Annotated in this window: 49 protein-coding genes (2 of these 49 running past the window's edge); 17 read left to right on the forward strand and 32 right to left on the reverse strand. The window is 71.2% G+C overall.

Annotated features, from left to right (window positions below; all coding sequences use genetic code 11):
* Nucleotides 1-264: the 3' portion of an ArnT family glycosyltransferase gene (locus Ahu01nite_RS35275; RefSeq protein ID WP_203841057.1), read on the forward strand. The gene continues 1839 nt to the left of window position 1, outside the view; only the last 264 of its 2103 coding nucleotides appear in the window; its start codon lies off the left edge, out of view; it ends in the stop codon at nucleotides 262-264.
* 60 nt (nucleotides 265-324) lie between these two features.
* Here Ahu01nite_RS35275 and Ahu01nite_RS35280 read toward each other — a convergent pair whose 3' ends face one another.
* Nucleotides 325-1635 (reverse strand): peptidase MA family metallohydrolase, encoded by a 1311-nt coding sequence (locus Ahu01nite_RS35280; RefSeq protein WP_203841058.1) that lies wholly within the window; start codon nucleotides 1633-1635, stop codon nucleotides 325-327.
* A gap of 21 nt (nucleotides 1636-1656) precedes the next feature.
* Nucleotides 1657-3315, reverse strand: a complete 1659-nt coding sequence (locus tag Ahu01nite_RS35285) for an FAD-binding dehydrogenase (RefSeq protein WP_203841059.1) — start codon at nucleotides 3313-3315, stop codon at nucleotides 1657-1659.
* 82 nt (nucleotides 3316-3397) lie between these two features.
* Between Ahu01nite_RS35285 and Ahu01nite_RS35290 the strand changes: the two genes are divergently transcribed.
* On the forward strand, nucleotides 3398-4483 hold the full coding sequence (locus Ahu01nite_RS35290; protein WP_203841060.1) for a PucR family transcriptional regulator: 1086 nt from the start codon (nucleotides 3398-3400) through the stop codon (nucleotides 4481-4483).
* On the opposite strand, the gene Ahu01nite_RS35295 is transcribed toward Ahu01nite_RS35290, so the two are convergent.
* The 3 genes from Ahu01nite_RS35295 to Ahu01nite_RS35305 all read right to left on the reverse strand — a co-directional run bounded on the left by Ahu01nite_RS35295 (nucleotide 4480) and on the right by Ahu01nite_RS35305 (nucleotide 9042).
* On the reverse strand, nucleotides 4480-7203 hold the full coding sequence (locus Ahu01nite_RS35295; RefSeq protein WP_203841061.1) for a putative bifunctional diguanylate cyclase/phosphodiesterase: 2724 nt from the start codon (nucleotides 7201-7203) through the stop codon (nucleotides 4480-4482). The genes Ahu01nite_RS35290 and Ahu01nite_RS35295 overlap by 4 nt on opposite strands.
* 139 nt (nucleotides 7204-7342) lie before the next feature.
* Nucleotides 7343-8146, reverse strand: a complete 804-nt coding sequence (locus Ahu01nite_RS35300) for an ABC transporter permease (RefSeq protein WP_438874853.1) — start codon at nucleotides 8144-8146, stop codon at nucleotides 7343-7345.
* Nucleotides 8143-9042: an ATP-binding cassette domain-containing protein gene (locus Ahu01nite_RS35305; RefSeq protein ID WP_203841062.1), complete on the reverse strand. Its 900-nt coding sequence runs from the start codon at nucleotides 9040-9042 to the stop codon at nucleotides 8143-8145. Before Ahu01nite_RS35305 ends, Ahu01nite_RS35300 begins: the two co-directional genes overlap by 4 nt.
* 154 nt (nucleotides 9043-9196) lie before the next feature.
* Here Ahu01nite_RS35305 and Ahu01nite_RS35310 point away from each other — a divergent pair, with 154 nt between their 5' ends.
* Nucleotides 9197-10477, forward strand: a complete 1281-nt coding sequence (locus Ahu01nite_RS35310; protein ID WP_203841063.1) for a sensor histidine kinase — start codon at nucleotides 9197-9199, stop codon at nucleotides 10475-10477.
* On the forward strand, nucleotides 10474-11169 hold the full coding sequence (locus Ahu01nite_RS35315; protein ID WP_203841105.1) for a response regulator: 696 nt from the start codon (nucleotides 10474-10476) through the stop codon (nucleotides 11167-11169). The genes Ahu01nite_RS35310 and Ahu01nite_RS35315 overlap by 4 nt, the downstream gene beginning before the upstream one ends.
* A 26-nt stretch (nucleotides 11170-11195) precedes the next feature.
* On the opposite strand, the gene Ahu01nite_RS35320 is transcribed toward Ahu01nite_RS35315, so the two are convergent.
* Nucleotides 11196-12407, reverse strand: coding sequence for a dipeptidase (locus tag Ahu01nite_RS35320; RefSeq protein ID WP_239159377.1), 1212 nt, complete (start codon nucleotides 12405-12407; stop codon nucleotides 11196-11198).
* A 264-nt stretch (nucleotides 12408-12671) separates the two neighbouring features.
* On the opposite strand from Ahu01nite_RS35320, the gene Ahu01nite_RS35325 reads away from it, so the two are divergent.
* From Ahu01nite_RS35325 to Ahu01nite_RS35335, 3 genes are all read left to right on the forward strand, one after another.
* A complete protein-coding gene (locus Ahu01nite_RS35325) occupies nucleotides 12672-14234 on the forward strand; it encodes a CBM96 family carbohydrate-binding protein (RefSeq protein ID WP_203841064.1) in 1563 nt (520 codons plus the stop codon).
* A 79-nt stretch (nucleotides 14235-14313) separates the two neighbouring features.
* Nucleotides 14314-14574 (forward strand): hypothetical protein, encoded by a 261-nt coding sequence (locus Ahu01nite_RS35330; protein WP_203841065.1) that lies wholly within the window; start codon nucleotides 14314-14316, stop codon nucleotides 14572-14574.
* A 66-nt stretch (nucleotides 14575-14640) separates the two neighbouring features.
* Nucleotides 14641-16749: a M6 family metallopeptidase gene (locus Ahu01nite_RS35335; protein ID WP_239159378.1), complete on the forward strand. Its 2109-nt coding sequence runs from the start codon at nucleotides 14641-14643 to the stop codon at nucleotides 16747-16749.
* A gap of 7 nt (nucleotides 16750-16756) precedes the next feature.
* On the opposite strand, the gene Ahu01nite_RS35340 is transcribed toward Ahu01nite_RS35335, so the two are convergent.
* Genes Ahu01nite_RS35340 through Ahu01nite_RS35355 form a run of 4 tightly spaced genes read right to left on the reverse strand, consistent with a single transcriptional unit; the run spans nucleotide 16757 to nucleotide 19897 of the window.
* Nucleotides 16757-17509: a dienelactone hydrolase family protein gene (locus Ahu01nite_RS35340; RefSeq protein ID WP_203841066.1), complete on the reverse strand. Its 753-nt coding sequence runs from the start codon at nucleotides 17507-17509 to the stop codon at nucleotides 16757-16759.
* On the reverse strand, nucleotides 17506-18096 hold the full coding sequence (locus Ahu01nite_RS35345; protein WP_203841067.1) for a hydrolase: 591 nt from the start codon (nucleotides 18094-18096) through the stop codon (nucleotides 17506-17508). The genes Ahu01nite_RS35340 and Ahu01nite_RS35345 overlap by 4 nt, the downstream gene beginning before the upstream one ends.
* Before the next feature lie 8 nt (nucleotides 18097-18104).
* A complete protein-coding gene (locus Ahu01nite_RS35350) occupies nucleotides 18105-19460 on the reverse strand; it encodes an MFS transporter (RefSeq protein ID WP_203841108.1) in 1356 nt (451 codons plus the stop codon).
* 5 nt (nucleotides 19461-19465) lie between these two features.
* Nucleotides 19466-19897 (reverse strand): MarR family winged helix-turn-helix transcriptional regulator, encoded by a 432-nt coding sequence (locus Ahu01nite_RS35355; protein ID WP_203841068.1) that lies wholly within the window; start codon nucleotides 19895-19897, stop codon nucleotides 19466-19468.
* Between the two features lie 127 nt (nucleotides 19898-20024).
* On the opposite strand from Ahu01nite_RS35355, the gene Ahu01nite_RS35360 reads away from it, so the two are divergent.
* Together Ahu01nite_RS35360 and Ahu01nite_RS35365 are read left to right on the forward strand one after the other, a co-directional pair.
* Nucleotides 20025-20612, forward strand: coding sequence for a MerR family transcriptional regulator (locus tag Ahu01nite_RS35360; RefSeq protein ID WP_239159379.1), 588 nt, complete (start codon nucleotides 20025-20027; stop codon nucleotides 20610-20612).
* The gene (locus Ahu01nite_RS35365) at nucleotides 20609-23011 is read left to right on the forward strand and encodes a VIT domain-containing protein (RefSeq protein ID WP_203841069.1); all 2403 of its coding nucleotides are present in this window, start codon (nucleotides 20609-20611) and stop codon (nucleotides 23009-23011) included. Before Ahu01nite_RS35360 ends, Ahu01nite_RS35365 begins: the two co-directional genes overlap by 4 nt.
* A gap of 52 nt (nucleotides 23012-23063) precedes the next feature.
* Here Ahu01nite_RS35365 and Ahu01nite_RS35370 read toward each other — a convergent pair whose 3' ends face one another.
* The 6 genes from Ahu01nite_RS35370 to Ahu01nite_RS35395 form a co-directional block, all read right to left on the reverse strand.
* The gene (locus tag Ahu01nite_RS35370) at nucleotides 23064-24350 is read right to left on the reverse strand and encodes a hypothetical protein (RefSeq protein WP_203841070.1); all 1287 of its coding nucleotides are present in this window, start codon (nucleotides 24348-24350) and stop codon (nucleotides 23064-23066) included.
* Nucleotides 24351-24624: 274 nt separating this feature from the next.
* Nucleotides 24625-25020: a RidA family protein gene (locus Ahu01nite_RS35375; protein ID WP_203841071.1), complete on the reverse strand. Its 396-nt coding sequence runs from the start codon at nucleotides 25018-25020 to the stop codon at nucleotides 24625-24627.
* Nucleotides 25020-25979, reverse strand: coding sequence for a threo-3-hydroxy-L-aspartate ammonia-lyase (locus Ahu01nite_RS35380; RefSeq protein ID WP_203841072.1), 960 nt, complete (start codon nucleotides 25977-25979; stop codon nucleotides 25020-25022). The genes Ahu01nite_RS35375 and Ahu01nite_RS35380 overlap by 1 nt, the downstream gene beginning before the upstream one ends.
* Before the next feature lie 17 nt (nucleotides 25980-25996).
* Nucleotides 25997-27688, reverse strand: a complete 1692-nt coding sequence (locus tag Ahu01nite_RS35385) for an alpha/beta fold hydrolase (RefSeq protein ID WP_203841073.1) — start codon at nucleotides 27686-27688, stop codon at nucleotides 25997-25999.
* 48 nt (nucleotides 27689-27736) lie between these two features.
* Nucleotides 27737-31003: a hypothetical protein gene (locus Ahu01nite_RS35390; RefSeq protein WP_203841074.1), complete on the reverse strand. Its 3267-nt coding sequence runs from the start codon at nucleotides 31001-31003 to the stop codon at nucleotides 27737-27739.
* A gap of 37 nt (nucleotides 31004-31040) precedes the next feature.
* Entirely contained in the window at nucleotides 31041-32060 is a 1020-nt protein-coding gene (locus Ahu01nite_RS35395; protein WP_203841075.1) for a hypothetical protein, read from the reverse strand.
* 150 nt (nucleotides 32061-32210) lie between these two features.
* Between Ahu01nite_RS35395 and Ahu01nite_RS35400 the strand changes: the two genes are divergently transcribed.
* The 3 genes from Ahu01nite_RS35400 to Ahu01nite_RS51495 all read left to right on the forward strand — a co-directional run bounded on the left by Ahu01nite_RS35400 (nucleotide 32211) and on the right by Ahu01nite_RS51495 (nucleotide 35083).
* Entirely contained in the window at nucleotides 32211-33044 is an 834-nt protein-coding gene (locus Ahu01nite_RS35400) for a ricin-type beta-trefoil lectin domain protein (RefSeq protein WP_203841076.1), read from the forward strand.
* A 74-nt stretch (nucleotides 33045-33118) separates the two neighbouring features.
* On the forward strand, nucleotides 33119-33499 hold the full coding sequence (locus tag Ahu01nite_RS35405; protein WP_239159380.1) for a YccF domain-containing protein: 381 nt from the start codon (nucleotides 33119-33121) through the stop codon (nucleotides 33497-33499).
* A gap of 111 nt (nucleotides 33500-33610) precedes the next feature.
* Complete coding sequence (locus Ahu01nite_RS51495; protein ID WP_275411803.1) at nucleotides 33611-35083, forward strand: GGDEF domain-containing protein; 1473 nt, start codon at nucleotides 33611-33613, stop codon at nucleotides 35081-35083.
* Here Ahu01nite_RS51495 and Ahu01nite_RS35415 read toward each other — a convergent pair.
* The 3 genes from Ahu01nite_RS35415 to Ahu01nite_RS35425 all read right to left on the reverse strand — a co-directional run bounded on the left by Ahu01nite_RS35415 (nucleotide 35072) and on the right by Ahu01nite_RS35425 (nucleotide 37253).
* The gene (locus tag Ahu01nite_RS35415; protein ID WP_203841079.1) at nucleotides 35072-35293 is read right to left on the reverse strand and encodes a hypothetical protein; all 222 of its coding nucleotides are present in this window, start codon (nucleotides 35291-35293) and stop codon (nucleotides 35072-35074) included. The genes Ahu01nite_RS51495 and Ahu01nite_RS35415 overlap by 12 nt on opposite strands.
* A 285-nt stretch (nucleotides 35294-35578) precedes the next feature.
* On the reverse strand, nucleotides 35579-36370 hold the full coding sequence (locus Ahu01nite_RS35420) for a GNAT family N-acetyltransferase (protein ID WP_203841080.1): 792 nt from the start codon (nucleotides 36368-36370) through the stop codon (nucleotides 35579-35581).
* 52 nt (nucleotides 36371-36422) lie between these two features.
* On the reverse strand, nucleotides 36423-37253 hold the full coding sequence (locus tag Ahu01nite_RS35425; RefSeq protein ID WP_203841081.1) for a phosphotransferase family protein: 831 nt from the start codon (nucleotides 37251-37253) through the stop codon (nucleotides 36423-36425).
* Nucleotides 37254-37288: 35 nt separating this feature from the next.
* Between Ahu01nite_RS35425 and Ahu01nite_RS35430 the strand changes: the two genes are divergently transcribed.
* A complete protein-coding gene (locus tag Ahu01nite_RS35430) occupies nucleotides 37289-38017 on the forward strand; it encodes a VOC family protein (RefSeq protein ID WP_203841082.1) in 729 nt (242 codons plus the stop codon).
* Here Ahu01nite_RS35430 and Ahu01nite_RS35435 read toward each other — a convergent pair.
* The 7 genes from Ahu01nite_RS35435 to Ahu01nite_RS35465 form a co-directional block, all read right to left on the reverse strand.
* Nucleotides 38004-38762, reverse strand: a complete 759-nt coding sequence (locus Ahu01nite_RS35435; protein ID WP_239159381.1) for an SWIM zinc finger family protein — start codon at nucleotides 38760-38762, stop codon at nucleotides 38004-38006. The genes Ahu01nite_RS35430 and Ahu01nite_RS35435 overlap by 14 nt on opposite strands.
* Nucleotides 38755-42240, reverse strand: coding sequence for a DEAD/DEAH box helicase (locus Ahu01nite_RS35440; RefSeq protein ID WP_239159382.1), 3486 nt, complete (start codon nucleotides 42238-42240; stop codon nucleotides 38755-38757). The genes Ahu01nite_RS35435 and Ahu01nite_RS35440 overlap by 8 nt, the downstream gene beginning before the upstream one ends.
* Entirely contained in the window at nucleotides 42237-42695 is a 459-nt protein-coding gene (locus Ahu01nite_RS35445) for a DUF5990 family protein (protein WP_239159383.1), read from the reverse strand. The genes Ahu01nite_RS35440 and Ahu01nite_RS35445 overlap by 4 nt, the downstream gene beginning before the upstream one ends.
* Nucleotides 42696-42705: 10 nt before the next feature.
* Nucleotides 42706-43983 (reverse strand): putative bifunctional diguanylate cyclase/phosphodiesterase, encoded by a 1278-nt coding sequence (locus Ahu01nite_RS35450; protein ID WP_307794660.1) that lies wholly within the window; start codon nucleotides 43981-43983, stop codon nucleotides 42706-42708.
* A 149-nt stretch (nucleotides 43984-44132) separates the two neighbouring features.
* Complete coding sequence (locus Ahu01nite_RS35455; protein ID WP_203841084.1) at nucleotides 44133-45368, reverse strand: ATP-grasp domain-containing protein; 1236 nt, start codon at nucleotides 45366-45368, stop codon at nucleotides 44133-44135.
* 12 nt (nucleotides 45369-45380) lie between these two features.
* Entirely contained in the window at nucleotides 45381-46049 is a 669-nt protein-coding gene (locus Ahu01nite_RS35460; RefSeq protein WP_203841085.1) for an alpha/beta hydrolase, read from the reverse strand.
* Between the two features lie 24 nt (nucleotides 46050-46073).
* A complete protein-coding gene (locus tag Ahu01nite_RS35465) occupies nucleotides 46074-46424 on the reverse strand; it encodes an STAS domain-containing protein (RefSeq protein ID WP_203841086.1) in 351 nt (116 codons plus the stop codon).
* A 282-nt stretch (nucleotides 46425-46706) separates the two neighbouring features.
* Here Ahu01nite_RS35465 and Ahu01nite_RS35470 point away from each other — a divergent pair, with 282 nt between their 5' ends.
* Nucleotides 46707-48230: an amino acid permease gene (locus Ahu01nite_RS35470; RefSeq protein WP_239159384.1), complete on the forward strand. Its 1524-nt coding sequence runs from the start codon at nucleotides 46707-46709 to the stop codon at nucleotides 48228-48230.
* Complete coding sequence (locus Ahu01nite_RS35475; protein ID WP_203841087.1) at nucleotides 48227-49111, forward strand: universal stress protein; 885 nt, start codon at nucleotides 48227-48229, stop codon at nucleotides 49109-49111. Before Ahu01nite_RS35470 ends, Ahu01nite_RS35475 begins: the two co-directional genes overlap by 4 nt.
* A gap of 904 nt (nucleotides 49112-50015) precedes the next feature.
* On the opposite strand, the gene Ahu01nite_RS35480 is transcribed toward Ahu01nite_RS35475, so the two are convergent.
* The 6 genes from Ahu01nite_RS35480 to Ahu01nite_RS35505 form a co-directional block, all read right to left on the reverse strand.
* On the reverse strand, nucleotides 50016-51167 hold the full coding sequence (locus Ahu01nite_RS35480; protein ID WP_307794658.1) for a serine/threonine-protein kinase: 1152 nt from the start codon (nucleotides 51165-51167) through the stop codon (nucleotides 50016-50018).
* Between the two features lie 63 nt (nucleotides 51168-51230).
* On the reverse strand, nucleotides 51231-52109 hold the full coding sequence (locus Ahu01nite_RS35485; protein ID WP_203841088.1) for a hypothetical protein: 879 nt from the start codon (nucleotides 52107-52109) through the stop codon (nucleotides 51231-51233).
* Between the two features lie 4 nt (nucleotides 52110-52113).
* Nucleotides 52114-52464 (reverse strand): S-adenosylmethionine decarboxylase, encoded by a 351-nt coding sequence (locus Ahu01nite_RS35490; RefSeq protein WP_203841089.1) that lies wholly within the window; start codon nucleotides 52462-52464, stop codon nucleotides 52114-52116.
* A gap of 472 nt (nucleotides 52465-52936) precedes the next feature.
* Complete coding sequence (locus Ahu01nite_RS35495; protein WP_203841090.1) at nucleotides 52937-53848, reverse strand: glycoside hydrolase family 32 protein; 912 nt, start codon at nucleotides 53846-53848, stop codon at nucleotides 52937-52939.
* A gap of 111 nt (nucleotides 53849-53959) precedes the next feature.
* Complete coding sequence (locus Ahu01nite_RS35500; RefSeq protein ID WP_203841091.1) at nucleotides 53960-54895, reverse strand: sulfotransferase domain-containing protein; 936 nt, start codon at nucleotides 54893-54895, stop codon at nucleotides 53960-53962.
* A gap of 166 nt (nucleotides 54896-55061) precedes the next feature.
* Entirely contained in the window at nucleotides 55062-55205 is a 144-nt protein-coding gene (locus Ahu01nite_RS35505) for a hypothetical protein (protein ID WP_203841092.1), read from the reverse strand.
* Between the two features lie 571 nt (nucleotides 55206-55776).
* Here Ahu01nite_RS35505 and Ahu01nite_RS35510 point away from each other — a divergent pair.
* Both Ahu01nite_RS35510 and Ahu01nite_RS35515 read left to right on the forward strand, forming a co-directional pair.
* A complete protein-coding gene (locus tag Ahu01nite_RS35510) occupies nucleotides 55777-56763 on the forward strand; it encodes a glycosyltransferase family 2 protein (RefSeq protein ID WP_239159385.1) in 987 nt (328 codons plus the stop codon).
* 183 nt (nucleotides 56764-56946) lie between these two features.
* Nucleotides 56947-57111 carry the start of a glycosyltransferase family 2 protein gene (locus Ahu01nite_RS35515; RefSeq protein ID WP_203841094.1) on the forward strand. The gene runs 798 nt beyond the window's last position, so only the first 165 of its 963 coding nucleotides appear in the window; its start codon is at nucleotides 56947-56949; the stop codon falls past the right edge of the window.

Raw genomic sequence — 57111 nt, forward strand, 5'->3', positions numbered from 1 at the left:
GACCTCGAACTGGCCAGCGGCACCTCGGTCATCGCCCTCGGCGGCTGGAACGGCAGCGACCCCTCCCCCACCCTCGCCCAGTTCAAGGCCTACGTCGCCGCCGGCCAGATCACCTACTTCATCTCCGGCGGCGGCATGGGTGGAGGCGGCGGCCAGGGCGGCACCGCCACCGAAACCTCCCAGATCGCCACCTGGGTCTCCGAGAACTACACGGCCACCACGGTCGGCGGCACCACGGTCTACAACCTGACCACCGCCAACTGATCCACCCCCTGTGGCCCCGCACCCCTCATCGGGTGCGGGGCTTCGCCGTGTCCGGGAGAGTCAGGCGTTGCGGACCTGGGCGGTGCATTTCTTGTCCACCTCCGGCCACGGCTTGCCGAACGCCGAGCGGGAAGCGCCGTCCATGCCCGTGCCGTTCTGGATCGCTCCCTGGAAGAACGCGAGCGTCGGCTCCTTGCCGTAACGCTGGAAAAGGCAGTTCAGCGCGTAGTAGCCGACCGCGTAGCGCCCGCTGGCGTCGCTGGTCGTCGCGTCGCGGGCGGGTGGGGTGACCACGACCGTGGTGAGTTCGTGCCGGCTGAGGAAGCGGTGCAGGGCCGCCTTGTTGTCGCGGTCCGACGCCCCGGCTGCCTGCTGGTCGACGTAATCAGCCATGCCCTCGACCAGCCACCACACGTCGCGCCTGCCGTAGTAGTCGTTGGAGCGCAGCGTGGACACGTGGGCCAGCTCGTGGCGCAGCAGGACGTCCGTGAAGCTCGAGGTCAGCTGGTCGGCGTGGATCTCGACCTCGATCCGGTCGCGGGCCGTCGGGTAGGCGGTGCCCGCCACCCAGCTGCCCGGGTAGCCGCAGTACCAGAGCCGCTCCGAGCGGGCGTCGGAGACGAACACCCGGTAGCGGTCGACCGTGCCGGAACCGACCTTGTAGCGGTCAGCGAGCGCGGCGGCGGCCTCAGCCCGGCGGGACAGGTCCGCGAGCCGCCCCCGGTACTGCAGCGGAACCGCCACCAGGGTGCGCTTGCCGACCTGGGCGACCAGCTCCGTCGTCTCCCACGGGCGGGTGAAGAGGGTGGGCTGGGTGGAACAGTCGAAGCAGTACGAATCGCGGTCGTGAACCTTGAGCGCGACGAGCTCGACGCCCGTCGCGGTCTCCTTCCACTCGGAGTCGAGCACGGCCTCGTCGACGGTGCAGTCCTTCTCCACGAGGCAGATGTCGGCGAGGTGGACGACCCGCCAGGACCCGGGCTTGCCGGCGATCGCGAACGGCTGGCCGTCGACGCGCTGGTCGAAGCGGGTCACCCGCAGCGCTCGAAGGGTCCGGAAGCGGCGCTGCAGCTCGGCCCTCAGGGTCTTGTTACCGGGCTGCGCGTGGGTGGCGAAACGGTCGAAGTCCCCGGCGAGCAGTCCCGCGGTCTGGTCACGCAACGCCGCAGCGGCCTCCTGCGTCACCCACTCCTGGTGCGCGGAGGTCGGCGCCCCCGCGGTCGGTCTCGGCAGGGACGCCGGGACCACGACGGTCGAGGGCGCCGCCGCAGCCGGCGCCGGGGTGTTCTCAGAGGGCCACAAGACGACCGTCGCCACGCCGGAAGCGAGCACGACGACGATCCCCAGGGTCCACAGCAGACGCGATTTCATCGACCGGGAGCATAGCGGCGGTCAGCTCACGGCGGCTGCTGCGGCTCGGCCGGCGGTGCGGCCGGAGAAGATGCAGCCGCCGAGGAAGGTGCCTTCGAGGGAGTTGTAGCCGTGCATGCCGCCGCCGCCGAAACCCGCTGCTTCGCCGGCTGCGTACACGCCGGGCAGGGGGGTGCCGTCGGGGCGCAGGACGCGGGCGTCGAGGTCGGTCTGGAGGCCGCCGAGGGTTTTGCGGGTGAGGATGTTGAGGCGGACGGCGATCAGGGGGCCGGCTGCGGGGTCCAGCAGGCGGTGCGGGGTGGCTACCCGGACGAGTTTGTCGCCGCGGTAGCGACGGGCGCCGTTGATGGCGGTGATCTGGGCGTCCTTGGAGTACGGGTTGGTGATTTCGCGGTCACGGGACTCGACGATCCTGCGTACCGCATCGAGGTCGAGAGCGGGACCACCCGACGAGGCCGCCAGCTTGTTCATGCCTTCGACCAGGTCTGGCAGGGTGTCGGCGAGGATGAAGTCCTCGCCGTGCTGTTTGAAGGCCTCCACCGGCGGGGTGGCCCCCGGCCGGATCCGCTTGAGCACGTCGCGCACGCTCTTGCCGGTCAGGTCGGGGTTCTGCTCGGAGCCCGAGAGCGCGAACTCCTTCTCGATGATCTTCTGGGTGAGCACGAACCAGCTGTAGTCGTGGCCGGTGCCCATCAGGTGCTTCAGCGTGCCCAGCGTGTCGAAGCCCGGGAAGAACGGGGCCGGCAGCCGTTTGCCGGTCGCGTCGAGCCACAGCGACGACGGGCCCGGCAGGATGCGGATGCCGTGGTCCGGCCAGATCGGGTCCCAGTTGCGCAGGCCCTCGGTGTAGTGCCACATCCGGTCCGGGTTGATGATCCGGCCGCCGGCCGCCTCGGTGATGCCCAGCATCCGGCCGTCGACGTGCGCGGGGACGCCCGCCACCATCCGCTTCGGCGGGGTGCCGAGCCGGGCCGGCCAGGCCTTGCGGACCAGCTCCGGGTCGCCGCCGATGCCACCCGAGGTGACGATGACCGCGTGGGCGGCGTACTCGAAATCCTCGGCCTCCACCCGCGAGCTGGACACACCACGGGGCACGTCGCTGGCTTCCAGGACCTTCCCGCGCACCCCGGTCACCGCCCCGGCCGAGGTGACGAGCTCGTCGACCCGGTGCCGGAACGCGAACGTGACCAGGCCCTTCTCCGCCGCCGCGCGTACCCGTCGCTCGAAGGGCGCGACCACCCCCGGGCCGGTCCCCCAGGTGATGTGGAAGCGCGGCACCGAATTGCCGTGACCGTCGGCAGCGGCACCGCCACGCTCCGCCCAGCCCACCACCGGGAAGAAGCGCAGGCCCATCGCGTGCAGCCAGGACCGTTTCTCCCCGGCCGCGAAATCGACGTACGCCTCAGCCCAGCGCCGCGGCCATTCGTCCTCGGGGCGGTCGAACGCGGCGCTGCCGAGCCAGTCCTGCCACGCCAGATCGTGCGAGTCCTTGACGCCCATGCGCCGCTGCTCGGGCGAGTCGACGAGGAAGAGCCCGCCGAACGACCAGAACGCCTGACCACCGAGGCTCTGCGGGGGCTCCTGATCGAGCAGCAGCACCTTTTTGCCCGCGTCGGCCAGCTCGGCGGTGGCGACCAGTCCGGCCAGCCCGCCACCCACCACGATCACATCTGCGTCCATCCCCCCAAACTAGGCACCGGGGTGCCAATATGATGCTCCCCCGGCACACAAAAGCAGCGCGTGTTTATCACCGAGGTGACAAGTGTTTGACAGCGCGACGATCAGCGAACGACTCCTGCGGACCATCCGCACGCAGATGAGCGCGCAGGGCAGGTCACTGACCGGCGGCCAGGGCCGCGGCCTCACCCTCGGCGTGGAGACCGCCGCCGACGCGTTCGCCCACCTCGTCGCCGACCCGGCCCACAACCTCGGGCCCGCCCGCGCGGTCTTCACCCGGCTCGGCCGCACCGAGTTCCGCGAGGGCCACCGCGTCGACGCCCTGCGCGCGATCCTGACCGTCGGCGCCCGCGACCTGTGGGACTACCTGACCACCCTCGACCTGCCGCCCCGGTTGCTGTACGGGCTGGCGTCCACCCTCTTCGGCTTCGTCGACACGCTCGCCGGCGCCGCGGCCCAGGGATACCTCGACGAACAGGAGAGCCACGGGCGCGACTGGGACACCACCCGGCGCAGGCTCATCACCCTGCTCGTCCAGCCCGACCCGCCCGGCGCCACCGTCCTGCAGGCCGCCGCGGACGCCGCGCGCTGGCCTCTGCCCGCGACGGCAGCCGTGATCAGCGCCGAGGGCACGGACGGCGCCAACCTCAGCCGCACGGCGGGCCACGGCACCGTCGCCACGGTCATCGACGACGCCACCGTCATGATCGTCCCGGCGCCGGAGACCCCCGGGCGGCTCACCCATCTCGGTGCGGTTCTGCTGCGCCGGCATGCCACTCTCGGCCCGGCCGTGCCGCTGGCCGCGACGCGGGAGTCGTACCGGCTGTCGCGGCGCGCGCTGCGGATCCTGCCGGGCGCCGGGCTGCAGCGCTGCGACGACCATCTCTTCGACCTGGTCACCGGCTGGGAGCCGGGCCTGATGGATCGGTACGCGGCCACGTGGCTGGCCCCGCTCTCCTCGTTACGCGCACCGGAGCGGGAAACCCTGCACGCCTGGCTCCGGGCGCAGGGGCAGGTGCTGGCGACCGCGGAGGCGCTGCACGCCCACCCGCAGACCGTCCGTTACCGGCTACGCAAGATCAGGCAGGTCCTCGGCGGCCTGCTCGACGACCCCGACGCCCGGCTCCACCTGCAGCTGGCGCTCGCCCACACCCTCCCTAGAGCGTCCTAGGAGGCTAGTGCGAGCTTGGTCAGGCCCTCGTCGAGGACGCGTCCCGCCTCGGCGGCCGGCAGTGGGCGGGACAGGTAGAAACCCTGCGCCAGGTCGACCTGGAGATCGCAGAGCACGCCCAGCTGCACGGCGTCCTCGATGCCCTCGGCGACCGTGGTCATGCCGAGGCTGCGGCCCAGCCGGACGATCGTGCGGACCAGCGCCTCGTCCTCGCGGTCCCCGCCGAGGCGGTCCACGAACGAGCGGTCGATCTTCAGGATGTCCATCGGGTAGCGGCGCAGGTAGGCCAGTGACGAGTAGCCCGTACCGAAATCGTCCATGGCGAGGGTGACCCCCAGCGCCTTGAGCCGGTGCAGCTGGGTGAGATTCTCGTCGGTGTCGGTGAGCAGGACGCTCTCGGTCATCTCCAGGCACAGCCGCTCGGCCGGCATGCCCGTCTCGGCGAGCACCTCGGCGACCATCGCCGACAGGTCTCCGTGCTCGAACTGGCGGACCGACACGTTGACCGCCATCTTCAGCGGGCGGTCCCCCGCCGCGCCCCACGCGACCGCCTGGCGGCAGGCCTCGGTGAGCACCCACCGGCCCAGCGGCACGATCAGGCCGGTCGCCTCGGCGATGCCGATGAAGTCGAGCGGCGACACCATGCCGCGCACCGGGTGCTGCCAGCGGACCAGGGCCTCGAACCCCACGATCTCGAACGTCCGCAGGTCGACGGTCGGCTGGTAGTGCAGGACCAGCTCGTCGCGGGTGAGCGCCACGCGCAGATCCGCCTCCAGCTCGAGACGCTCGACGAGCCCGGCCAGCATCGCCGGGTCGTAGGCGGCGAGGCAGTCCCCGCCGGCCGACTTGGCGCGGTACATAGCCAGGTCCGCGTTGCGGATCAGCGAGTCGAGGTCGGCGGCGTCCTCCGCGCAGGCCAGCCCGATGCTCGCCGACGTGCGCAGTTCCCGCTCGCCGACCAGGAACGGCTCCTGCAGGGCGGCGACGATCCGCTCGGCCACGATCTCGGCGTCCCGCCGCGCGGTCGGCGACGACTCCACGACCACACCGAACTCGTCCCCGCCGAAGCGCGCCACCGTGTCGCACTCCCGGACGGCCTTCAGCAGCCGCCCCGCCACCTGGATCAGCAGCTGGTCGCCGACGGCGTGACCCAGGCTGTCGTTGATCTCCTTGAAACCATCGAGATCAATAACCAGGATCGCCACTTCACGGGTACGCGTACCGCCCGCGACCGCTTCCGTGACCCGCTCGGTGAACAGCGCCCGGCTCGCCAGCCCGGTCAGGCTGTCGTGATACGCCTCGTGCACCAGGCGATCCTGCAGCTCCTTCGCGTCGTGCACGTCGCGCGTGTTCAGCACGAGCCCGCGTACGCCCGGATCGTCCAGCAGGTTGGTCATGGTCATCTCCGCCAGCCGGATCCGGCCGTCGGCGTGCTGGACGGGAAGCTCGAAGACCATCGCCTGTCCCGGCGCACCGAGCGCGTCCACGAGCGCGGCCCGCAACTGCGGCAGCCCGTCCGTCTCCACGATGTCGACCAGCCGGCGGCCGATCAGCATCTCCGCGGGCCACCCGAAGATCTTCTCGACCGACTCGCTCTGATACCGGATGGTCGAGTCCGTCTCGATGATCGCCACCGAGTCGGAGCTCTGCTGCACCAGGGCCCGGAACCGCAGCTCGCTGGCGCGCAACTCCTGCGTGCGGGCGCCGACCCTGCGCTCCAGGTCCCCCGTGAGCTGCCTGTTCTCCAGCAGGGTGAGCAGCTGACGGGCGACGATCAGCAGGATCAGCACCGACCGGGAGCCGGAGTAGAACGCGTCGACGTGCCCGGTGAGGGCGTAGAACACGACGCTGCAGACCAGCGCGGTGACCACGGCGACATACGGCACCAGCACCGCGAACGGCTGCCCGGCGAACTCCCGGACCGGGCTCGTGCGCCGCTGCGGACGGCGCCCCGGGGCCGGCTCGGGACGGCGGGCGGCCAGCAGGACCAGCCCGAAGCAGAGGAACCAGCCCGTGTCGAGCCAGCCCCCGGAGGCGTACGCGCTGTGCAGGGCGAGGTATGCGTACACACTGTCGGCCACGCCCACGACCACCATGGCCGCGCCGATCAGCATGAGCGGCCCGTAGTCCTGCCCCTCGCGGCGCAGCTGGGCGAGCATGTACAGCACGACGGTGATCAGGACGACATCACCGATCGGGTACGCGAGCAGCACACTCAGCGCGAGCGCCGAGTCGGCGCCGGTCTCGATCAGCGGGTGCAGCACCGCGATCCAGCTGATCAGCAACAGCGAGCTGGCGATCATGAGCCCGTCGACCACGCTGCGGACCCGGTTGGCCAGTGACTGACGGGTCACCGGGATGAACAACAGTCCCAGCGTGATCAGCGGGACCATGCCGAGGTAGCCCACGTCGGCCAGGCCCGGGGAGGCCACCACCTGGCGTTCGACGGTCTGCACCCACGTCCAGACCGTCTCGCCGAACGCGTACGAGACACACCCCAGCCCGATCCCCGCCCAGGCCACCCTGGTGCGTCCCCGCCGCCGGGCAGCGCGCACGAAACAGGCGCTGCCCGCGGCAACCGTCATCAGCAGCGACGCGACGTTGGAGACCGCCTCGGTGGCCACCTCGCCGCCCGGGGCCAGCAGCATGACGGCCGCGAACCCGGCCACCAGGAGCGCGACGGCCACGGTGCAGGAATTCCGGCGCAGGATGCCGGTCATCGCACGCCCTCCCCACGCCGGATCACGGTGCCGTGCGGCACGCCTTGTCAGACGAGATCGGGCAGGCAGCGGGTCATCTGAGAGGATTCGCCGGAGACCTCGCAAAGTCGCCGGCCAACCCCTCTCCGTAATGGGACGGTCAGTTCACCTCGCGGCGCAGGACCCGGACCGTTCCCGCTACCAGCGGCAGGAGAATCCAGACCGCTGCCGACACCGCGAGTCTCCCCCACTCACCGGCGCCCATGTCCGGCTCGCTCAGCGGCGTCGAGGTCATGTTGATGTCGATCCACTCCGCTGCCGTCGCCAGCCACTTCACCAGCGACGAGAGCACCGTCCAGGCGGTCGGGATCGCGAAGAAGAGCACGATCGCCAGCGGGGAATTCATCAGCAGCGCACCGAACGCCGAGCCCATCAGGACGAAGATGACCTGGTTGAGCAGGAGCCGCCCGGCCTGGTCGGCGGTGAGGTGCCAGCTGCCGTCCCCGCCGATGCCGATCGCGATCAGGTTCGCCGCGGCACTCAGCGCGGCCGCTGCCACCGTGGCGGCGACGGCGATGAGGACGCAGGCCAGCAGTTTCGCCAGGATCACCCGGCCCCGCTCGGGCACCAGGGTGAACGTCGTCAGCGCCGTGCGCTGCGACCACTCGCTGGTCATCGACAGGATGCCGAGCACCGGGAGCAGCACACTCGCCGGCAGCAGCGCGAACGCCAGCAGCGGCTGGAACGCCTGTTCCTCTCCCGGCGCCGCCAGGAGCATGATCGCGGCGGTGGCGGCCCCGGCCAGGCCGATCACCACCAGCATCCAGAACCCGGAACGCGTATCCGCCAGCTTGCGCAGCTCCACGCGGGTGAGTGTCACCATCGAGATCCTCCCCGCGCGCTCGCCCGGCTCGGGGCTCGCGACACCGGCCGGAACGGTCTGCGGACTCTGCACGGCGGTCATCGGACTGCCTCCTTCACCGAATCACCGGCGGTCAGGGTCAGGAACATCTGCTCGAGCCCGCCGCTGCCGGCCGGCCGCAGCTCGAGGAGCACGAGCGCGGCCTGAGCGGCGGCCCGCCCGATGGTCTCCGCATCGGCCTGCACGACAACGCTCCCGTCGGCCGACGTCACAGCGGTCAGTCCCGCGCGGGAGAGCACCGCGTCGAGTGCCGCCGTGTCGAGCGCCCTGACGACCGTGCCCGAGGCTGCCAGCAGTTCGTCCTTGTCGCCCTGGGCGACCACCCGGCCGCCGCCGATCACCACCAGCCGGTCCGCGACCGCCTCCACCTCGCGGAGCAGATGGGACGAGAGCAGCACCGTGCCGCCCCGGTCCGCGAAGTCGCGCAGCAGACCCCGCATCCAGAAGATCCCCTCCGGGTCGAGGCCGTTGGCGGGCTCGTCGAGGATCAGGATGCCGGGATCGCCGAGCAGCGCGTATGCCAGGCCGAGCCGCTGGCGCATGCCGAGCGAGTAGGCCTTGACCCGCCGTTTGGCGGCGGTGTTGTTGAGCCCGACGCGTTCCAGGCTCTCGCCGACCCGGCGGCGGTCCAGGCCCTGGGTCATCGCGGCGAGGGTCAGGATCTCCCGCCCGGTCCGTCCGGCGTGCTGCGCGGACGCGTCGAGCAGCACACCGATGCGCCGCCCGGGGTTGGCCAGGCGCTGGTAGGGGCGGCCGTCGATGGTCGCCGTGCCGGAGGTGGGCGCGGTCAGCCCGCAGATCATCCGCATGGTGGTGGACTTGCCGGCCCCGTTGGGACCCAGGAAGCCGGTCACCGTGCCGGGTTCGCAGGTGAACGACACGTCGTTCACGGCCGGGTGGGCCCCGTACCGTTTACTCAGGTGGTCAACCGAAATCATGCGCCGAGCCTGCCGGGACCGGCCGGTTGCCCGCGACGGCCATCAGTCTTTCCCGGCGCCTACCTTGGTCTACGGGTCCGGCAGACCGAGGTTACGGCAATCCGCGACTTTGGTCGGTATCGGTGCCGATCCCGCCCGACCTACCATGACGGGCATGGGAGAACTGGCGGTACACCCGGCGGCAGGGCCGTCCGGATCAGGGCCGTCCGAATACAGCTTTTTACTCCCGGCTGCCCTGCGCGACCAGCCGGTCGGCCAGGGCGGCCCGCGCTCCATGCGCGACTGGTTCGTCGACGCCACCTGCTTCCTGCTGAGCCTGGTCTGGGCGCTGCTCTGCACGGGTGACCTCTTCAGTGCCGAGCCGTCCATGATCGGCCAGTGGGCGGGAACGCCCACGTGGCTGATCTGGACCGACCTGTTCCTCGGGGTGCTGTGCTCGGTCGCGCTCTGGTGGCGGCGCCGGTGGCCGGTGGCGTTCGCCGTCCTGATGCTGGTCCTCAGCCTGGTGTCGGTCACCGCCGCGGTCGCCATCCTCATCTCCCTGTTCACGGTGGCGGTGCACCGGACGTTCGTGACGGCCCTCTGGGTCGGCGCGGCGGGGTTCGTCACCAACGCGGTGTTCTGCGTGGTGCGCCCCGAGCAGGGCGGCACGTTCGTGGAGTCGCTCGTGTGGGGAATCGTGTTCATCATCATCGTGCAGCTCTGGGGGATGACCGTGCGCGCCCGCCGCCAGCTGGTGGTCTCGCTGCGCGACCGCGCCGAGCGCGCCGAGTCCGAGCAGCGGCTGCGGGTGGCGCAGGCCCGTGCCCTCGAACGCACCCGCATCGCCCGCGAGATGCATGACGTGCTCGCCCACCGCATCTCCCTGCTCAGCCTGCACGCCGGGGCACTCGAGTTCCGGCCCGATGCGCCCCCGGCCGAGATCGCCGGGGCGGCCGGCGTGATCCGGGCCAGTGCCCACCTGGCCCTGCAGGACCTTCGCGAGGTGATCGGGGTGCTGCGCGAGTCGACGGACGACTCCGCCCCGGAGCGGCCCCAGCCCACGCTGCGCGAACTGCCCGCCCTCGCGGCGGAGTCCCGGGCGGCCGGCGTGAAGGTGCGCCTCGACGTGGCGGTCGACGAGGACCAGCAGATGCCGGTCGGCACGGGGCGCACGGCGTACAGGATCATTCAGGAGGGCCTGACGAACGCCCGCAAGCACGCCCCCGGCACCGCGGTGAAGGTCGCGGTCGGCGGTGCGGCGGGTGCGGGGCTCACCATAGGCATCCGCAACCCGGCGCCGGTCGCACGGCCCGTCATGACGATCCCCGGAACGGGCACCGGTCTGATCGGCCTGGCCGAGCGGGCCACCCTCGCGGGCGGGACCATCGCCCACGGTCACGACACCCAGGGCGACTTCGTCCTGGAAGCCTGGCTCCCGTGGCCGCCCGCATGACCGTGCGGGAGCGGGGGACGGCGCGAGCCCCGGGATCGGAGCCGATCCGGGTGCTGATCGTCGACGACGACGCGCTCGTCCGGGCCGGGCTCTCCATGATCCTGTCGGGGGCCGGTGACCTCGAGGTGGTGGGCGAGGCGGCGGACGGGTCGGAGGTTCCCGGGGCGATCGCCGCTCACCGGCCGGATGTGGTGCTCATGGACATCCGCATGCCGCGCGTGGACGGGCTGGCGGCCACCGAGATACTGCGGGGGCTGGCGGGATCACCCGAGGTGATCGTGCTGACGACGTTCGACGCCGATGAGTTCGTGTTGCGGGCGTTGCGGGCGGGGGCCAGCGGATTCCTGCTCAAGGACACGCCACCCGCGGCGATCCTGGACGCGGTCCGCAAGGTGGCGGGCGGCGAGGCGATGCTCTCCCCCACGGTCACCCGGCAGCTGATCGCCCACGTCGCCGGCCCCGGCCAGAATCCCGGTCGTCGTCAGGCACTCACCATGCTCGGCTCCCTGAGCGAGCGCGAGCGGGACGTCGCGCTCGCCATCGGGCAGGGCAGGTCGAACGCGGAGATCTCCCAGGAGCTCTTCATGAGCGTGGCCACGGTCAAGGCCCACGTCTCCCGGCTCCTCGTCAAGCTCAGCCTGAACAACCGCGTCCAGGTCGCCCTCCTCGTCCACGACGCGGGCCTGGCCTAGCGCCGGCATCAGAGGGCGGTCCGGCATCAGAGGGCGGTGGGCCACATGGGTTCGGCGGCGTGGTTCTCGGATTCCCGCAGGACGCGCAGGATGTTGCCGCCGGTGAGTTTGGCCAGGTCCTGGGGGGTCCAGCCGCGGGAGGAGAGCTCGAGGAGCAGCCGGGGATAGCCCGAGACGTCCTCGAGGCCCTCGGGAAGAAGGTCGCAGCCGTCGTAGTCGCCGCCGAGTCCCACGTGGCCGGGGCCCGCGACCTCACGAATGTGGTCGATGTGATCCGCGACCTGGGCGATGGTGGCGGTGGGGCGGGGGTTGGCCGTGAGCCAGGGGGCGAAGGCGGGTGGCACGTCGTCACCCCAGATGCCCTTGCCGGGCGGGTCGGCGACGAGGTCCTCGCCGGGGCGGGGAGCCCGGGGCCATTCGTAGGGGGCGGGGAGGTCCAGGCGGGCCCATTCCTCGTCGGCCGCCGCGGCCCAGGCCTTGACCTCGGAGGAGACGAAGGGCGGGACGAAGGTGGCCATGCAGACGCCGCCGTTGCCGGGGAGCCGGGACAGGACGTCGTCCGGGACGTTGCGGCGGTGGTCGCAGAGGGCCCGGGCGGAGGAGTGGCTGAAGATGATCGGGGCGGTGGCCACGTCCAGGGCGGCGTGCATAGTGGTGGCGGCGACGTGGGAGAGGTCGACGAGGACGCCGATCCGTTGCATCTCCGCGACCACGGCGCGGCCCTCGTCGCTGAGGCCGCCGGCCGCGGGTTCGTCGGTGGCGGAGTCGGCCCAGGGCGTGTTGTGGTTGTGGGTCAGCGTCACGTAGCGCACGCCGAGGCGGGCGAAGGCGCGCAGCACGCCCAGGGACGAGGCCAGGCTGTGGCCGCCTTCGATGCCGATCAGCGAGGCGATGCGGCCCGAGGCGATCGCCGCGGTGACGTCGTCCGCGGTGAACGCGATGGCCAGGTCACGGGGGTAGGCCCGGACCAGGCGGTAGACGGCGTCGACCTGTTCCATGGTGGCGGCGACGGCCTCGGGTTCGGTGAGGTCCGACGGGACGTAGACCGACCAGAACTGGCCGCCGACCCGTCCCTGGCGCAGGCGGGCGATGTCCGTGTGGAACTCCGGGCGGTTCGCGGCGAGCCCGGCGACCCGGTAGCCCGCCTTCGCGCGCAGCGCCATGGGGAGGTCGTTGTGCCCGTCGATGACCGGCATGGCGGCGAGGGCGGCGTCGACGACGGGCGAGAGGGGTTCCACGGAGCCTCCTGGAGTTGATCAGGGCCTGCGAAGCATATGACCGGAACTGCCCAGGTGCCCGATATCCGCGGCCGGGAAATCCTCAAGTCCCGCCGAAAGGCTCATCCGCAACCTCCGCGCACCCTCGCAGAACCGGCCCGCGCTCCCCCCGTCCCGGAATCTTCACCGCATGCCCGGCCGGAACGCCGGGCGCCTTGCCCGGCCGGAACGCCGGGCAAAAGCCCGCCCGGCCGAGACGCCGGGCAGACGCGGGGGAGAAAACAGATGCTGAAGAAGTCGATGACCGCCCTGATCGCGATCACGGCCGGCGCGGGCGCGTTCGGACCGGCGGCTCACGCCGCGACCCCAGCCGCGGACAAGACCGGCATCACCCTCGCCGCCACCGACGACACGTACGTGTCGAGCAGCCGTAAGAACACCGTCTTCGGCGCCGACGTAAAGCTGGCCGTCGGACGCCTGGGCAGCGACAGGAAGGTCGGCTTCCTGCGTTTCGTGGTTCCCGCCGGCACCAAGGTCACCGGCGCTGTGCTGAAGCTGGCCGTGGACGGCAGCGCCGCCGGCAAGTACACGCTGAACCGGGTCGCCGGCACACGCTGGTCCGAGAAGACACTGACCGCGGCGAACGCCCCCGCGCTGGGTGCTGTCGTGGCGTCGGCGACCGTCACGAAGGCCGCCGACGTGAGCTTCGACCTCGGCAAGGTCGTGACCGGCCCGGGTGTCTACTCGTTCGCGCTGCAGTCGGGCGCCAAGGACGTGGTGACCCGGTTCCGCAGCGCGGAGAGCAGCACCGGACCGGCGCTGCGCATCAGCACGAAGACGGCGGCCCTGCCGGCCGAGACCATCCCGCCGGCGATCGAGGACGAGGACATGCCGCCTCCCTCGTCGTCAGCGGGACAGTGCACGACGGGCGCTCTGCTCGTACCCTCCTGCGGGGTGCTCTGGGGTGCCGCCGCCGGTGGTTTCACGACGGCCCCGCGCGATGCCGCGCTGCAGGACTGGGAGAAGCTCAGCGGTCGCACGGCGAGCATCTTCCACACGTACCACAAGGGTGATGAGCCTTTCCCGACCCGGGCCGAGATGGCCATGGCCCGCGACACCGCCCACCCCCGGGTGCTGCTGATCAACTGGAAGATCGCGTACGGCTCCGACTGGGCCAGGGTCGCCAAGGGTGAGCAGGACGCGCGCATCGACCGGTTCGCCGCCCGGATCAAGTCCTCGTTCCCCGAGAAGTTCTTCCTCGTCCTCAACCACGAGCCCGAGAACGACGTGGCCGAGACCGGCGCGGGCATGCAGGCCAAGGACTTCGCGGCGATGTACCGCCACACGATCCTGCGGCTGCGCGCCCAGGGCGTCACCAACGCGATCAACGTCCTCGCGTACATGGGCAACGAGAAGTGGATGGCGAAGTCCTGGTGGAACGACCTCTACCCGGGCGACGACGTCGTCGACTGGATCGGCCTGGACTCGTACGTCAGCGCCGAGCAGGGCGCCTACCACGCCGGCCTCTTCGGTGACCTGCTCGACCGCGCCCCCAAGGGTGGCCAGGGCTTCTACGACTGGGCCGCCACCAAGCACGCGTCCAAGCCCCTCATGGTCGCCGAGTGGGGCGTCTACCACCGCGTCGGCATGACCGCCGACAAGACCGCCGCCTTCCGCAGCGTCCTGCCCGAGCTCGCCAGGCGCAAGCAGATCAAGGCCATCGTCTACTTCGACACCAAGCACGACGACCAGGGCGACCGCGACATCAGCATCGACAGCACGCCGGCCAACCTCGCCGCCTTCCGCAAGCTCGCCGCCGACAAGCTCTTCGACGTCACGATCGGCTGAACCATGAGATCGAGCCGCCCCGCGATCATGCGGGGCGGCTCATCGGCGTTGGGCGCGGCGGGGGCGCTAGGGTTGAGGGATGCCGATCGGAGCGCAGCCGCGTGGGCGGCGGGGGACGGTGGGAGAGCCTTACAGTGCGCTCAACCTCCGGCTGGTTCTTGCCGCTTTCGGGTTTGTCGTCTGCGGCGTGTTGTCGGTGCTGTTGTTCCGGGCCGGGTGGACCGTGCCCGGGTGGTTGCTCGCCGCGTGGGCGGTGGTGGCTGTTGCAGACGTCGTTGTCGTTCAGTTGCGGCGGCGGGCGCGGGCTCGGGACGGCGGGGATCACTCCCTGTTCGAGTAGCTCTAACAGGCGAGGGTTGTCCGGAATAAGAAGTTATGGGTGTTAAGTCCCTGTAGCGTCCTGCGGGTGCGCGCATACGTCCGCCCCTGCCTCGCCGCCGCCGCAGCCGCTTCCCTGCTGCTGACGCCGCTGCCCCTGCAAGCCTCCGCCGCCTCCCGGCAAGCCCCGGCCGCACCAGAGCAAGCCGCTGTGCCGGAACACGCAGGCGGCTTGGTGGACGACACCCGGGAGCCGGTGCGGAGAACCTATTCGACGGCGGGGCTGGGCTTCGGGCGTACCGTCAGAAAAGGACGGGCGAACGTCGAAGTCGGTGCCGTCCGGCAGTGGCTCGGTCTGGACGATGCGAACGGCAACTATTACCGCAAGGATTTCACCCTGCGGGCGGTCGGGGAGCACATCGAGGTCTGGGTCGCGAACGATCTGCGGTTCCCGGAGCGTGACTGCCGGCCGCGCGATTCCACCGATGTGACCGACGCCCAGGTGGGTGCGCTGGTGCACGAGTTCGACACCACGATCTGGCCGCGGGAGACGAGTGCGTTCAGCACGCCGCCCGGGCGGGACGGCACCGATCCGCTGATCACCGGGGACTTCACCGGGGACGGGGAGAAGACGGTGACGCTCGTCGACAATGTGCGCGACGACAATTTCTACACGTTCCCCAAGGCGCCGACCTATATCGCGGGCTTCTTCTCACCGCAGATCAACGAGCTGGTCGACCGCAATGTGATGACGATCGACGCGTACGACTGGAAGCATCGCACCGGCGCCACCCCGCCCGATGAGCCGACCGGGGACGTGTGCACGAGCCGGCCCGCGCGGCCCCGGATGTACGAGGGGACGTTCGCGCACGAGTGGCAGCACCTGTTGCAGCAGTACACCGATCCGGACGAGGTGACCTGGGTCAACGAGGGGTTGTCCGACTATGCGCAGACGCTGGTCGGCTATGTGGACGCGAGTGCCACGATCTACCACCCGGGCGCGGACACGCATCTGACCTGTTTCCAGGGGTTCGCGGTGGTGGAGACGAAGTACAACGCCAATCCCCGGGAGTGCGGGGGTGCCCAGAATTCCCTCACGCTGTGGGACGAGGGGTCGCCGGCGGAGGTGCTCGCGGACTACGGGAACGCGTACCAGTTCATGCTGTATCTGCGGGACCGGTTCGGGGCGGAGGCGCTGTCGCGGCTGCACCGCGACGGGGCGCATCAGGGGCTGGCGGGGGTGCAGGCGGCGCTGGGTGATGCGGTACGCCTCTACGGCGTCCTGCACGATTTCCAGACGATGAGCCTGGTCGACAAGACGGTCGGCGATGACGGCGTCATGGTGGGCGTACCCCTGGCGAGGGTGACGGCGCCGAGTCTGCGCGCCACGGTCAACCTCGCGAACCCCGCCTCCTACGACTGGGCCGGCGCGGCGCCGAACGGTGCCGACTACGTGCGGCTGCGCGACGCGGACGGGCATTACCTCACCGGTGCCGAGGTGACGTCGGCGCGGTTCACGGGGGCGAGGACGCTGCCCGCTCTGCCGCTCACGTGGACGGTCCGCGACGGCGCGCTCTTCTCAGGGCGCGGTAACACCATCGACGCCACCGCGGTGGTCGCCGTGCGGGTGCCCAAGGACGACCCGGCGCTGACACTGCAGGAGGCCTACGGCGCCGAGAACGGCTACGACTACGGGTACGTCACCGTGTCCACGGACGGCGGGAAGTCCTACACCGCGGTCGCCGGCGATCACACGGTCGACGGGCCGCTCGGTCCCGGCGTCACGGGCAGCACGGACGGGCTCCAGCCGCACACCTACGACCTGTCCGCGTACGCCGGGAAGAAGATCCTGCTCGGTTTCCGCTATGTCAGCGACGGCGCGGTCGACGAGGGCGGCTGGTACCTCGACGACATCTCACTGGGCAGCGTGACGATCAGCGACGGCACCAGCCTCGCGGCGTTCCGCTCGCCGACGCAGATCGTGCCGGACGCGGTGCACGCGTGGAGCGTACGGCTGATCGGGCTGGACGACGACGGGCCGCGCGCGCGGCAGGTGCCGGTGACGCAGGTGAGTGCGCTCCGGGCGTACGAAAAAGTGGTCGCTGTTGTGTCCTACGACGAGCCGACCGGAAAGCTGAAGCAGTACGCGCCCTACGTCCTGCAGGCGAACGGCGTGATCCAGCCCGGCGGCAGTTAGGGATCGATCAGGCGAAAACCTCGTCGAGGAAGCCGGTGAGCCGCTGCCAGCTCCGGGCGTCGGCCTTGGGCCGGTACGCGTCGATGCCCGGCAGCGTGAACGCGTGCGGCGCCCCGGAGTAGCTGATGATCTCGAAGTCGGCGCCGGCCGCCCGCAGTTCGTTCTCGTAGGCGACGAGCGCATCGTCGGGGACGACCGGGTCCGCGGCTCCGGTCAGGATCAGCAGCGGCGCCTTGATGTCACCCGGGTCGCTCGCGTCGTGGGTGCTGAGCGCGCCGTGGAACGAGGCCGCACCGCGCAGCGCCGCCCCCGTGCGCGCGAACTCCAGCGCCGCGGACCCGCCGAAGCAGTAGCCGATGATCGCGATCCGCTCGGGGTCGACGCGCGGGTCCGCGGCGAGCTGCTCGTAGCCGGCCCGGACCCGCTCGCGCATCAGCGGCAGGTCGCCGTAGTACTTCATCGCCTCGGCCTGCGCCTGCTCGTGCTCCGTGGGGCGGATGCCGATGCCGTAGACGTCGACGGCGAACGCCACGTAACCGAGCCGGGCCAGCATCTGCGCCCGGACCTTCGGATAATCCCGCAGTCCCGTCCAGTCGTGCACGACAAGGATGCCGGGGCGGCGTTCGCTGATCGCGGCGTCGTGCGCGACGTAGCCCTCGAGGGTGACGTCGCCGTGCCGGTAGCCGACGGTCTCCTCCTCGATCCGCGCGCCCGCGCCGGCGGGGACGGAGTCGAGGAGGGTCTGGTGTTCTGGTGTCATGCCGCCACCGTAGCCGTGATCTTGCGCAGGATCTCGGCGGTGGTGCCGGTCTCGCCGAGGCGGGGAAAGATCCGCTCCACGCTGTGGGTGTGGGCGTCGGCGCTCCGGTCGGTCATCGCGTCCGTGGCCAGCGTGACGTGGTAGCCGTGCTCGTAGGCGGCGCGGGCGGTCGACTCGACGCCGATGCTCGTGGCGATGCCGGTGAGGACGATCTGGGTGACGCCGCGGCGGCGCAGTTGCAGGTCGAGATCGGTGCCGTGGAACGCGCCCCAGTTGCGCTTGGTGACCAGGATGTCCTCAGGGTGCCCGGCCAGGTCGTCGACGATCCGGTCCCAGCCCTGCGGCGGCGTGGCGCCCCGGGTGCTCGGGATGTCCGTGCGGCCGGGTGCCGCGTCCGCGCCGTCCGGGGCGAAGCTCACGCGCACCAGCACCACAGGCAGGCCCGCGGCGCGGAAGGCGCCGGCGAGCTCGGCCGAGCGCGCGGTCACCTCGGCGGTCGGGTAGGGCGCGCCGGTCGCGCCGACGATGCCTTTCTGCAGATCGATGACGACCAGGGCGGTCTTCGGGTCGAGGGTCGTGACGGGCATGCGGATCCTTACTTCTCTGCGTTGACCAGTTTCAGGGACCGGTCGGGGATGATCACGACGAGCATGAGCGTCGCCGCGCCGAGCATGAAGATCGCCAGGTGGTGCAGGCCGGCGGTGCCGGCGTCCGCGCCGAGGAAGGCGCCGTTCGCGGCGGAGGCGAGGATCGCGCCGAGGTAGGTGAACGTGCGCAGCAGCCCGGCGCTCTGCCCCATCCGGTCGGCCTGCGCCTGATGGAACACGGCGTTCTGGTTGGCCAGGTTGTTGAGGCCCTGCGGGATGCCGACCACCAGACCGAGACCGATCAGGGCGATCAGCGGGGTGCCCTGATCCACGACGAGCAGCAGCGCGCACGCGACGATCTGGGCGGCCGCGCCGACGAGGAGTTTGGCGCGCACGCCGCGGTGCCGGCCAGTGATCGTGGAGACCACGATGGCCATCAGGAACGAGGGCAGCAGGATCAGGCCGGCATGCGAGGCGCTGAGGCCGCGGCCCGCCTCCAGCCACTGCGTATACCCGTAGATGAAGGCATAGGAGACGGCGTACGCCAGCAGGTTGCGCCCGTACGTCGTCAGCAGCGGCCCGTTCCCGCCGAGGACCCGGAGATCCAAGAACGGTTCCTGGGTACGCAGTTCGCGCAGCGCGAAGCCCGCTCCCCCGGCGACGGTCAGCGCCAGCAGCCACAGCGTGACCACGTGCGGCTCCATCAGGAAGAACAGCAGCGCCGTCAGCGACACGGCGAACAGTCCGATGCCGATCACGTCGAAACGCGGCCGTTCCCGCGGAGCCACCGTGCGCGGCAGCCGCCAGATGCCGAGGACCAGGCACAGCAGCGCCATGGGGACGTTGATCGCGAAGATCGTGCGCCAGCCGCCGAGCCCGATGAGCAGCCCGCCCACGGTCGGCCCCACCACGGCGACGGTCTGCGCGCCCACGGCCAGCGCGGTCAGCACGCCGGCCGGGCTCTTCGCGCCGGTGCGCTCGGCCTCGCGGCGGACCAGGTACATCGCGGCGGGGTAGCCGGCGCACGTACCGAATCCGATCAGGACCCGCGCGATCACCAGGACCCACAGGTCCGGGGCGAGCGCACCGGCCAGGCCGCCGAGACCCAGCAGCACGGCACCGCCCAGATAGAGCTTGCGCGGACCGTACGTGTCGACGAGCTTGCCGACCACCGGCTGCCCCACGGCGGTCGCGAGGTAGAGGCCCGACACCAGCCAGGCCGTCTGCGCCGGGGACGCCCCGAGCGCGAGACCGATCGGGATCAGCGCGACGGCGATCATCGACGAGTTGACCGGGTTGAGGACGGTGCCCAGGAGCATCGGCGGGATCAGCCGCCGGTCGAACGCCGCGGGCGCGGTGGTCATCGTGGTCACTGCTCGCTCACCTTCTCCAGCAGGGCGAGCGCGGCGATGATCGTCTGACGTTCCTGCTCGGTGCAGCGCTCGTCCAGCGCCTTCGCCAGCCATTCCTCCCGCGCCTGCCGGCTGCCCTCGATCAGCTCGCGGCCGTGCGTGGTCAGGGAGATCAGCTGGCGGCGGCCGTCGTGCGGGTCGGGTCGGCGCTCGATCATGGCGCGTTCGGCCAGCACGGCGAGGGTCGCGGCGATCGACTGGGGGCGTACGCGCTCGGCGGCCGCGAGATCGCTGGCCGAGGCGGCGCCGTCCTTGCTGAGCCGGCTCAGCACCGAGGTCTGTGAGGGGGTCAGGTCGTCCAGGCCGGCGACCTCTTTGAGCCGGCGGCGCAGACGGCCGACCACGACCCGGACGTCACGGGCTGCTTGAGCGGCGGATGCGGAGGTCATGGTGCTGAGCGTAAAACCTTCAGTTCAAACTGTCCAGTCTTAACTGTCTTTCTGCGCTGACGTCTCCTGGATGTCCGCGACTCCTCGGTGAGCGCGACGTTGACAGTGTCATGATGACAGTGTCAGTATGGTCGGCATGTGGACGATGGACGAGTTGGTGGATCGGGTACGCCAGGCGCTGGCGGCCGAATACGCCGGTGCGCCCAACGGCCGGGTCCGCGACGTCCCCGACCGGCGGGCCATCCGGTGGTACACGACAACCGGCCTGGTGGACCGGCCCTCGGGGATGCGCGGGCGCAGCGCGCTCTACGGCCCGCGGCACCTCGCGCAGATCGTGGCGGTCAAGCGGCGGCAGGCGCAGGGACACTCCCTGGCCGCCATCCAGGCCGAGCTGACCGGCGCGAGCGAGGCGGAGCTGGCAGCCGTCGCTCAACTTCCGGTTGTCGCGCCTCTTTCGGGGGAATCCTCTCCGGCACCGGCGCGCTTCTGGGCCGCCGCACCGTCCCTGCCTGCGGCGCCGTCCCCCGGCCCGCGCCGCCCGGCCGCATCGACCGAAGTCAGTGGCATCACTCTAGGAGGCGGAGCCGTTCTGGTCCTTCCCGTACGTCTCTCCGCCGGCGACCTGGACGCGGTGACCGCCGCGGCCGCACCCCTGCTGGCCCTGCTGCACGACCGGGGCCTGCTGATCACCACCGAAGATGGGAGCCCGTCATGACAATTTCCGTCACGCCGATGGAGCCGGCGGAGCTCGGCCGCATCCGGATCCTGCCCGACGCGGGGCTCGGCGCGCTGCGCACCGAGCGCGGCAACCTGCCCCTCGACCGTCTCGACGTGCAGGCCAGGATCAGCGGCCTGGTCGCCCGCACCACGGTGACCACCGAGTTCGTCAACGCGTACGACACCTCGCTCGAGGCGACGTATGTGTTCCCGCTCCCCGACCGGGCCGCGGTGACCGGCATGACCATGACCGCGGACGGCCGCACGGTCGAGGCCGAGCTGCAGGAGCGCGGTGCGGCGCGGCAGACGTACGACCAGGCGATCGAGGCCGGCAAACGCGCCTCCATCGCCGAGGAGGAACGCCCCGACGTCTTCACCATGCGCGTCGGCAACATCCAGCCCGGCGAGCGCGTCACCGTCGAGCTCACCCTCGTCGGCCCGCTGCCGTGGGAGGACGACGCCGCGACGTTCCGGTTCCCGCTGGTGGTCGCGCCCCGCTACGTGCCGGGCAGGCCGCTGCCGGGCGAGCCGGTCGGCGACGGTCAGCTCCGCGACACCGACGCCGTACCCGACGCCTCCCGCATCTCTCCCCCGGTGCTGCTGCCCGGCTTCCCCAACCCGCTGCGCCTGTCCATCGGCGTCGACATCGACACCGCCGGCCTGCCGCTGGGCGAGGTCCGCTCCAGCCTGTACACCGTCACCACCACCGGCGGCCGCGTCGAGATCGCCGAGGGGGAACGCGCCGACCGCGACTTCGTCCTGCGCCTGCCCTACGAGGGAAACGGTTCCGGCGCGGTGTTCGTCCCCGATGAGACCGGCGGCACCTATCAGCTCGTGGTGACGCCGCCGGTTGTCGCCGACGGACCCGCCCGGCCCAAGGACGTCGTGCTGCTGCTCGACCGCTCGGGCAGCATGGGCGGCTGGAAGATGGTCGCCGCCCGCCGCGCCGCCGCCCGCGTGGTCGACACGCTCACCGCCGGCGACCGCTTCGCCGTGCTCACGTTCGACCACCAGGTGAGCCACCCCGACGACCTCGGCACCGGCCTGTCCGACGCCACCGACCGGCACCGCTTCCGCGCCGTGGAGCACCTCGCCCGCGCCGACGCCCGCGGCGGCACGGAGCTGCTCACCCCGCTGCGCGACGGCCTGGCGCTGCTGTCCGACGTGAAGGAGCGCGACCGGGTGCTGGTCCTGGTCACCGATGGCCAGGTCGGCAACGAGGACCAGATCATCGCCGAGGTCACCAAGCTCGTCGGCACCACCCGCATCCACACGGTCGGCATCGACCGCGCGGTCAACGCGGGCTTCCTCGGCCGCCTGGCCGCGATCGGCGCCGGCCGCTGCGAGCTGGTCGAGAGCGAGGACCGCCTCGACGAGGCCATGGAGCAGATCCACCGCCGCATCGGCGCACCCCTGGTCACCGGCATCACCGTGACCGGCGTGGAGCAGGACCGCCCCCAGTCGATCTTCCCGGGCGTCCCGCTCGTGCTCTTCGGCCGCTACCAGGGCGACGCCCCGGCCACCGTCACCGTCACCGGCACCACCCGCGACGACCAGCCGTTCACCGTCGACGTCCCGGTCGACCAGCGCGACGAACCCGCGGTGACCGCCCAGTGGGCCCGCACCTGCCTGCGCGACCTGGAGGACCGCTACGCCGCCGGCGACCAGACCCTGGAGGAGCAGATCGTCGCGATCTCCCTGCGCTACGGCGTCCTGTGCCGCTTCACCGCCTTCGTCGCCGTCGACACCGAGATCGTCGCCGAAACCGGCAAACCCCGCCGCGTCACCCAGCCCGTCGAGTCTCCGTCGGGCTGGCAGCGCTACGAATCGGTCGACGCCTCCTTCATCGTCGCCGGCGCCGCCCCGCCCGTGCCCCCGTCCTTCTCGGGCGCTCCGGCGGCTCCCCCTGCCCCCAGCTTCGCCCCGGTCCGCGCCCAGGCGGCCCCCGCCGGTGCCCCCGGTGCGCCCGGCGGCCCCGCACCCTTCGCTGCCGTGCCCTCCGCGATGATGCGCGCGGCCCGCACCCCGGCTTCCGGCCGCATGGCGAAACTGGCCGCTGCCCCCACCAGCACCGGCCTGACCCTCGACGAGCTCACCGCCATCGTGAAACTGGAGGCCACCCGTCTCGACGAGGCCCGCGACCGCTCCGCCCTCGAACGCCGCGACCTCCTCGCCGACCTCGCCACCCGCCTGACCGCCCTCCTGGAAAACATGACCGGCCCCGAGCTCGAACCCCTGCGCGACCTCACCCGCCGTCTGTCCACCATCGACGACCTGGCCGGCGCCTGGGCCGATGCCTACGAAACGCTCACCGCGTTCAGCTCCGGCTCCGGCTCCGGCTCCGGCTCCGGCTCCGGCTCCGACGGGTCCTCCCGCAAGCCGTTCTGGAAACGCTGACCCCACCCGGTCCGCAGCTCCCGCCGTCACGCCGCGGGAGCTGTGGCCAGGGTCAGAACCGCTTGGTGATCCAGCTGACGCAGCCGTCGCTGAGCTCGTCGAACGGGACGCCGTAGTTCTTCTGCGCGGCCCTGTCGAGGGTCATGCTCCGGGTCCGGTACATGTCCTTGATGAAGCCGAGCATCGCCGGCTTGCCGTACTTCTGCGCCATGCAGTCGACGGCGAACGCGCCCCAGCCGTAGAACTGGTTGATGGTCGGCAGTTTCGACGTCACCGACGGGCGTCCGACGTCGAGGGAATGGTAGGGCTTCCGGCTCTTCACCAGGGTACGCACGGCCGGTGCGCGGTCGCTGGAGGTGGCCGGGCGCCCGTCGTAGGAGACGTATTCGGCGAAGCCCTCCGACAGCCAGTCGTAGTACATCGTGACGGGGACCTGCCCGACCCCGGTGCCGTCGAACGCGACGACGTGACCGAGCTCGTGCTGGATCACCGCCCGGGCGTCAGCGGCGCCACCCAGCGCCGAAGCCTTGAGCACGACCTCCGACTGGATGTCGTTGATGGAGAACGCCTGACCCCGGTAGCCCTCCTCCTCGCCCGACGTGAACCAGGCACTCCACTCCTTGTCGGTGGCGAGGTAGATCCGATACCGGTTCGGGGAACTACCCAGCTTCGCGGCGTACCGGTCCGTGACCGCGGCTGCCTTGTCCGCGATGGCGGCCAGTTCCTTGATCCGCCTGTCGTGCCCCCGGGTCGCCCCGATCGTCACCCGCTTGCCCCGCGCGAACACCATCCCGCCGTTCTGCCACGGCGTCGGCTCGTACTGCCCGGGCTTCTTCGACTTACCGACGCCCTCGATCAGCCATCCGCCAGTTGCCTTGCGCAGGCTCAGATGCTGGGTGATCGACGGCGAGCCCAGCGGCCCGGCCCTGTCCCCACCGGCGCATTCGGGCCGGCTGAAGCAGTAGGTGATGCCATAGTCGGACTGCCAGCGCAGATCGTTCTTGCTGGTGATGTCGATCGACCCGGTGTTCTCGTAGGCGAAGCCGGTGACGTCCAGCGCCTGCATGGCCGTGTAGAGATCCCGGTAGTACGCCACGACCTTCGGCTTGGCCGGATCGACGGTGGCGAGCCACCCGGTGAGGTCGTGCCGCAGCAGCGCCTGGGCCTGCCGGTCGAGCACGTCCTTCACGATGAAAGAGGTCAGCCCCGAGTAGGGATCGTTGGCCGGGCTCATCGCCGTCCGCCCGGCGGGCAGTGTGAACGGCTCACCCGTCGCGACGTACCTGGTGAAACCCTCCGCCTTCCCGCTCTGCGCCGGACCCGTCACCACTACAGCCACGGCGCCGCCCACAGCGATTACGGCTGCGAGCGCGCCGCCTAGAAGCAGTCGCTTCCGGGACCGGCGGGCCGTCGATGCCTCCGGATGGGGCTGAACGGGATCGGGCGTCACCGGCTTGTCGGGCCGGGCGCCGGAACTGTCGTCGAACGAGGAGGATCGTAGGTGCACGATCGCCGATCCAACCAGCTCACGACGTTCCGCGCCGCCCCGCTCCACACGACCACGGTGATGTTCGACGAGATTGCCGACCCCACAGGCCGGCAATCATCGATCTCTAGACCGCTGTGCCGCTCGGGACGACCGCGGTGATTTCGATGGAGATGCGGCGGCCGCCGGCGAGGCCGACGACGGCGGCGGTGCGGGCGGGTGGGTCGGTGGGGAAGGTGTCGGCGAAGACCGCGTTGATCACGGGGAGGTCGGCGGGGTCGGTGTAGAGGACGACGGCGCGGACGACGCCGGGCAGCCCGGAACCGCAGGCGCGCAGGATGGTGTCGATGTTGGTGAAGGCCTGGCGGCATTCGGGTTCGAAGCCGCCCTCGGGGACCGTACCCGTGGTCTGGTCGATGCCTGTCTGGGCAGCCAGGAAGAGCAGGTTGCCGACCTTGACCACGGGCGAGTAGTGACCGTTCGGGCGGGGCAGGCCCTCGGCTCGGACCACCTCGTGGGTCATCAGACCCCCTCGGCGAGCAGCTCGGCCAGGCGGGCCGCGCCGACGTTGCCGCCGGAGAGGATGACACCGATGCGGGCGGGGACGGGGGTCACGCGGCCGGTGAGGAGGGCGGCCAGGCCGGTGGCGCCGCTCGGTTCAAGAACGAGTTTGAGGCGGTCGACGGCGAAGCGGAGACTGTCGCGCAGCTCGTCATCGCTGACCAGGACGATCTCGTCGACGAGGTCCTTGTTCAGGGCGAAGGTCAGTTCGCCGGGGGCGGTGGTGGCCTGGCCGTCGGCGATGGTGCGGGGGACGTCGATGGTGATCCGTTTGCCCGCTTCGAGGGAGCGCAGGGTGTCGTTGCCGGCTTCCGGTTCCACGCCGATGACGCGGATGGCGGGGTGCAGGCCTTTGGCGGCGATGGCGGTGCCGGCGATGAGGCCGCCGCCGCCGACCGGGACGACGATCGCGTCGAGTTCGCCGGCTTCTTCGAGCAGTTCCAGGGCTGCGGTGCCCTGGCCGGCGATGACGTGCGGGTGGTCGAACGGCGGGATGAGAGTGAGGCCGCGTTCCCCGGCGAGGGTGCGGCCGATCTCCTCGCGGTCGGCGGTGTAGCGGTCGTAGAGCACGATCTCCGCGCCGTAGCCGCGGACGGCGTCGAGCTTGGCCACCGGGCTGTCCTGCGGCATCACGATCACGGCGGTGCTGCCCAGTTCGCGGGCGGACAGGGCGATGGCCTGGGCGTGGTTGCCCGACGAGAACGTCACCACGCCCCGCGCGAGCTGCTCCGGGGTGAGCTGGGAGAACGCGTTGTAGGCGCCCCGGAACTTGAACGCCCCGACGCGTTGCAGGTTCTCCGCCTTCAGGAAGACGCTCGCGCCGACGAGGTCGTCGAGGGTCCGGGACCGGATCACCGGGGTGCGGTGCGCGACCCCCTTCAGTCGCTCGGCCGCGTCGCGTACATCCTGCAAGATCACCATGCCGGTCAGCCTAGTACTCAGTAGAGGCCCTGTTTGGGGGCGTCCGGGGCGGGGAGGCCGGCGGCGACGATGTCGGCCTTGGTGGCGGTGAGCAGGTTGAGCTTCGGCGTGGCCGCGGAGTCCGTGCCGGTGTCGAGGGTGGTGGTGAAGGGCTGGGTCGCCGTGCAGACCGTGCCCTTGGCCGGGAGCGTCTTGTGGAGCAGGTAGTTGTCGATGCCCTTGGTGACGCAGGGGGACGACGTGTACGCGGTGTGGCCGAAGTTGTTGCTGCTGAGGAGGCGGGCGTTGCCGAGCTGGTTCGCGGAGCCGACCGCTTCGTAGTAGTTGGTGGCCGGGTCCCAGTAGCTGCCGACGACCAGGACCGTGTTCTTCGTGGTCCTGGTGAAGGGGCCGGTGTAGGCGTCCTCGTCGCGGACCGTCCAGGCGTCGCGGGCGCACGGGGCGCTGGCCCAGGCCCAGGCGGCGCCGAAGTACCTGGCGCGGGCGGAGGCCTTGGCGACCTTCGCGGGCCAGTTGGCGAGGTGGGCCGGGTGGCGGCCGTCGGTGCACATCACGGAGGCGTACGCGTCCAGGGAGTTGTCGTACGCGAAAGCGCGGCGAAGCCCGGTGGAGGCGGCCCCGCCGTGCATCAGCGTCCAGACGTCGGCGGCGAGGCCCGTGACCTGAACCGGTGCGTCCTGGCCGTAGAGGGAGCTGAGGACGGCGCCGATGAAGGCGGCGTACGTGAGCTTCTCCCCCTGGATCGTGAGGGGTTTGGCTTTCAAAGCGGCCGTGATGGTGGCGAAGCGGGCGACCGGGTTGCCCGCCGCGAACTCGCATTTCGCGGTGCCGGCCTGGTCGCACAGGGTCAGGATGCGGTGCAGGGCCTTCTCGGCGCCGACGGCCGAACCGAGGCGTACGTCCTGGACGGTGTTCTGCGTCCTGGCCGTGCCGACCCAGTTGCGGGGGTTGATGACGCCGTCGACGGCGATGACGCGGAACCGGTCGGGGAACATGTTCGCGTAGTACTGGCCGAGGGCGGTGCCGTAGCTGAAGCCGAAGTAGTTGAGCTTGCTGTCGCCGACGGCGCGGCGCATGACCTCCATGTCGCGGGCGACCTCGGCGGTCGACATGGAGCCGGCCAGCGGACGGCCGGTGGTGGAGCAGCCGTGGGCGAGTGTGCGAACGCTCGTCAGGTACGCCTTCGTCTCCGCGGCGCCGACGGGGAACGCGACGTTCATGCCCTTGAGGGCCTTGGTCTGCGTACCCGTGTCGGGGAAGCAATTGACCGGGTCGCTGGAGCCGATGCCGCGCGGGTCCATGCCGACGATGTCGAAGCGTTCCAGGATCGACTGGCTGAACACGCTCGGCGCGGCGAGGGCCAGGTTGGTCGCCGAGGCGCCGGGGCCGCCCGGGTTGACGAACAGGCTGCCGATCCGGTGCTTCTGGTCGGTGGCCCTGACGCGCAGCAGCGCGATCGTGGTCTGCGCGCCGTACGGGTGGTCGTAGTCCAGCGGCACCTTGGCCGTGGCGCACTGGGCCCAGCCGTAACACGCGTACCAGTGCAGCTTCGGCGTGGCCACCCGCCCCACCCGCCGCGCCTCGGTCTCACCGGTCACCGCGCTGCGAGCCGCGCTCGACGACGAATGCGCGGCGGCCTGAACCGGGGCCGGGGACAGCAGGGCCGACACGGCGAGACCGGCGGCGACGAGACGGGAGAGGAGCGGCATGACCGTCTCTTCGGCTTCCCGTCCCGCCTCGTCAGGAAAGGTCCGGTTTCAACTGTGGTGCTTGATCTTCACGCCGTAGGCCTCGGCGGAGACGTCCGGGTCGGGGTGGTCGCGCAGCCGCTGCAGCGCCTCCTGCCAGGGCGGGCTCCACTGCTGCGAACCACCCGGCGCGAGCAGGGCCAGCGCGAGAAGTCCCCCGGCCAGGTCGCCGCGATCGGTGAGCTGCCGGGCCGCGGGCAGGCCGAGCTCGGGCCGGGCCGTGAACGAGTAGCGCCGAATACGATCGAGCTGAGAGGCGAGCCGCACCGCGACCGCCGGTCGGGCGGCGACAAGATCCGCTATCTCGGCGAGCCGGTCACCGAGCGCGTCGGCACCGGCCGGACGAAGATCCGCGAGCGCGGTGAGCAGTCCGGCCGCGTCGCTCAGGAACGCCGGGTGCGGTGCCAGCTTCCGGGCTGCTTCGCGTACGCGCTCCGCGTCCCGGACCACGTTGTCGCGCGCCCACGAGGTCAGCCGGTCAGCGATCGCGTTCAGCCGCCGCCGCGCCGGACGGTCCCGGACCGCGCTGCCGGGTTCGGGGTCCGCGAGGTCCAGGGCCACGAGCAGGTCGAAGACCTCGTGCAGGAACTCGGGGCCGGAGTGCCGCACCAGGGCTTCGGCGAGCGACCCCGCGAGCAGCTCGTGCACCCCGGATTCCGGGTCCGCGAGCACCTCGGTCACCTGGCCGGTCACGTCCGGCGCCCACGGGATCCACGGGACGAGGCTGTTGTACGCCGCCGCAGCGATCTCCGGGTCGGGACCGGTGCAGGCCGCGACGACGAGCGGCGCGAACCGTCGGCGGTCGGGCTCGGCCAGGTCATCGGGATCAACCGCCAGCACGGCCCGCACCTCGGCCCGGTCGGCCGACGCCAGGGCCTCGGCGTAGATCTGCCAGACGGTCTCCGCGGGCAGGTAGGCGCGCACCGACCCGACCACGGCGGCCCGCACGTCGGGGTGGGTGCCGGGGACTCGCCACACCTCGGCGAGCAGGCCGAGGGAGTCCGGCGGCCCGTACCGGCCGAGGAGCCGCACCACGGCCTTGAAGCTGCTCACCCGCAGCGCCGGGGCGAGCAGGACATCGCGCAGCAGGGCGAGCAGCTCGGAGCCGCTGACGAAGCGGGCCGCGCGGGCGGCGGCTTCCAGGGCGACCTTGGCCCGGTCGCCACCCACCTGAGCGAGCAGCACCGGCAGCGCGTCACCGGGCCGGTCCGTCCAGGGCAGCGCGGCCAGCGCGGCTTCGGCCAGGACGGTCCCGGGCGCGTCGAGGTAGACGCCGAGCAGCTCGCGGCCGGCGACCGGGACCCGGGCGAGATCCTTCAGCACCGCCGCCCGGGCGCGTTCCTCCCGGCCGGTGTCAGCGGCGATCGCGGCCAGCACCTCGGCGTAGGCGCGTTGCTGCCGTGGCAGCCACCGCCGCACACGCAACGGCGGCCCGGGCCGCCGGACGCGCGACGCCGCACTGGGCTGCTGGTCACCCGACGAGCCGGATCCCTGATCCGGGCCTGGCGCGAGATCGGCCAGGACCGGGTCGAGCAGGGTGGTGCTGTAGCCGGTCACCTCGCGCCACACCGCGGCGAAGCGCCCGGCTGACGGGTCCGCTTCCAGCAGCTCCGCGGTGCGCGCGGCCCGGGAGCTCGGGTCGTCCAGCCACAGCTCGACGGCGTCCTCGCGCACGTCACCGGAGAAGCGGCCGCCATCGGAGAAGGAGAAAGCGGGCGCGGAGGAAGCAGAGGCGGAGGCAGAGGGCGGCAGCGCGGCGATGCGCAGCAGATCCTGAATTTCCGGCACGTGGCGGGCCCGCGGGCCGAGGAGGCGCGCGAGGGCGACCAGCGCGGTGGTGTCCGTGGCGATCCGCTTGCCCAGAGCGGCGGCGAGGAGGTGTTCCGCACCGGGGAGCAGCGGTTTCTCCAGCCATCCCGGGATCTCCACCCGCGCGGCCATGCCGAGTGCCCACCGCGTGACCGCGTCGTCGGCGTCGCGCCGGGCCAGCACCGCATACGGGAGTTCACCCATCAGCTCCTGGCTGCGGGCCGAGAAGTCCCGGGCGTCGAGCGACGCGTCGGTGAACGCGGTGAGCGCGGGCGCGACCGCCGGGACCAGGTGCGGGATGAGCGTGGGGAGCTGCTGCAGTGCGAGGCGGCGCACCTTGTCGCGCTCGTTGCGGGCCCCGGCGAGGCGCTGCAGCACCTCCGGCAGGGCGGCGGGTTCCCGGCGGGCCACCCCGATCATCTTCTCGTACGCGGCAGCGCGCCGGCCGGGGTCCGGATCGCGCACCGCCCGGTCGAGCACGGGCAGCGCCTCGGCGGCCGGCAGGTACTGGCTCCACTCGATCGTCAGCTGCTCGTCGGCCACGATCTGCGGCAGGGCGAGCACGCGACGCGCCTCGCGATGCCTCCACGCCGCCGGCAGCAGGTCAACCCGATAGGCAGCCGGAACGATCTCCTGCGGCGCCACGTCGTAGACCTCGCCGCGCCGCTGCGGGGCGAGGACCGGCAGCAGGTCGCTGGAGAGCGCGTCGAGGGCGGCCAGTTCCGCGGTGCTCAGCTCCCGGAAGTGGCGCATGAGCGCGCGGCCCCGATGGCGGTACGAAACGCCCCGGGCGATCATCAGTGCCGCGACCCGCTCGGGGAAGCGGGCGGCGAGCGGGACGAGGTCGATCTCGGGGAGCTCGCCCGGCGCGTACCGTTCGAGAAGATCGAGGACCCCGCCCGGTTCAGTTCGCGCACACGCGCCGACCGCATCGGCCAGCGCGTCCCACTCCGGGGTCTCCAGGGCCGCGAGCTGCGCGGCGGCGTGGTCGAGGATCGCCGCGGCGTGCCGGCGGGCGAGGACCTTCCACGAGACGATCGCGTGCGCGAGCTCCGGGAGCAGCCGCGCGACGACCGGTGCGGTGCAGGCGGGCAGCACCACGGCCGCCTCGCGATCCCCGTAGCGCTCGCGGACCAGGTCGATCACGTCGTCGCCGGAGCCCGGGCTCCGGCGCAGCAGCCGCAGCACGAGGTGACGCAGGACGGGAGTGGCGTCGGCCAGCAGCTCCCCGGCCGTGGACCAGCCGAGCCTCAGCGCCTGTCGCGCCGCTTCCCCGCGTACCGACGGATCCGGATCTTGCAGGGCCTGGACCACGACGGACCGGGACCCGAACGCCGCGGCCGCCGTCACCGCCAGGTAGCGCTCGTCAGGGCCACCCGCCGCGAGGGTGGCGATCCCGGCTTGCGGATCGGGAAGCTCACGCAGCGCGCGCAGCAGGGCGGGGATCGTCAGTGGGTAGGGCAGCACCTGCGGATTCTGCCCCACCCACGCAACGGCCCTGGGATCAGGGCGCGGTCAGCGGTGCGGTGAGACCGTCCGGGGAGGTACGCGGGGACAGCTTGCTCGCCGCCGGCACGGGGTTCGGGAAGCCCAGCGTCGCGAGCTTGCCGCCGACCTGGTTCTGCGCCTGGCAGTCCTCGGTGCAGGCCGTCGGCGGGTTCGCCACCTCGGTCGCGTCCTCACCGGTGACCATGCCCAGGCGGCCGCCGCTCGCCACGTCCCAGACGCTCGTCGCGCCGCAGTGGTCCTTGGTCTCGGTGAGGCCCAGCGCGTTGGTGAAGTCAGGGCCGCACGACGCCTGCGGGATGCGCGTGGCGACCTGGGCGCTGTCGCGCAGGATCAGCTTCGGGGAGAGGTCGCTGCCGATATTGACGCGCGGGCTGACGCGTACGCACAGGTCGCCGGCCGGACCGGTCTGCTCGCTCGTGCAGCCGGAGCCCAGCCATTTACCCAGGTTGGCGCGGAAGTTGGGGTTGTCGTAGTAGAACGTGCTGTCCGCGAGGGTGTGCACGATCCGGGTGCGGGTGCCGTCGCCGCGGGCCACCTCCATCTGGAAGATGCCGCCCTGCGCGCAGTCCTTCGCCTGGATCTTCATGCTCAGCCCGCTCGTGCCGGTCCGCGAGATCGTCATGTCCTCGTCGCGCAGTTCCAGGCTGATGCCGCTGGTCAGGGCGAGGCCGCGGTGATCGGGGACCTTGCCCGCGTACACCGGGGTGAGCTTGCCGCCGGTCATGTCGCCGGTGCTGGCGGCGCCGGTGAACGCGTAGTCGTAGATGGCGAACGTCGCCGGGTCGATGGTGAACTGCGTGTACTTGCCCTGCACCAGGAAACGGGTGGCGGGCGCGGCGACCGTACCCCGGAACCGGTCCTTCTGGCCGACCTTGCCGAGCACCGCGTAGCTGCCGCCGGTGCAGAACTTGGAGCTGGCCGCCTCCGCGGGGGCTGCCGCGACGACCGCGGCGAGCGGGACGGCCGCGGCGAGCACGGCGAACGCCGCGAGGCTTGTGGAGCGAAGAGTTGACATGCCGGGGACTCTGTCCGGGTTTGCCCTAAGCGCGGGTTAGTTGCAGGTTAAAGCAACCCTAAGGGCGCCCGATCCTGTATTTCCGGCCACTGATCTTGGCCCGCGGATTCGGTACGGTGACGTCCACTCACGGCGGCGCATAGGGCGGTAATGGACGACACCGAAGATCCACTGCTGGTCCGCCCGTACGTCTCCGCGCCCCCGCCGGTCGCCTCGTCCCCCACCTGGCCCGCGTCGCCTCCCGCCCCCGATCTCGCGGAGGCGACCGTTGTCATCCCCCGCGTTCCGCCCGCGGTCCTCCCCCGGCGTCGCCGCCGCTGGGCGCTGCTGATCGCCCTGGTGGTCGCCCTCGCTGCGGCAGGCCTGGTCACAGCCTTCCAACCCCACCCGCACCGTACGCCGCAAGCTTTCGTCGACGTCTCGCTCCCACCGTGGTCCACCGCGGCAACTCCGGCCGGGGTGCCCTCCTCGGTCGCCGCCACCCGTACTTCCCGTGTCCGGACGCGCTCACCTGGTGCTACGCGGCCGTCAGCGTCCCGTGCGTCGTCCTCGTCCCCCACCCCCTCGTCCTCCGCTGCCCCGTCGCCGGAGCCGTCGCCGTCCGTGGTGTCCGCCGTGGCGCGGACCGGGACGATCACCGAGGCCGGCGGCTACTGCCTCGACCTCAACGGCGGCGTGGCGATCGACACCAACCACGTCCAGGTCTTCGACTGCAACGGCACCGCCGCCCAGGTGTGGACCCTCGACACCGACGGCACCCTGCGCGTCAGCGGCAAATGCGCCCAGAGCAGCGACGACACCCGCGTCCGCATCACCACCTGCCGCGGCCAGGACACCACCCTGTGGCGGGTCGAGGGCGCCACCGTCATCAACGTGGCGACCGGCGACTGCCTCACCGACCCCGCCGGCGGCAGCCGCGTCGGCGCCGGCGTCCGCACGAGCGCCTGCAACGGCAGCGGCAACCAGCGCTGGATCCTGCCGTAGCGCCCGCCGGCCCATAGCATTCGCCGGCCCCTTGCATTCGCCGGCCCTAGCACTCGTCGGTCATGCTTGAGGGTGTGCGAACGATCCTCAACATCCTCTGGTTCATCTTCGGCAGCGGGTTCCTGCTCGCGATCGGCTACGGCATCGCGGCGCTGATCTGCTTCGCGCTGATCGTCACGATCCCGTTCGGAATCGCGGCCATGCGCCTGGCGGTGTATTCGCTGTGGCCGTTCGGGCGCACGGTGGTGAGCCGCCCCAGCGCCGGGGTCGCCTCCGGCATCGCCAACGTCCTGTGGGTCGTGCTCGCGGGGTGGTGGCTGGCGCTCACCCACATCACCGCCGGGATCGCGCTGTGCGTGACGGTCATCGGGATCCCGTTCGGAATCGCCAACTTCAAGCTCGTACCCGTGGCATTCTGGCCTCTCGGACGAGAGATCGTCGAGCTTGACGGGTAGGCCGTGGCCTCGCCGTGATCGACAGGACACGGCCTGAGCGGTCGCCGCGCGTGTATGGTGGCTTTCCCTTCACCGGGCCGGGCCGAGACCGATAGGCAGCGCATGCCACGTGTGCCACCCCTGCTAGTGCCGGCGTACGCCGCTGCCGCGGGCGTGCCCGCAGCGGTCGCCCCCGGCAGTGCCGTGGCGCATTTCTCCTACCTGATCTGCTTCACCAGCCTCGTCGCACTCGGCTGGGCGCGACTGCGCACGATCACCGGCCCCGTCCGCAGCGGCTACGCGTACGTCATCGGGGCGCTCACCGTCTGGGTCGTCGGTGACCTGTTGTCCGACGTGCTGACGTGGCTGCTGGGGCCGATGGGGGACGTGCAACCCTCCGATGTGCTCTGGGTCAGCGGTTATCCGCTGCTCGCGATCGGCCTGATCAGACTGGTCCGGGTGCGGGCCCCCGGCAACCTGCGCGAAGGCATGCTCGACGCGCTCGCGATGGCCACGGTGATGGCGTGGCTGTGCTGGCAGTTCCTGATCCTGCCGGCCGCCGAGCACCAGCAACTCTCCCTGGCGATCGTGTTCGGCGCCTTCTACCCGCTCGGCGACGTCGTCCTGTTCGCCGTGGTCGCCATCCTCGTCCTGGCCCCCGGCTCGAAACACGGCCCGACCCGCTACCTGGTCGCCGCCCTCACCGTGACGATGGTCGGCGACGTCTGCATCTCCATGCTCCCGGCCCTGGTCCCGGAGCTGTCCCGCGCCGTGCAGGCCGAACGCCTCGACGGCGTCCTGCTCGTGGCCAACAGCTTCTTCGTGGCCGCGCTCGTGCACCCCCGCGCCGACCGCATCGAGCCCGACACCGAGCACGAGGACCGCCTGCACCCCGCCCGGGTCGTCTTCCTCGGCATCTCCCTGGTGGCCCTGCCGATGTTCGCCGGACTGCAGACCTTCGACAGCGTCCTGAGCCGCGTCTCGCTGCTCGTGTCGATCGCCCTGCTCACGTCGCTGATCCTGGTGCGTTTCGTCCTGGTCGTCCGCGGCCAGGAGGACATCCGCGCCGTCCTGGCCCACCAGAACCGCCACGACCAGCTCACCGGCCTGGCCAACCGCCAGGCCCTGCGGACCGCCCTCGAAACGTCGCTCTCAGGCGCCCACGCCTACGGCCCGGTCATCTTCTACCTGGACCTGAACGGTTTCAAACAGATCAACGACCGCCACGGCCACGCCGCCGGCGACTTCGTCCTCATCGAATTCGCCCAGCGCCTGCGCGCCTCCCTGCGCCCCGGCGACGTCGCAGCCCGCTTCGGCGGCGACGAATTCGTCGTCCTCGCCTGCGACGTCAAAACCCCCGCCGACGCCCACGCCATCGCCACCCGCCTCCGCAACCTCGTCACCGACCCGGTCTGCCGCGCCGGCGACTCCTACCCCCTCGGCGTCAGCATCGGCGTCGCCGCCGCAGGCGACTTCCCCACCCCCGACACCGACACCCTCCTAGCCGCCGCCGACGCCAGCATGTACACCGAAAAGCACCAGCACCGCCAGGAATCAGCCCCGCTGCCCGCCCCGGGCGAACTCCTCGAACGCTCAGCCACCTGACCGCACCGGCTTCAGCTTCAGAACGTCCTCACGCAACTCCCGCTCAGCAATCGGCAACCGCGCCCAGATCGCGGCCGCAGCAAGCAGGTTGACAGCGGCGTGCGGCCCGCACACCACGTCGGTGGTCAGCGCGCCGCGGTGAAGCCGATCGAGGAAATCGCGGGCCGCGGCCGCAGCGTCCGCGGCGTGTGCGCTGACGCCGACCCGCACCGGCCGACCAGGGCCGGTTTCCCTCCCCGGCGCGGGCCTTACCCAGGTCCTCCCAGCGGTCCGGCACGGGGATGGCCATCGGCGCTTCCAGCAGCAGCGCGACCTGGTCACCCCGGGCGAGAGCAGCCACCACCGCGTCGACCGCCGTCGCAGGGTCGATACCGCCACCGACCGGTTCAGCCGCACGCGTGTCCAACGCAACCCAGGCGAAGCGTGACGGCGGACGAACCGAGCCGACATCTACCGCGACAACGCACACGCCCATGACCGAAGATCCCACCCCGGTTACTTCGGTGGTGTCCAGTGGTAGTGGGTTGAGGTGGTGATTTTGTGGAAGCCGAGGCGGCGCAGGATGGGGGCGCTGGCCGGGGAGGCGTCGACGTGGAGGAGGGGGACACCGCGGGTGACGGCGTCCTGGGCGCGGGCGGCGATCATCGCGCGGTAGATGCCTCGGCCTCGCCATTCGGGCAGGGTGGTGCCGCCGAGGAGGGCGGCGAAGTCGGTGCCCGGGTAGTACAGGGTCCAGGCGGAGCAGGCGATGCGGTCACCGGCCTCGGCGATCAGGATGGTGATCTGGGCGGGGTCGGCCGAGACCTGGGACAGGAGCATGTCCTCGACCCAGGACAGGTCGGCGTTCCACACCTCGCTCTGGTGGCCGGCGATGCGGCGCAGGTCCTCGGCTTCGTGGACCTGTCGCAGCACGATACCGCCGGGCAGGACGGGCTCGGTGGCCAGCTCGCCGGCGAAACCGAGCAGGACCGTGGAGGGTTCGTCCGGCACGAAACCGGCCGCGACGAGCCGCTCGGGGAGGTCCGCGGGCAGGTCGTGGCCCCGGAGCTTCCATTCGACGCCCTGGCCGCGGGCCTGGAAGTAGTCCCGCTGGCGGGTGATCAGGCGGTCGAGGCCGGCGCCGGTGACGCCGAGGTCGCGTGGCGGCCGGATCCTTCCCATGTGGCCGCCGACGATCCGGACGACCGGGCCGTCGTGCTCGTAGGTCACGCCGGCCGGGAGGGTGCCACCGGGCGGCATGCGCATCTGCGAGTCGTAGGCGGCCAGGAGAGCAGCGGTATCCACCATGGTCCCAATATGACAGTCAGGGACACTTTGAGGGTCAGGGACACTTTGAGGGTCAGGGCAGGAGCCGCGTCCACTGTCCGGGGGCCGCGGTGAAGAACCGCATGATGGAGAACAGGCGTGCGTAAGGGGTTGCGGTCCAGTGCCGCCTCCCGGGCGCGGGCACGGGGTGGGCGAGCCGTCCCAGGGCCCAGTGCAGGTGGTGCCAGAGGACGCGAGCGGGCCAGTCGCCCAGGTCGGAGGTGCCGAGGTAGCCGTGCAGCGCCTGGTCCGCCGCCGGCAGCGGGAGTTTCGCGAAGTCGATGGCGGGGTCGGCGAGGCAGGCGTCACCCCAGTCCACGAAACCGGTGAAACGCCCGTCGGGGCCGGCCATGAGGTTCTGGTCCGCGACGTCGCCGTGGAGCAGGACGGGTGGCAGGGGCGGGCGGCGGAGTCTGCCGAACCAGGCGGTCAGCCAGGACGCGGTCGCCGGGTCGATGAGCCCATCGGTGGCGTACGCGCTGACAAGCCGGACAGGATCGTCCGGGGTGGACGCCCGGAGGCCAGGCACGGCGGTGACGGTGTGCAGGGCGGCCAGCCCTTCGCCCACCGCTTCGTAGAACCCGGACGCGACGGGGGCGGTCACGGCGTCAGCGCCGGGAATCCGCGTGACGACCATGTAGTCGCCCGCGTACTCGACGATCGGCGACGTCGGGACGCCTGCGGCTACGGCGTACGGGATGACAAGCGCCTCGCGTGCCAGATCGGTGGCGGCCGCGGTGTCCCGGGGTATGCGGAGGATGAGCGAGTCGCCGAGCGCGTAACAGCGGTTGGCGTCGCCGCCCGGGATCGCGCGGACCAGGAGGGCGTACCGCAGACCGATGGCGTCGGCGGAGGGGTTGGGCATCGGGGCGATCGTAACGGCCCGTTACGATCGCCGGCATGGCGACGCGGCTGGTGCAGATCAACATGAAGGCCCGGGACGATGCCGCGCTGGGCCGTTTCTGGGCTGCGGCGCTCGGCTGGGAGGTCTCCAGCGAGGGGCCCGGCGTGACCAACCTCGAGCCCGCGGGCTTCGTCTATCCCGACCCCGTCGCCGTCGTCGTGGACATCATCGTCTCGCCGGAGCCCAAGACGGTGAAGAACCGCGTGCACCTCGACCTCGCCACCACGTCGGCGGCCCATCAGGCGGAGACGGTCGCGCGGTTGACGGGGCTCGGGGCGACGCTCGCCGACGTGGGTCAGGGTGATGTCCCGTGGACGGTCATGGCCGACCCGGAGGGCAACGAGTTCTGCGTGCTGGACTCGATGTACGAGCAGACCGGCCCGATCGCCTCCGTCGTGGTCGACTGCGCGGACCCGCGGGAGATGGCCCGGTTCTGGGGCGAGGCCACGGACTGGACCGTGCACAAGGTGACCGATGTCAGCGCCGTGCTGCGCTCCGCCAAGGGCGTCGGGCCGTATCTGCAGTTCCTCCGCTCGCCCGACGTGAAGACCGGGTGGAACCGCGTCCACCTCGACGTCCGCCCCTACCCGGCTGACGACCTGGAGGCCGAGGCTGCCCGGCTGAGGGGTCTCGGCGCCACCCCCGTCGACCTGGGCCAGGACATCACGTGGAAGGTCCTGACCGACCCCGAGGGCAATGAGTTCTGCCTGCTCACTCCGGGCTGAATCGCTCAGGGCTGACCGGCGGGAGTGCCTGGTACGCCGGTCGCAGGAGCTCGGCGAGCGGCACACCCCCGTACCGCAGCGGTGGGGTGTCGATCTGGTCGAGGAGCAGGTCGGGGCGGGCCGGGCGCAGGGGGGACGGCGACGGCGCGGTGGGCGTACCCATGTCCCAGAAGTTTGAGATGTCCCCGAGACCGGGAGCGGTCGGCTCGGGCTCGACCACCGCGGGTTGTGCTGTCGCGCGGAGCTGGGTGAGGCGGGTGAGCAGCTCGTCGCGGCCGCGGCCCCGCCAGGTGAAGGTCCCGAACGGGTCGGTCTCGAAGGAATCGGCGAGGGCGTAGACGGTGGCGGCGAGGTGGATGCAGGGCATGGGCCAGCGTTCGCAGGCGCAGTCCATGGCGACCTCGGCGAGCGAGAGCGGGAGCAGGGTGAGCCCGGCGCGGCGGAAGACGGCGTCGATGCCGGTGGGCATGCGACCGGCGAGCAGGTCGGCGACGTAACGGGCCTCGGCGGCCAGGTCGTCCTCGATGCCGGCCCATTCGGCGGCGCCGAACGCGCGGACGGCGATGCGGGACCGGAACGCGCGGGGGTCGTCGGGGCCGCGGACCTGGGCGACGACGAGGCTGCCGGAGATGCTGAGGCTGCGTACGTGCCCGGCGCGGGCGTCGCGGCGGCCGCGGGCGAACGTCGGGGCCATGCGCAGGGCCTCGAACATCGCCACGAACGACGCGGAGAACGACTCAGTCACCGACGGCCTCCGGGGCGAGCCGGGCGAGGTCGAGCAGCTCGTCGCTGGACAGCGTGGTCAGCCAGCCCTCGCCGTTGCCGACGACGCGCTCGGCGAGCACGCCCTTGTCCGCGAGGAGCCGGTCGATGCGCTCCTCGAGGGTGCCGAGGCAGACGAGCGTGTGGACCTGCACGTCGCGGTCCTGCCCGATCCGGTACGCCCGGTCGGTCGCCTGCGCCTCGGTCGCCGGGTTCCACCACCGGTCGACGTGGACGACGTGGTTCGCCGCCGTCAGGTTCAGCCCCGTGCCACCGGCCTTGAGCGACAGCACGAAGATCCCCGGCCGGCGGTCGGCCTGGAAGTCGGCGACCATCGTGTCCCGCGCCCCGCGTGGCGTCCCGCCGTGCAGATACCGGACCGGCACCCCGAACCGCGCGGCGAGATGCGGCACCAGCATCGTCCCGAACCGCGCGAACTGGGTGAAGCACAGCGTGCTCTCCCCCTCCGCCAACGCCGCGTCGAGGATCTCCTCGAGGCGTTCGAGTTTCCCGGACCGCCCCGCGAGCGGCGAACCGTCCCCGAGCAGCTGCGCGGGATGGTTGCAGACCTGTTTGAGCTTCGTCATCGCGGCCAGCACGTACCCCTTGCGCCGGGTCTCGTTGTCCTGCTTCATCCGCAGCAGCATGTCGTCGAGCACCGCCCGGTAGAGCGTGGCCTGCTCGGTGGTCAGCCCGCACAGGTGCCGGGTCAGCCGCTTCGCGGGCAGGTCGTCGATCACGCTCGGATCGGACTTCACCCGCCGCAGCAGGAACGGGCGGGTGGCCTGCCGCAGCCGGGCGGCAGCGTCCTCGTCGGCATACCGTTCGATGGGTACGGCGTACCGGCTGCGGAACGTGTGCGCGCTGCCCAGCAGCCCCGGGTTGAGGAAGTCGAGAATGGACCACATCTCGGCGAGCCGGTTCTCGACGGGCGTACCCGTCAGCGCGATCCGGGACCGCGCCGGGAAGCGGCGGACGGCCCTGGCGGTGCCGCTCGCGCTGTTCTTGATGTGCTGCGCCTCGTCGAGCACCACCCGGTCCCAGCCGACCCGCGCCAGCTCATCCGCGTCGAGCGTCGCGGTCGCATAGGTGGTCAGCACCACGTCGGCCCCGTCCGCGAGCTCGCCGGGATCGGCCCGGTCAGCCCCGTGCAGCACCCGCACCCGCAGCGACGGCGCGAACCGCGCAGCCTCCCGCTGCCAGTTCCCCAGCACCGACAGCGGACAGATCAACAGCGTCGGCCCCCGCCGGCTCCCGAGCAGCAAGGCCAGCAACTGCACGGTCTTGCCCAGCCCCATGTCATCCGCGAGCAGCGCCCCCAGCCCCAGACCATCCAGGAACGACAACCAGGAATAACCCCTCATCTGGTACGCCCGGAGCACGCCGGCGAGTTCCGACGGCGCCTCGAGCAGCTCGAGGCGTTCCCCAAGCCGCCCGCCCAGCAGGTCAGCCACCCACCCCCGCCCCCGGACCTCGGTCACGGGCAGCGGCACCTCCTCGGGCGGCATCAACCGGACCAGCCGCAACGCATCCCCGGCGGTCATCGTCCCGCCGCCCCGCTTCAGGAACTCCAGCCCCGTCCGCAGCCGCTGGGCGTCGAGATACACCCACCGCCCCCGCAACCGCACCAACGGAACCTTCACCCGCGCCAGCTCCGCCAGCTCGTCGTCGGTCAGCACCTTCCCGCCGAGCGCCAGCCCCCAGTCGTACCCGACCAGCGTCGCCAGATTGGTCGTCTCGTCCCGCAGCACATGCGCCGCGGCCTCCCGGCTCCGGACCTCCAGCGCCAGCCCGAACCGCAACGGCTCCCGCCACCACTTCGGCAGCAGCACCCCGAACCCCGCCTGCTCCAGCACCTCCGCATGCCCCAGGAACCGGTACGCCCCCTCGGTATCCAGCACCAGCTCAGCCGGCCGCGCCACCCGCAACGCCGCCTCGAGCTCCCCGAACACCCGAGCCGCCTGCCCCAGCCCCGCGATCAACCGATCCTGCGGCCGCTGCGTCCACCGCCGCAACGGCGCGATCGCGTCCTGCCAGACCTCGGTCGCGCTGACCAGCAGACTCGGCTCCTCCAGCGGCTGCAGCAGAAACTCCAGCAACCACGCGTCCTCAGGCCCTGCCTCCGGCGCCGGCGCGGTGTCATGGGCGGTGGTCGCGTCGGGCTCATCGGGCTCGACCTCATGCAGATGGCTAAGCCGGAACACCACCCGCACCACGGACCCACTGCTCGCCTCGGCATGCCACTCATCCAGCGCCTCAGCCAGAATGTCCAGCTCACCCGGCTTCGCCCGCCACGCATCCACCGCGCCCGCGGTCGGCGCAGCCTCGGCAGCGGCCGCGGTATTGCCGGGTGTCGCAGTGTTGCCAGTAGCCGCGGCATTGCCAGTAGCAGCGGCAGCGGCAGGGGCAGTAGCAGCGGCAGGGGCAGGGGCAGGGGCAGTAGCAGCGGCAGTAGCAGCGGCAGGGGCAGTAGCAGCGGCAGGGGCAGTGGCCTCAGCAGCCGCGCTGTCGGCGGCAGGGGCAGCGTTGGTGGCGGCAGGGGCAGCGTTGGTGGCGGCAGGGGCAGCGTTGGTGGCGGCAGGGGCAGGGGCGGCGTTGCCGTCGTCGGTGGTGAGGGCGGTGAGCCAGGGGGCGCCGGTGAGGGTGATGCCGGCTTCGGCGAGGCGGGTGCGGACGAGGCCGTCGACGAGGCGGTGCAGGGCTGCGTGGAGGGCGTCGGCGGCGGGGAGGCCGTCGACGTCCCCGGGCCGGGCTCGTTCGGCGCGGCAGGCGGGGGGCATGCGCTCGACCAGGGCGGCGTGCCGGGCCGCGTCGGGTCCCGTCAGCACCGGCCGCCAGAACCCCCGCGCGCCCTCCGCGCGTGACCGTCCCCGCGGCTCGCCCGGCCGCACCCCCGGCAGCACCCGCCCCCGCGCCACCAGATCAGCGGCGAACGCGCACACCTCAGCCAGATAACCCACGGACGCAGCAGCCCGCGCCCCGAACTCGTCAGCCAGATCCTCGGTCACGAACGGCACCACCACCGCGGGCACCACCCACGGCCGCAGCTTCGGCACCCCCCGCCGAGCCGCCAGCCCCAGCCCCGGCGACGGCAACGGCCCCGCCGACGTCGACGGCAGCAACACCGTCGACGCCCGCAACTCCCCGACCGTGCTCACTCCCCGCGCCGTCACACCCCCCGGCACGAACGCGAACGGGTGCTCCCCCCGACGCACGCCCGCGCCAGGAGGCACGCCGTCGCCGCTCGCAGCCGAGCCGGAAGCGGAGACCAGGCCGGAAGCGGAGACCGAGCCGGAGCCGGAAGCAGACGCCGGGGCGGAGCTGCCCTCTTCCGGCGGGACGGCACGGGACGCGAGCGGGACGGCACGCACCCGGAGTGGATCGGATGCGGAGGCGGGGTCGGTCTCGCCCCAGAGGGCTAGGGATCCGTCGCGGGCGATGAACCCGTGCAGCACCGTCATCCGAGGCTCCAGACGAGGTCCGGCGCGCGCACGCGGGCGCACCTCGGCCCGCCCTCGGCGTCGGTGAGCCCGATCCGCCCGACCAGCAGCAGATCGCCGTCATGCGCGGCCCGCAGCACCGCGGTGGGGATGTCGCCGAAGAACAGCTTGGCCCGCCGGAACATCGCGAACGCGTCCCCGTCGACGGAACCCCAGCTCAGGTACAGGAAGCGCGCCCCCGGCCGCCCGTGCACGAACGGCCCGCCGACGTCGAGCAGGTCGTCGACCTCGCGGCTCGTGACCTCGAACTCCCAGGTCACGGCGTCGGCGAAGGCAGAGACCCGGTCGACGACGTCGGTGACCCGGCCGGGCCCGGTCCGCTGCACGCCGACGTGCACGTTCCTGAGGCGCAGGGCATCGGCTGCCGCGCCGCCACGACGCCCTGGCAGGTCGCTGCCCTCGATCCGGATCCGCACGCCCTGAACCTTAGGCCGACCCTCCGACATTTCCGGTACGGCCCTCGGCGGCCGAGGCCACGAACGTGCGCGCGACGTCGGCGGCGGGCAGCGGTTCGGCGTACAGATAGCCCTGGCCTTTGTCGCAGCCGAGGGATTGCAGCTCGGCGGCCTGGGCGGGGGTTTCGATGCCTTCGGCGACCGTGGTGAGGGTGAGGGCCCTGGCCAGATGGATGATCGCCTCGGTGACGGCCGCGCCGCCGGGGGTGCCGTTGAGCTCGGCGACGAAGCTGCGGTCGATCTTGAGGATGTCGACCGGGAGGCGGGTGAGGTACTGCAGGGAGGAGTAGCCGGTGCCGAAGTCGTCGATGGCGATGCGGATGCCGTGGGTGCGCAGGGTGCGGAGGGCGCCGATGACGGTTTCGCCGTCGACGCTGGCGGATTCGGTGATCTCCAGGATGAGGTCGCGGGGGTCGCGGCCGGTGCGGTGCAGGACGGCGAGGATGTCGTGGACGACGGTGGGTTCGCGCAGCTGGCGGGGGGAGATGTTGACGCTGGTGGGGAACGGCTGGGCGGCGGCCTCGGCGAGGACCCAGAGGCCGATGCGGGCGATGGCTCCGGAGCGTTCCGCGATCGGGATGAAGCGGTCCGGCGGGATCGGGCCCCGGGTGGGGTGCTGCCAGCGCAGGAGGGCTTCGGCGGCGACCGGGCGGGCGTCGGCGAGGGTGACGATGGGCTGGTAGAGGACGTGGAGTTCGCCGCGGTCCAGGGCGTGGTCGAGGTCCTCGGAGAGCAGGGCGTCGTCGGCGCGGCGGTCGGTCAGGGACGGGTCGTGGACGACGCAGCCGTGGCTGCCGGCCCGTTTGCTGTGGTACACGGCGACGTCGGCGCGGCGGGTGAGTTCCTGGGGTGGTTCGCCGTCGACGGCGACGGCCACGCCGATGCTGGCCCGGACGGGGACGAGGTCGTCGCCGATCGGGACGGGGTGCGCGGCGGTGACGGCGAGGATCCGGTCGGCGACCGCGCGGGCCTGGCCGGCGTCGGAGACCCCGCGGAGCAGGACGGCGAACTCGTCGTCGCCGATCCGGGCTGCGAGGTCTCCGGCGCGGACAGCGTCGCGGAGTTCGGCCGCGAAGTGTCTCAGGACCGTGTGGCCGGCCGCGTGCCCGTACGCGTCGTTGATGAGTTTGAAGCCGTCCAGGTCGATGAGCAGCAACGCCATCGGCTCGCGTTGCCGCGCCGCCCGTTCGGTGCGGTGTTCCAGCCCGAGCCGGTTGGCGAGGCCGGTCAGCGGGTCCGAGACGGGCAGGTAGACCGCCCAGACCGGTGGGGTGGCGCGGGCGGCGTGGGCCGGCCCCGCGGGTCCCCCCGACCGAGATCATCGGGGCGGCCGGAGCAGACATGATCGACCCATCAGACCACGGCCCCGGCGCCCCGGCCCGGGGTTTGCCGAAGAGCTCAGGCGTGGTCGCGCAGCCACGCGTCGATCAGGCCGCGGAAGTGGGCGAGGAAGCGTTCGTGCTCGTCCGGCGGGTAGGTGGCGCGGACCGTCTGGTCGAGCAGGGTGCCGAATTCCGGTGAGCTGACCCAGTCGTGGACCATCTCGTCGACGTGGGAGAGGTGCTTCTCGCAGAATTCCTCGTACCGGTCGACCTCGAAGTAGTCGTCGGCCAGCCGGCGGTATCCGGCGAGCTTCTGCGCGTACGAGAGGGAAGGGTCGTCGGCGATCTGGAAATAGGGGGTGGTGTCCATGTCGAGGCGGGGGCGGCGGCCGGTCACCACGCAGTAGACCGTCCAGCGCAGCAGGGCCGCCATCGCCCACGGGAAGTAGTAGTGCAACGAGGTGACCGCGACATCGGGGCACGCGTTCGCGTAGTCGATCGGGTGGACCTCGTCGCCTTTGACGAGCGATTCACAGGAGTTGAATTCCCACCGGAAGAACGCGTTGACGAGTCGCGAGATGGTGACCACTTCGTCCCCCGTGGAGGGGCTCAGGAAATCGTGCTCCACGGCGTAGCGGTCGTACATGGGGAGTTCGGGCCGGAACTTCATGACCATGGTCTCCGGGCCGATCGTCAGGGAGCGGGCGAAGACGTCGTAGTCCTCCACCGCGGCCTGCAGATGCATGAGCCGCTCCCCGGACGCGTCATACGCGGCGTGCAGTTCGTCGACGTTGCGGATCTTCGAGACGCCGACCCAGGCGCCGCCGTCGTACGGTTTCATGAACATCGGATAGCCCACCGACTCGGCGAGCGCCTCCAGGTCGAAATGCTGGTTGTACCGCCCCGACGTATACGCCCAGCGCGAGTTGTCGAGCGGGTTCTTGAACGGCACCAGCACCGTTTCGGGCACCTTGAGCCCGAGCCTCATCATTGCGCAGTAGGCGGCGTGCTTCTCCATCGACTGGAACGTGAACGGGCTGTTCAGCAGGTAGACGTCGTCCATCAGCGCGGCTTTCTTGAGCCATTCGCGCGGGTGGTAGTACCAGTAGGCGAGCCGGTCGATGACCAGGTCGTGGCGGGGTTTGTCGCGCAGGTTGAACGGCTCGATCGTCACCCTTACCGAATCGATCCTATGGGTACGCCCGGAGCCGTCCGTTATCGTCCCCACCCGCCGCAGCAGCGCCTCATAGGCGCGCGGCCAGTCGTCCTCGGTTCCCAGCAGCAATCCGATGGTGTGCTCGACGTCGGCCACGGGTCTCCTCCTCTAGGAAAACACCTTGTGCAGCAGCGCGCTCAGGTGCGGATCGAGCGCGGCACGCCAGGCGGGCCAGTCGTGACCGCCCCGCACCTCGGCATGGTCCACCTCGTATCCCTGACGCGCCAGGGCTTGCGCCATGGCCCGGTTGTTGGCCAGGTTCTCCTCCACCCTGCCGCAGGTGAGCGCGATCGGCACGCCGGGACCATCGGCGGCCCGTTCCACCCGGCCGGTGAACCGCACGATGCGCAGCCAGCGCCGGAAATCGGATTCCTGCCGGTCGAACCGGGGCTGGAAGAAGCTGCCCGACTGCAGGACCAGGCCGGCGAACCGTTCGGGGTGGCGGCGTTGCGCGTGCAGCATGGCGAGGGCGCCGAGGCTCGCCCCGACCCCGACGACCGGCCGGTCCGTGCCGAGGGCGGCCGCCAGCTGCGGGAGGGCTTCACGAGCCAGTGCTTTCGCGTACGCCGGACTGGCCGAATACCACTCCAGCCGATCGGCGGCGGGGAGCAGCACCACGTGGGCGCCGGGTATCAGCGTCGAGATCGCGGCGCGGTGCTCGTACTCATCGCCGTCATGAACGACGACCACCCGGTCCGTCGGCACCCGGGGTGACCACACGCGGGCATCGACCCTGGCTCGCAGCGCGGACAGCGTCAGCGGGACGTCTCGCCACATTGATGCAGACTAGATCGATGCAGACTAGGGGGTGTACGACTGCGGGCCCGTCGGGTGCTGGGGCAGGCCGAACATCTCGGTCAGGCCGGTGATGCGCAGCTGGTGGTGGACGAACTCGCTGGGGTTGCGCAGCAGGAACCGTGTGCCGGTCTCGCGGGCGGCGTTGTACCCCGCGACCAGCGCGCCGACGCCCATCGAGTCCATGAAGGTGACATAGGTGAGGTCGACGATCATCATCGTCGGGCGCTGCCCGTGCAGTGTGCTGACCAGGGCGTTGCGCAACGCGTCCACGGTCGCGGCGTCGAGCATGCCGCGCACGTCGACCACGATGGCGCCGTCGTCCTGACGCCGGGTGGTCATCACGGCCTCGCCCATGGAATCTTCCGCCCCATCCGCTGTCTCGCCCGTGGGTTCACGGTACAACGCCGTCCTGCCACCTCGCAGGCTGCCGCACCAATCCGTGACCAGGGCGGACTGTCAGTCCGCCCCGGTCTCACGAGGACGTCCGCCAGCTGTGACGGGGATGTCACCCACCGCACGCGGCCAACGGCAACCCGGGCGGTGAAGATTCCCGCATCCCGCAGATCATCTTGCGGCTCTCCCAGGTGAACGCCACGGTGAAACCGATGGTCACCGATATTGCGACGGAGGGTGAGCATGACGACGAGCTCGAGCCGGAAACCGGGGATCTTCGCGATCCGCGACGTCCGAACCTTGATCACCGAGACCACTGAGGAGGGGCAGGGTCTCAAGAAGTCCGTCAGCGCCCTGCAACTGACCGCCATGGGCGTCGGCGCCATCATCGGCACCGGCATCTTCGTGGTCATCGGCGAGGGAGCCGGGGTCGCCGGGCCCGCGGTCATCCTGTCGTTCGTGCTCGCCGCGGTGGCCTGCGCGTTCTCCGCTCTGTCCTACGCCGAGCTGGCGTCGTCGATCCCGGTGTCGGGCAGCGCATACACGTACACCTACGCCACCCTGGGTGAGATCGTCGCCTGGATCATCGGCTGGGACCTGATCCTGGAGTACGGCGTGAGCGTCGCCGCCATCGCGGTCGGCTGGGGCGGCAACCTCAACGCGTTCCTCGACGCCGCGTTCGGGGTCAGCCTGCCGGACGCCATCGCGAAGTCACCCGAGGACGGCGGCATCTTCAACCTGCCGGCCGTGTTCGTGGTGCTGGCGATCACCCTGCTGCTCGTACGCGGCGTCACCGAGAGCGCGCGGGTCAACCTCGTGATGGTCGCGGTGAAGCTGTCCGTGCTGGTGTTCTTCATCGCCGTGGCACTGTTCAACTTCGGCACCGGCAACTTCCACAACTTCGCCCCGAGCGGCGTCGACGGCGTCACCTCCGCCGCGGCGATCATCTTCTTCGCGTACATCGGCTTCGACGCCGTCTCCACCGGCAGCGAGGAAGCCCGCAACCCCGCCAAGGACCTGCCGCTGGCGATCATCGGGTCGCTGGTCATCTGCACGATCTTCTACGTGCTGACCGCGGTCGGCGCGATCGGCATCGCCAGCCCCGAGCAGCTCGAGAGCAGCGACGCGCCCCTGGCCGCGGCCCTCGACGAGGGCGCCGGGATCAGCTGGGCGGCCGGGATCCTGTCGCTGGGCGCGGTCGTCGCCATCACCAGCGTCGTCCTGGTCATCATGTACGGCCAGACGCGCATCTTCTTCGCCATGTGCCGCGACGGGCTGCTCCCCCAGCGCTTCGCCAAGGTCAATCCGCGGTACGGCACCCCCGCCCGGCTCACGATCGGCCTCGGCATCCTCATCGCGATCCTGGCCGCGCTGGTCCCGCTCTCCGAGATCGTCAAACTCGTCAACATCGGTACGCTGTTCGCGTTCATCCTGGTCAACGTCGGCGTGATCATCCTTCGCCGGACCCGTCCCGAGATGCCCCGGCCGTACCGTGTGCCGTGGTCGCCGTTCCTGCCGATCGTCGGCGTCCTCTTCGCGATCTACCTGATGAGCGACCTGCCGCTCTCCACCTGGATCCGGTTCGTGGTCTGGCTCGTCATCGGCCTGGCCATCTACTTCCTGTACGGCTACCGCAACTCCAAGCTCCGCAAGGACCACGCCGCCGGCATCACTTCACCGCCGCCGTCCTACCCGCCGGCATCGGCCCCGCCGCCGCCGTCCTCCTCGCCGGACGCGGGTGGCACCACGGGCGGTGATCCGTCGTGACGGCGCCGGTGATCGTCGGCGTCGACGGCGGTGACTCCGGCCGCGACGCCCTGGTCCTCGGCCAGTGGACGGCAACGGTCCTGGACGCCCCGCTGGTGGTCGCGGTCGTCCACCCGGCACCCGCGGCGCTCGGCTCGGGCCGCGTCGACGCGGAGTGGATCGCCTCCCGGCACGAGGCGGCCCAATCCGTCCTCGACGGCGCCCGCGCCGTCCTCACCGGCCTGTCAGGTAATGCCCCCGGCCTGGGCGTGGAGTACCGGACCGCGGCGTCGACATCGGCCGCGCACGGCCTGCACGACCTGGCCGAGGAGCTGAGCGCGCAGACGATCGTGGTCGGCTCGGGCCGGGCGGGCCCCCGCCACCGCCTCTTCGCCGGCAGCACCGCCGACCGCCTCCTGGCCGGCAGCATCTGCCCGATCGCCGTGGCACCCGCCGGCATGCAACGCCCACCCGGCACCCTCGGCCGCATCGGCGTGGCCTACGTCGACACCCTCGACGGCCGCGCCGCCCTGGACACGGCAGCCTCCCTGGCCTCCCGGACCAGGACCCCCCTGCGCCTCTACACGGTCGTCGCCGACGCCGACGCCACCCTGCCGTTCCTGGTCGGCCAGGACGCCGAACACGCCTTCCGCGACACCGCCCGCGAAACCTACGAACTGTCACTCACCCGAGCCGCCTCCTCCGTCCGCGAAACCACCGCCGACTGGGAGATCCGCACCGGCGACGTCGTCGACCAGCTCGCCGAACTCGACGACATCGACGTCCTCTTCTGCGGCTCCCGAGGCTACGGCCCCACCCGCCGTGTCCTCCTCGGCGGCGTCTCCACCCGCCTCGTCCGCCGAGCCCGCCGCCCCGTCGTCATCGTCCCCCGCAGCGGCTGACCACCCAGCCCCCGGCCGGGCCTGCCCCGATCCCCTCGCAAGGGCGGGGCAGCCGGCCCGGGTATCTCCCTCGGCCCCCACGGCTCGGTCACTTCTTCCGTCGAGGCGCCGGAGGCTTCCCTGTCAGTAGAATCGTTACCACCGTCAGCGTGCCTGCACCTGCCGTCACCGCCCCGTACGGAGCCGCACTGGAGGCTATGAAGTACGCAGAGACGGCAAGCGAACCGCCGAACAGCATGACAGCGGACATGAGCAGGGTCGTCCAGGCGGCGACCGATCGCCATGGTCAGCCGCTCCATCCGGTCCGCCATGCGTACGGCCGCAAAATTCAGTGAACTCTCGCGACTGAGTGGCAGATTGAACCGGTAGGCGAAGCGAGCGCGACGGACCCGGGCGTCGAATGAGGCTGCCCTGACCCTACGACCGAATGATCTGATCCCCCCGGCCAAATGCGGGCTTGCGCCACCCGTCTCACGGACTGCGAGCAAAGCCGCGTTAAGACCACGTCCCTCGCGGATCATGTCCCCGATTTCAACAGCCAGGAGTGGATGGCATGCATCCACGGCCTCGTTCTCCAGCGACACGAGTTTGTCGATATGTGCCGAGAGGATCGAGCTCAAGGTGGGTGGATCCGGCGGCGGAGGCCCCCATGCATACTCTTTCTCCGGAGCACGGGAGGAACCGGAGGCAGCGAGCCGCTGCAGAGACCGCGGTGCTGATCCGTTCGTCGGCTCGGGCCGCCTGGGCCGTCGGCGTTGGGCTGTCATCTCGTCAGTGTGTGCTCGGAGAAGCCGTGGTGCAGTTCGGGACGGCTTGCTTGACGGGGCACTGGTCTCACCCGCCCAGCCGGGAATCCGTCTAGGTCACCGGCATTCCGTCAGGGGGAACGTGCCTGTGAGCGCGGTCAGGCGCGATGGCGCCCGCCGGGGCGGTGCGCGATCGACGGGCTGCCCGAGACGGGCCGGACCGCACTGCACGACGAGCCCTGCGAACCCACCGGGCCGTGCGGATCGACCGGGCCGTGCGGATCGACCGGGCCGTGCGAGCCGGTCGTGGGGTCCGTAACCGGCGGGTCGTCAGAGTCGGCGGAAACCAGCGCGGCCGGTGTGTTGGGCGACGGTGGCTCGGCGGGGGTGACGGCCATGTTGGTGGGGGCTTCGGCGGCTCGCTGGTCCCAGGTGGAGATTTCGGGGCGGGGTGGGCGGGTGCCGATCTCCATCAGGGGGACGTAGACGCGGGCGTCGACGGCTTCGGCCAGGAGCAGGGCTGCTACCAGGGCGGTGGGGCGTTCGGCGGGGTCCTTGTCGAGGCAGCGGGAGCAGAGGTCGAGGACTTCGGGGGCGAGGCCTTCGATGGGGGGCAGGGGGTCGGGGTCGCGGTAGCGCTGGGCGTAGATGAGGGCTGTGCCTGACTCCGCCTGCCAGGGGAGGCGGCCGGAGAGGCAGTGGTAGAGCAGGACGCCCAGGGAGTACATGTCCGAGGACGGGGTGGCGGGGAGGCCCTGGAAACGTTCGGGGGCGACGTAGGCGGGGGTGCCCATGACCGGGGCGTCCGGGTCGGGGTCGTGGCTGCCCGCCGCGGCGGCGATGCCGAAGTCGAGGACCTTCGCGCCGGAGGGGGTGAGCATGATGTTCGACGGTTTGATGTCGCGGTGCACGACGTGCTGGGCGTGGGCGGCGGCGAGGGCCGCGGCGACCTCCGCGCAGACGCGGACGGCGATGCGCCAGTCGAGGGTGCCTCCGGCCAGGTGCTCGCTGAGGGTCTGGCCGTCGACGAGCTCCATCACGATGTAGGGGACCTCGCGGTCGGGGGCCGGGGAGGTGCCGAAGTCGTGGACGCCCGCCACGTTGGGGTGGGCCAGGCGGGCGGCGGAGCGGGCTTCCGTGCGTACGAGATCAATGCTGGTGACCTCGCCCAGGGTGCCCGACATCGCCGGGGCCATGATCTTGACGGCCACCGGCCGGTCGAGGACGTCGTCGTGGCCGCGCCACACCTCGGCCATGCCACCGATGCCGATGCGCTGTTCGAGCCGGTACCGCCCGCCCAGCATCCGCATCGATCCCCCTCGTGTCACCCGGGGACCCGCCCTGATCTCCGGTCCCGGCTTCCTACCCGAGCCTCACCCAGCACAAACGTCACGGTGAGACGTCACACTCACACCGAGTGGCTCGGGAACGAGAATGAGCTGGTCCAGGTCCTTGCCGGTGCCGACCCGCAGGGACGCCGCAGCGGCCAGGCGGGCGGTCAGCAGCCGGCGCAGGCCACCGCGGCGCAGGACGGCGAGACCGGGCCGGACCTCCGCGCGCAGACGAGCCGCGTGCCTGGTCACCGTGGGTGCGATGCGCGGGAAGTCCATGTAGACGGCCCGATTCTCGGCCGAGCCGAGATATGCGAACGGGCCCGACCCCGCGAGCGGCTCCAGCGGGGTGCCGAGCAGACCGATCCCTTTGTACGCTCCGCGGTCGAGCATCGACACCGCGTGCCGCACGCCGCGTCGCGCCCCGATGACGAGGAACGTCCTGTACATCAGCGAGCTGACCAGCAGCGCCGAGCGCGGGCCGCGGTACTCGGGAAGGACCGCGAGCGTGGCGCAGTCCCAGACCGTGCCGCCGTCCATGCCGTGGGCTGTCAGAATCCCTTCGAGGGGTACGCCGATGCACGCCGGCGCGTCGTCGATGGTCTTCACGCCGGGGCCGGTGCTCTCGATCATCCGGGCGACGCCGGCGGGTACGCCGTGCCGGCGGTCCAGGGCGACGAAGAAGATGCTGTTGTGCTCGTACGCGCCGTACTCCGCGGCCATGACCTTGGCGTCGTTGCCGAACGCGTCCTCGAACACGTGGCGTTCCAGGGTGCGTCCCACGGCGGCGAGCGGGGTCGCGGGGCCGACCACGGCCGAGACGAAGCGGCCCCGGCCCGGGTGTGCGGCGAGGAACTCGGTGGTGACCCGCCAGATCTCGGCGGCGGTGAGGTCGTAGCGGGTGTCGTCCGTCGTGGTCACCGGCTCAGAACTCCTTGCCGGTGATCTCGGTGGCCCCGAAGAAATCCCGGGTGAAGCTCAGTACGGCGTCCGGGTCGAAGTCCTTGCAGGTGTAGACGTCGACGCTGAAGAACGCGAGCGGGTGTTCCCAGGCGTAGAAGTGCGCGCCCGAGGTCTCCCAGTGGATCCAGCCGGCCCAGCCGTACCGGTCACTGCGGTGGGTCACCGGCTCGATCAGCGTCACCATGTCCGTGACCTCGGAGAGTGTGCGGAGGTATTCCGTGATGTGGCCGGCCGTGATGGTGAAGGCCGGGTAACCCTCGACGACAAGGCGCCTGCGGACGATGGCCGGCGCGAGATCCCTGAAGTCCTGCATCGGGGGTGGTGCTCCTTCGGCGTGCGGGGTCCGGGCGGTACCACCCTGCTGCGAACCGTACACAGTGGACAAGTCAGCACGCGCAACCTGACACTGGCAGAGAGATCACATGAATCGGCCGAGGCCGGGCATCGGTGACGCTGCGTTGAACCGGCGTCCCACGAACGTTATAAGCGATACCGCCGGCGGACGCCACACAGTGACACGGAAAAGTCACCGAAAGTAGACATGGCGGAACTCCTCCTTGTGGGAGGGGTTCCGCCATGACGGCCCGCCGGCTGAAACCCGCCGATTTTGGTGGCGGAGGCCAGCAGGCCGAATGTTTCGCGCTGATGACGCTAGGCGAAGTCGATCACGGTCCGTCATGCGGGGCCGGGCATCGTGACCGGGCTCTCAATTACGCGATCCCTGACTGAGCGATCCCAGACCGAGCGAGCCCTGACCGAGCGATCCCTGACTGAGCGATCCCTGATTACGCGATCTCGGTACGCAGGTCGTGCGCGCCGTCCGCGCGGGTCGCCTCGTAGTAGAGCCGGGTGCGGCCGTCCGGGAGGGTGACGCCGGTCAGGTAGCGCAGGCCGTTGGGGGCGTGCGGGCTGCCCACCGGCTCGCCGTCCGCGGCGGTGAACTCGCCGAACGTGCCGTCCGCGAGCCGGGCACCGCGGGCCACGCCGGTGCGCTCCTCCCAGTTCTCCCCCGCGGTGGCGCGGCCGTCGTACGCCGCGACGATCGTGTCGCCGTCGACGGTGACCGAGGAGAAGCGGACCCCGCGCGCGTCCCACTGACCCGGGCGGCCGGCGAGGGCGGTGCCGCGCCACGTCCAGGCGACGCCGTCGGGGCTGGTCGCGTATTCCGTGGTCATCCGGTCGGCGTCGTCCCAGGACTCGAGCGGGTGGACCGAGGCCCAGAGATGCCAGCCGCTCCCGTCGTGGTGCAGGACCGGATCCTTCACCCCGATCGTGTCGTCGCCGGCGAGGACGGTGACGGCGGGCGCGGTCGACAGGCCCTCCGGGGTCGCGGCCTCGACCAGGTCGACCCGCCAGTGCTTGGTGCCGGGGGTGGCGGCACTGACGTAGAGCCGCCAGCGGCCTTCCGGCGTACGCACGAGAGCGGGCCGTTCCAGCGACTCCGCACCGAACTGGTCCTTGGTCACCTCCGCGACGACCTCGAACGTGACCCCGTCCGGCGAGCGGGCGACGACGTTGGAGATGCCGCGTCCCTCACCGATCGGCAACCGCAGCCGGTAGGCGAGATAGATGTAACCGTCGGCGACGACGGCCGACGGCGCGCCCGCCCATGCACCCGGTTCGTCACCGGGCGGTTCGACCACCACGATCGAGTCTTCCCAGCGAGGCAGCGACAGAGTCTGAGTTCCGTGGGACAAAGCGGCTCCGTTTCGTGGCGACGTCGGCACAGCGAAGAGTATCCGCCCAAGTTTGCAACATCTATGGGGAAGATAGGGATTACCCGGGCGGGTATTCCCACGGTTCGGGCCCTACTTCGCGCCGGCGTGGCGGTCGACCGAGAGCCAGTCGTCGTAGCGCTCCCCCGTCACGTCCTGCAGCAACGCGATGTCCTCGGCGAACAGCGGCAGCAGAGCGGCGCGCTCCTCCGGCGTCGTGACCGGGCGCTTGCCGTGCTTGCGGTGCAGCAGGGTCAGCAGCGGGCCCCGGGCGGCGAGCCGCAGCGGCACGGGGAACCGGTGACCGAAGCCCCCGCCCGCCCGCAACAGGCCCCGCAGCACGGTATTGACGGTGTTGTCCTCGACGAGGTGCCGGTTGACGTTCTCCTTGGGGATCTCGCGGAGGACCCCCGTCTGCGCCCCGAGGAACGCGCACACCCGGTCGAGGGTCTCGGCCGGTGCGTCCTTCAGATCGCGGTAGCGCAGCAGCAGAACCTGCTCGCGGTCGAACACCTTGTAGAGATGCTGGACCTGGCGCCCGTACAGGCCGAGGCTCACGTAGTGCCAGAAGTCCGCCCACCCGGCGGCCCGGCGCGCCTCCTCGGCGCGGCAGGCGGTGAGGAAGTCGGCCTCCGGCTCCAGGCCCGCGTTCCACAGGTGCGTCCAGTTGGAGTGCGCCCGGTCGACGGGGTCGCGCAGCAGCAGGATCAGCTTCGCGTCCGGCACGAGGGCGTGGATGCGGTCGTGCGCCGCGTGGTCGTACAGATAAAAGGGGGTGGCCTCGCCCAGCAGCGCACCCGCCGGTGCCGGCTCGAACAGCTTTTCGTAGCCGGCGCGGCGCCAGACGTGCTCCTGGTAGGTCTGCACGTCGCCCGGGCCACCCGTCGCCGGCGGCCGGCCGTCGGAGAGGAAGAACTTCGGCTCCTTGACCGCCGGCAGGAACAGCCCGGGGTGGCGCACGAGCGCGGCGTGCAGCGCTGTCGTCCCGGCCTTCGGCACACCGGCGATGAGGAAGTCGGGCAACGGCATGAGGATCCCCCTTGTCGGCCGGGCTGCGGAGCAGAGCCCCACAGTTAGCCTACAGATCAAGTAGGCATTCGCGATCCCAGCCTTACCCCACGTACGCGGCAGGCATGCCCCGAGGCGCTCAGGCGCGGCGGCGCCGCCAGATCCGGCCAGCATTTGCGCGACGCGCTCAGGCGCGGCGGCGCCACCAGGTGCGACGGCGGAAGCGGGGGCAGGACTGCGGGCCGCAGCGGGTGCATTCCGTGCCGGCGCGGTAGTGCTCGTGGGCGGCGTGCTGATGGCCGCAGACACAGAGCGCTCCGGGCGCGGTCACCGGATCACCCAGCGTGCCGGTGGCCTCGCACCCGCGCGCACCGGACGGTCACTTCGCATGCCCACAGCCTAGGCATAGACGGTCCGGCTCGCCGTTCCCACGCCGAAACAACCGTCCTGCAACCGTCCCTTATACGCACAGTGACAGCACTGAGAGTGACACACATCACCGAGACATGTCGGACATCACGAGAATGCGATGTGCGTACCTCCGCGGTATTGCAATTCCGGAATTGTCTCTGATCCGCATTCCGTGCCCGCGAATGCCGCGATGTCCATTACGCAACGTGACTGGTGGGACAGAAGGGTGATCTTGTTGCCTGTGCGCATAGTCGCAGCTCAGCCGATTGGTCAGAGGTGTCCGCATGGATATCGACTACCCGGCCCTTTAGTTAGTTGACGCTACGTAGCGTGTTGGTAGATTTGGCGACAGACGCCGGCGACCCGGATTCCCGCTCCCGGGAATCATCGAATCCGTCGCTTCTGCCGCCCCCGAAGGGAACGACATGCAGCTCCCCCCAGCTTCTGGCAACACAGAGCGTGACAACACATTGTCACCGACCGTAAGCGTCGTGATTCCGACCCTCAACGAGGAACGGAACCTGCCCCACGTGTTCGCCAAGCTCCCTGAGGGGATCGACGAGGTGATCGTGGTGGACGGTGGCTCGGTGGACCGGACCGTCGAGGTCGCCCTGCAGCTGCGCCCGGACGCCAAGATCGTGCACCAGTCCCGCACCGGCAAGGGCAACGCGCTGGCCTGCGGTTTCGCGGCCTGCACCAGCGACATCATCGTGATGATCGATGCTGACGGGTCCACCGACCCGGGCGAGATCCCGCTGTTCGTCGCCCAGCTCGTCGACGGCGCCGACTTCGTCAAGGGCTCGCGCTTCTCGCACGGCGGCTTCAGCCACGACATCACCGCGCTGCGCAAGCTCGGCAACGACGGGCTGAACGTGGTCGTGAACGTGCTGTTCGGCACCCGCTTCACCGACCTCTGCTACGGCTACAACGCGTTCTGGGCGCGGGTCGTGCCGACCCTGGACCTGCCGGACATCGCGCTCCCGCGGCCCAACGACGGCTCGAAGCTCTGGGGCGACGGCTTCGAGATCGAAACAATGATCAACATCCGCGCCGCCGCCGACGGCATGAAGGTCGGCGAGGTCGGCAGCGTCGAGCACGCCCGCATCCACGGGGCGAGCAACCTCAACACGTTCCGCGACGGCTTCCGGGTGCTGCGGACCATCTTCAGCGAGTACGGCCGGATGAAGCGCATGCGCCACAGCGGAGCCCGTCCCGGCGGTGTGGTCGTGCACCAGCACCCGTCGGCGGCCAACGCGGCGTCGCCCCGCACGCTCAACCCCGCACCCTCCACCAGCAAGGTCGTCAACCGCCCGCCCGCCGCCGGCGTCGGCCCCGCCGGTGACCCGCGCCAGCACGTCGCCAGCATCAACCGCGGCCTGCGCCGCGACGACGACCGCACCAACCGCCGCGACGACGTCGGCACCCGCCGCACCGACGACATCCACGCCATCCAGACCCGCACCACCAGCGACGACTGAGCTCTCCCCCGAGCCCAGCCGTCTCGTGGCCCGACTCCCCGGGTCCCGTTCGCCCAAGCCGTCCGCCCCCGGCCGCCGGCGTTCTCCCACCCCAGCGCCACCACCCCTGGCACGACCCCGGCCGGCCCGTGACCCCCACGGTCACGCGGCCACGGCCCACCCCGCCCGAGGAGCACACCCAGCGTGGAATCCACCCCCCGCCCCGCCGTCAGCATCGTCATCCCGACCCACACCGAGAAGCGCTGGCCGTCGATCGTCCGCGCGGTCGCGGCCGCGAAGTCGCAGACCTACACGCCGGCCGAGATCGTCGTCGTGGTGGACCACAACCCGGAGCTGTACCGCCGGGCG

The organism is Winogradskya humida (assembly GCF_016862215.1).
Classification (GTDB): domain Bacteria; phylum Actinomycetota; class Actinomycetes; order Mycobacteriales; family Micromonosporaceae; genus Actinoplanes; species Actinoplanes humidus.

What these genes read in the sequence shown, in the direction of transcription:
- Ahu01nite_RS35490 (WP_203841089.1), bottom strand. Translation starts at nt 52,464, where the DNA reads ATGCAGGACTTCAGGGATCTCGCGCCGGCCATCGTCCGCAGGCGCCTT.
- Ahu01nite_RS35380 (WP_203841072.1), bottom strand. Translation starts at nt 25,979, where the DNA reads ATGGTGATCTTGCAGGATGTACGCGACGCGGCCGAGCGACTGAAGGGG.
- Ahu01nite_RS35280 (WP_203841058.1), bottom strand. Translation starts at nt 1,635, where the DNA reads ATGAAATCGCGTCTGCTGTGGACCCTGGGGATCGTCGTCGTGCTCGCT.
- Ahu01nite_RS35355 (WP_203841068.1), bottom strand. Translation starts at nt 19,897, where the DNA reads ATGACCTCCGCATCCGCCGCTCAAGCAGCCCGTGACGTCCGGGTCGTG.
- Ahu01nite_RS35430 (WP_203841082.1), top strand. Translation starts at nt 37,289, where the DNA reads ATGGCGACGCGGCTGGTGCAGATCAACATGAAGGCCCGGGACGATGCC.
- Ahu01nite_RS35420 (WP_203841080.1), bottom strand. Translation starts at nt 36,370, where the DNA reads ATGGTGGATACCGCTGCTCTCCTGGCCGCCTACGACTCGCAGATGCGC.
- Ahu01nite_RS35300 (WP_438874853.1), bottom strand. Translation starts at nt 8,146, where the DNA reads ATGACCGCCGTGCAGAGTCCGCAGACCGTTCCGGCCGGTGTCGCGAGC.
- Ahu01nite_RS35350 (WP_203841108.1), bottom strand. Translation starts at nt 19,460, where the DNA reads ATGACCACCGCGCCCGCGGCGTTCGACCGGCGGCTGATCCCGCCGATG.
- Ahu01nite_RS35315 (WP_203841105.1), top strand. Translation starts at nt 10,474, where the DNA reads ATGACCGTGCGGGAGCGGGGGACGGCGCGAGCCCCGGGATCGGAGCCG.
- Ahu01nite_RS35470 (WP_239159384.1), top strand. Translation starts at nt 46,707, where the DNA reads ATGACGACGAGCTCGAGCCGGAAACCGGGGATCTTCGCGATCCGCGAC.
- Ahu01nite_RS35395 (WP_203841075.1), bottom strand. Translation starts at nt 32,060, where the DNA reads ATGTCAACTCTTCGCTCCACAAGCCTCGCGGCGTTCGCCGTGCTCGCC.
- Ahu01nite_RS35465 (WP_203841086.1), bottom strand. Translation starts at nt 46,424, where the DNA reads ATGGGCGAGGCCGTGATGACCACCCGGCGTCAGGACGACGGCGCCATC.
- Ahu01nite_RS35400 (WP_203841076.1), top strand. Translation starts at nt 32,211, where the DNA reads ATGGACGACACCGAAGATCCACTGCTGGTCCGCCCGTACGTCTCCGCG.
- Ahu01nite_RS35440 (WP_239159382.1), bottom strand. Translation starts at nt 42,240, where the DNA reads ATGACGGTGCTGCACGGGTTCATCGCCCGCGACGGATCCCTAGCCCTC.
- Ahu01nite_RS35345 (WP_203841067.1), bottom strand. Translation starts at nt 18,096, where the DNA reads ATGCCCGTCACGACCCTCGACCCGAAGACCGCCCTGGTCGTCATCGAT.
- Ahu01nite_RS35360 (WP_239159379.1), top strand. Translation starts at nt 20,025, where the DNA reads ATGGTCGGCATGTGGACGATGGACGAGTTGGTGGATCGGGTACGCCAG.
- Ahu01nite_RS35385 (WP_203841073.1), bottom strand. Translation starts at nt 27,688, where the DNA reads ATGCCGCTCCTCTCCCGTCTCGTCGCCGCCGGTCTCGCCGTGTCGGCC.
- Ahu01nite_RS35340 (WP_203841066.1), bottom strand. Translation starts at nt 17,509, where the DNA reads ATGACACCAGAACACCAGACCCTCCTCGACTCCGTCCCCGCCGGCGCG.
- Ahu01nite_RS35460 (WP_203841085.1), bottom strand. Translation starts at nt 46,049, where the DNA reads ATGTGGCGAGACGTCCCGCTGACGCTGTCCGCGCTGCGAGCCAGGGTC.
- Ahu01nite_RS35325 (WP_203841064.1), top strand. Translation starts at nt 12,672, where the DNA reads ATGCTGAAGAAGTCGATGACCGCCCTGATCGCGATCACGGCCGGCGCG.
- Ahu01nite_RS35310 (WP_203841063.1), top strand. Translation starts at nt 9,197, where the DNA reads ATGGGAGAACTGGCGGTACACCCGGCGGCAGGGCCGTCCGGATCAGGG.
- Ahu01nite_RS35480 (WP_307794658.1), bottom strand. Translation starts at nt 51,167, where the DNA reads ATGCGGATGCTGGGCGGGCGGTACCGGCTCGAACAGCGCATCGGCATC.
- Ahu01nite_RS35365 (WP_203841069.1), top strand. Translation starts at nt 20,609, where the DNA reads ATGACAATTTCCGTCACGCCGATGGAGCCGGCGGAGCTCGGCCGCATC.
- Ahu01nite_RS35330 (WP_203841065.1), top strand. Translation starts at nt 14,314, where the DNA reads ATGCCGATCGGAGCGCAGCCGCGTGGGCGGCGGGGGACGGTGGGAGAG.
- Ahu01nite_RS35285 (WP_203841059.1), bottom strand. Translation starts at nt 3,315, where the DNA reads ATGGACGCAGATGTGATCGTGGTGGGTGGCGGGCTGGCCGGACTGGTC.
- Ahu01nite_RS35375 (WP_203841071.1), bottom strand. Translation starts at nt 25,020, where the DNA reads ATGACCCACGAGGTGGTCCGAGCCGAGGGCCTGCCCCGCCCGAACGGT.
- Ahu01nite_RS35500 (WP_203841091.1), bottom strand. Translation starts at nt 54,895, where the DNA reads ATGCCGTTGCCCGACTTCCTCATCGCCGGTGTGCCGAAGGCCGGGACG.
- Ahu01nite_RS35305 (WP_203841062.1), bottom strand. Translation starts at nt 9,042, where the DNA reads ATGATTTCGGTTGACCACCTGAGTAAACGGTACGGGGCCCACCCGGCC.
- Ahu01nite_RS35425 (WP_203841081.1), bottom strand. Translation starts at nt 37,253, where the DNA reads ATGCCCAACCCCTCCGCCGACGCCATCGGTCTGCGGTACGCCCTCCTG.
- Ahu01nite_RS35295 (WP_203841061.1), bottom strand. Translation starts at nt 7,203, where the DNA reads ATGACCGGCATCCTGCGCCGGAATTCCTGCACCGTGGCCGTCGCGCTC.